Origin of the sequence: uncultured Pseudophaeobacter sp. (genome assembly GCA_905479575.1) — a bacterium.
Classification (GTDB): domain Bacteria; phylum Pseudomonadota; class Alphaproteobacteria; order Rhodobacterales; family Rhodobacteraceae; genus Pseudophaeobacter.
The window spans coordinates 1-42,951 of the sequence record CAJQNB010000061.1 but is presented as its reverse complement, the minus strand read 5'-3'; the positions used below and the strand labels follow the sequence as shown (position 1 = coordinate 42,951).

Genomic DNA, 42,951 nt, shown 5'->3' with positions numbered 1-42,951 from the left:
GGAAAATGATGCCGAGATTGTCACCGAGGCTGAAACGGCCTTGAAGAAGCTTGAGAAAGTGGCTGCCGCCAAAGAGCTTGAAGCGCTTTTGGATGGCGAGGCTGACGCCAACGATACGTTCCTTGAAATTAACTCTGGCGCGGGTGGTACAGAATCGTGCGACTGGGCCAATATGCTCGCGCGGATGTATGTCCGCTGGGCTGAGCGTAAGGGCTATAAAGTTGAGCTTCAGTCTGAAAGCCCCGGTGAAGAGGTTGGCATCAAATCGGCGTCCTATAAGATCAGCGGCCACAATGCCTACGGCTGGCTGAAATCCGAAAGCGGTGTGCATCGCCTGGTGCGGATCTCACCTTTTGATTCTGCCGCCAAACGCCATACGTCTTTTTGTTCGGTCTGGGTCTACCCGGTGGTGGACGACAATATCGAGATTGAAGTGAACCCGGCGGATATTCGCATTGATACCTACCGGTCGTCCGGGGCGGGTGGTCAGCACGTAAACACCACCGACTCGGCGGTCCGGATCACCCACCACCCCACCGGTATTGTGGTGACCTCGTCAGAGAAGTCACAGCACCAAAACCGCGACATCGCGATGAAAGCACTGAAATCCCGGCTGTATCAGCAAGAGCTGGACCGCCGTAACGCGGCCATCAACGAGGCCCATGAAAACAAGGGCGATGCAGGATGGGGCAGCCAGATCCGGTCGTATGTGTTGCAGCCGTACCAAATGGTCAAAGATCTGCGTACCAGCCACGAGACCTCTGACACCAAAGGGGTGCTCGACGGGGATCTGGATGGGTTTATGGCAGCGACGCTGGCGATGAATGTCGCGGGCAAAAGCCGTTCGCAAGCGCAGGGCGACTAAGCTGTTTTGGGTGCCTTGTTTTGCAAACAAGGCGTCATTCAAAAGGGGCAAAGAACACAGGTCCGGGTGCAGGGATAATCCCTGCACCCTTTTTGTTGCTTGTGTGCCTGTCTACCTGCCCGTCTACCTGCAAGTCTGATTTTTAGGATGTAGCCACTGATCTGGGTGAGTGGTGGTGGATTTTCCGCCAGATAAAGTCGTTTTTCCAGGCGAATGAAAAGGTTAGCCTTGGGTGCAGCTTTTCAGACGTAAATTCCAGCGCTAGGCTGATCCATAAGTATAGCAGGAGTATTTTCATGTATGACCCCTTTGGATCGGCGCTGGAGCTGGTGACACAGCTGCGCAGTGGTGCGCTTAGTGCGGTGCAGGTGATGCAGGAAACCCTGGACCGGATTGATGCAGTCAATCCGCAGCTGAATGCCATTGTCGCCCTGCGTGACCGGGATGTGCTGATGGCCGAAGCCGCTGCCGCTGATCAGGCCAAATCCCGCGGCGTGCTGCATGGTTTGCCAATGGCAATCAAGGACCTGGCCAATGTCAAAGGCATAGCCTCTACCCAGGGCTCGCCCATGTTCAGGGATTTTGTGCCGCAACAGGATGAGCTTTTTGTGGCGCGTCTGCGCGCCGCCGGAGCCATTTTTATTGGCAAAACCAATACGCCAGAGTTTGGCCTGGGCTCCCATACGTTCAACCCTGTTTATGGCGCCACCCGCAATCCGTTCGACACAGACCGTAGCTGTGGCGGATCCTCTGGCGGGGCTGCGGTGGCGCTGTCTGCCGGGCTGGTCGCATTGGCCGATGGCTCTGACATGATGGGATCCCTGCGCAACCCGGCGGGCTGGAACAATGTCTACGGCTTTCGCCCGACCTGGGGCATGATCCCTTCAGAACCAACCGGGGACCTGTTCCTGCATCAGCTGGCAACCGCAGGCCCGATGGCACGCAGCCCAGAAGACCTCGCCCTGTTGCTGGACGTAATGTCCGGCCCTGATCCGCGCCAACCGCTGTCGCGAAGCCGCGAGACAATGCTGCCGCTTCCAGAGCCCGCGCCGATGCGTATCGGCTGGCTGGGCGATTGGGGCGGGGCCTTCCCGATGGAGCCTGGTGTGCTTGAAACCAGCGAAAAGGCCCTGGCGCATCTGCGCAACCTCGGTCACCGGGTCGAAACTGTGCCTGCACCATTTTCCGCAGAGCAGATCTGGGAGTCCTGGATTACCCTGCGGTCTTTTGCGGTGGCTGCCGGCCTGCGTGCCCTTGAAGGGCACCGGGCAAGCCTGAAAGAGACGGCGATCTGGGAGTTGGACCGGGGCCTGTCATTTAGCGCCCAGCAGATACAGCAGGCCTCGGATCTGCGCTCTGATTGGCAGCGCCGGGCCACGGAGCTGTTTCAGAGCTATGATGCGCTGGTTTTGCCATCGGCGCAGGTCTGGCCCTTTGCGCTGGATCTGGATTATCCGCGTGACATCAATGGCGTCGCGATGGACAGCTATCACCGTTGGATGCAGGTTGTGACACCGGTCAGCCTGCTGGGGCTGCCCTGTCTGGCGGTTCCTGCCGGTTTTGGCCAAACCGGGTTGCCTATGGGGGTGCAGATCTTTGCGGCGCAGGGACAGGACCAAAACCTGCTGGCGCTGGGGCAGGGCTATCATCAAGCCAGCCTGCTGCCACAGAACGCCCCGCCGCCCCTGGGTTGATCCGGGGGAAAACAGAACACGAGACATTTTTCTGGGGAGGAGAATTGAGTGAGTGAGAAAGCTTTTGGAGTGCCGGACCTGCAGCCAATGCGGGCCGAGATTTTGGCGCAGGCGCTAAAATGTGGCTGGCAGGATTTTTGCAAAAAACCCGGATACGGGCTGTTTTTTTCCGGGGTCTATGTGCTGGCTGGCTGGGCGATGATCTGGATAACCCTGCAAACGGGAACCACATTCTGGCTGGTGCTTGCCGCCATTGGCTTTCCATTGATCGGCCCCTTTGCCGCAGTTGGGCTCTATGAGGTTTCGCATCGTCTGGAACAGGGGGAGCCTATGGATGCCGGGGGTATTCTGGGCGTCATTCTGCTTCAAAGCCGACGCCAGCTGCCCTCGATCTGCGCCATTATTATTGTGGTGTTCCTGTTCTGGTTCTTTCTGGGGCATATGATCTTTGCGCTGTTTCTGGGTCTGTCGACGATGACCAACATCTCCAGCTCGCTGGAGGTTTTTCTGTCGCTGAATGGCATGCTGATGCTGGGCGTCGGCAGCCTGGTTGGGGCGCTTTTTGCGTTGCTGCTCTATATGATTACGGTGATTTCGCTGCCGCTGCTTCTGGACCGCGAAGTTGATTTTGTCACCGCGATGATCGCCAGTTTTACCTACGTGCAGAGAAACTTCCTGTTGATGATGCTCTGGGCGGGGGCGATTTCGGTTTTGACCTTCGCGGCGCTCTTGCCCGGGTTTGCCGGGCTGTTTCTGGTTCTGCCTTTGCTGGGGCATGCCACCTGGCATATCTACCGCCAGATTGCCCGTTGACCAAGGTACGTGCGGCAACGGCAAAGGGGGGGGCCTGGGACTATGGCCTTAGCTGAAGGGGTCATCCGGGCGCAGCAGGTGACGGTGGTAGGGCAGCAGATCTTCAGCCGTGGAAAATCCGGCTGTGCGTGCCACCTTGAGCGCGCTGCCTATGTCCCGCCCCAGATGTTCGTAGACCATACGCGTAACCCGCTCACCGCTGCTGTCGCGCACGGTGCGCGCCACATAGCCAAGCCAGAAGTTGTTTTCCAAAGACCCAATCCGCGCCAGGTAGTTGAACGAATAGGTCATAGCGTGGCGTCGTGAGATGACAAAGGCAACGCCGTCCTCATGGGAGGTCAGAATGCCGCGAAACTCGCGCCGCTTGGGGGCGTCGGACAGGCCCTGGTAGCGCATCGCTTCGCGCGCCTCGTAGCCTTTGATAAAGGTTGCAGCCTTGCCAGAGCGGAACACGTGGACCAACCCAATGACAAACTTGTCGCTGTTGACAAAACTGCGTCGGGTGAACCGATAGAACCCTGTCGGGAACATTGCCTCGTTGACCTGGCGGATACCGTGGCCAAGAAAATCGGCGAGAAACGGGCCGTTAAGGATGTTCCCCTGTTGCCCGATTGTCTCAACCGGTTCCAACAAAATGCGGGCGTCCACTTCGAAAAAATTACATATCCGGTCAAGAATGTCCGGCCGTGGAAAGCTCTCGCCGGACATGTAACGGTTGAACTGGGTTCTGTTGATCCCAAGCCGCCGCGCCAGTTCCGAAACCGAAGGATAGTGCTGCGCGAGGTGACGCAGATTGGTGCCAAACATATTGCGCAGTTGTGCCGGCGACCGTGTCGAAGCAGTGTCTGTTTGACCTGTGAGGTCCAGTGTGTCTGACATGGCAGCCTGTGTATCCTGTTTTCTGGGCGGAATAGTCACGAATTTCGAGGGTATGGACGCTAATCCGTGTCATGCCGTCTCTAAGTTGTGTCAGAGTCTTAGGGGTGCAGACACAAAATGCAATGGGTCGATGCATTTTTGACGATGTTGAAACAGAGCCTTTTGAACCAAACTCAATCTGTCCAGAATGCGAGGACTGTTATGATTGGAATTGTTCTTTGGAGTGACGCGACAGCTGGAAAAGCAATTATTTGGTGCGAAGATCAGGGGGATTTGGCATTCTACACCCATGTGGGTACCTTTGATAATTTTGCAATCCGTTCTGGTGACTGGGTGTCGTTCGAGTTGACGTTGGAAAATGATCTGCGTGTGGCGTTGGATATTCAGGTTCTTCAGGAACCTGGCTGTCCTGGTCTGGCAGAGGATCTTGCTGTTGCCAGCAAAAAGGCATGTGCGGGCTCATCGCTTAAGCTAGTGGCGCAGCAGGGGGCGTCATACGACATACCTGTCACAGCCACCGCTGCAACATGCGTCGCGGTCGCGGAGAGGCCAGTGTCCCCCGTTCGGTTGGAGCGGCCAAGCACGGCTGGGGTGAGACGGGAAGAGGCGGAGCAATCCCACAGCCGCGTTTCGCCTTTGGCCGATGACGATGAGGCGCAGAACATCATTGCCTTTCCATTGGATGCAGCTGGTCGGTTGCGCCGCGCCTGAGCCTTGTCTGAGGTGACGGCAACCGGGCTTTGGCCTTAGGTGTGGCCTCAGTTCTGGTGCCTGGCTTCTGATGGTGTTGGATCTCCTTCGGCAAGGAGGGACGGCCAGGAGAGAACCGCCAAGGAGAGACAGTAAGTCTAGAACACAAAAAGGCCGGTCATTGGACCGGCCTTTTTTACATCTCGTTTTCTTGTTCGTGCTGTCAGGCGCCGCGCAGCAGCGCTGCAACGCCGGTTCGCGCAACTTCTGTCAGACCCAAAGGGCGCATCAGATCGGCAAAGGCATCAATCTTCTCCGGTGCTCCGGTGATTTCGAAGATGAAGCTGTTCAAGGTGCTGTCGACCACATTGGCCCGGAAAATATCGGCCAGGCGCAGGGCTTCGACCCGCTTGTCACCCTCTCCGGCCACTTTGAAAATGGCCAGCTCGCGCTCGACCGATGCGCCTTCAACGGTGAGATCATGCACCTCATAGACCGATACAATACGGCCAAGCTGGGCCTTGATCTGCTCGATCACCTGGGGGGTGCCGGTGGTCACCACAGTGATACGGGACAGATGCCCGGTGTGATCCACTTCGGCGACGGTGAGGCTTTCGATGTTATAGCCACGACCGGCAAACAGGCCGATGACACGGGCCAGAACGCCGGGTTCGTTTTCGACCAGAACCGCCAGAGTGTGTTTTTCCTGAACATCCGAAAATGTGGGGCGTAGGTTATAGGCAGAATGGCGGGTGGAGCCTTTTTTGATATGTAGGGCAGACATTTATGTCCCTTTCTGAATTCGGGCCAAAGTACGGGGCAGGGCGCAACCGCCCTGCAAATTCTGTAGCTGGGCGGGGGTTATACCAAAACCGCGCCACCGGACTGGATCACGCCCTGGGTGTCGGCTTCGCCCATCAGCATCTCGTTATGGGCCTTGCCTGATGGGATCATCGGGAAGCAGTTCTCGTGCTTTTCCACCAGGCAGTCAAAGATCACTGGCCCGTCATGGTTGATCATTTCCATGATGGCGTCGTCCAGATCAGCGGGGGCAGAGCACAAGATGCCCTTGGCGCCAAAGGCCTCGGCCAGTTTTACAAAATCAGGCAGCGATTCAGACCAGGAATGGCTGTACCGTTCGCCGTGCAGCAGCTCCTGCCACTGGCGCACCATGCCCAGACGTTCGTTGTTGAGGATGAACTGTTTCACCGGCAGGCGATACTGGGCAGCGGTGCCCATCTCCTGCATGTTCATCAACCACGAGGCTTCACCGGCGACGTTGATCACCAACGCGTCCGGGTGCGCCATCTGCACCCCGATCGAAGCGGGGAAGCCATAGCCCATGGTGCCAAGCCCGCCGGAGGTCATCCAGCGGTTGGGGTCTTCAAAGTTGAGGTATTGCGCCGCCCACATCTGATGCTGGCCAACCTCGGTGGTGATATAGCGGTCATGGTCCTTGGTCAGAGCTTCGAGCCGTTCCAGAGCATACTGTGGCTTGATGGTCTTTTGCGACCCGGTATAGGCCAAGCAATTGACCCCACGCCATTCGCTGATCTGTTTTTGCCATTTGGCAATGGCTTCGCGGTTCACCTTGCGGCCGCGCGCCTTCCAAACCTTGAGCAGATCCTCCAGAACATGGCCCACGTCACCGACAATTGGGATGTCGATGCGGATCACCTTGTTGATCGAAGATGGGTCGATATCGATGTGGGCCTTTTTGGAATTTGGGCTGAAGGCATCGATACGGCCGGTGATCCGGTCGTCAAAACGGGCGCCGATATTGATCATCAGATCGCAGTCATGCATCGCCAGGTTGGCCTCATAAAGCCCATGCATGCCCAGCATGCCCAACCAGTTCTCGCCTGAGGCTGGATAGGCCCCCAATCCCATCAGGGTTGAAGTGATCGGAATACCGGTGCCATCCACCAGTTCGCGCAGCAGTTGGCAGGCGGCTGGGCCGGAGTTGATCACGCCACCGCCGGTATAGAAAACGGGGCGTTCAGCAGCTTCAATCGCGGCGACCAGTTCGGTGATTTCTTCCATGTCGCCTTTGACGATGGGCTGATAGCGCGAAGCGCTTGGCTTGGCTGGCTCATAGGTGCCAGTGGCAAACTGCACATCTTTGGGGATGTCGATCAGAACGGGGCCGGGGCGACCCGAGGTGGCGACATGAAAGCCTTCGTGCAGGGTCGCGGCCAGCTTGTCGGTGTCTTTCACCAGCCAGTTGTGCTTGGTGCAGGGGCGGGTGATGCCAACAGTGTCGGCCTCCTGAAAGGCATCCGAGCCGATCATAAAGGTGGGAACCTGGCCGGTGAGAACCACCAGCGGAATGGAATCCAGCAACGCATCGGTCAGGCCGGTCACCGCATTGGTAGCGCCGGGGCCAGAGGTCACCAGCACAACGCCGGGCTTGCCGGTGGAGCGGGCATAGCCTTCGGCGGCATGGACCGCGCCCTGCTCGTGACGCACCAGGATGTGGCGAATGTCATTTTGCAGGAAAATTTCGTCATAGATCGGAAGTACGGCGCCACCTGGGTATCCGAAAACTGTGTCGACGCCCTGTTCCTTCAGGGCTTCGACTATCATCTTTGCGCCGGTCATTTCACGTGTCATCTGCTTTTTGCTCCAATTGGCGGCATCGTCCATTACGCATAAAAAAAGCCTCCGCTAATTCTAGGGGAGGCGCATGGGTTTGATTGTGGTCTACCGTTACCGGCCCATGCGCTTGGTTCCTACAATTACGACTAGGCTGGTCATTGCCAGGCTCTCCTTTACTGCGTTGCAGCGGACATTATGATTGCTTTGGCGGGGCGTCAACAGGCAAAAGGATCGAAAGCCCTCTCATTTCGGACATTTTCTTGCGCAAGGGGTGTGTTTTTGGGAATTATCGGAATGTTTGGGTGCGAATTGTGATCTTTCGTTCCCTTCTTTCCATTCCCCAGCGCTGTTTTGCCCGCCGAAAGTGGCCGAACCGGGGTCTTTGCGCCTAAGGCGCCTCAGCTGTGACGGCAAGGAAATGGCGCTCTGGAGCGGGGCAAAATCTGTGTGGGCGCGTTGGCCTCAGAATTCGTGGCCGGTGCCCTGCAGGACGCCATGTTCCAGCGCATAGCGGGTCAGGCCTGCGGTTGAGGAAATGCCCAGCTTGCGCTTGATGTTTTTGCGGTGGGTCTCAACCGTGCGCACCGAGATATCCAGTGCCAGGGCGACTTCCTTGTTTGATTTCCCCTGGGCCAGTTCCAACAGGATGGTCTGCTCGCGCCCGGTGAGCGCTTCGCGCGTCTCGCCATCCTTGGGTTCGAGCGAGCCCTGGGCGCCTGTGCAGAGATACCGTTCACCGCTCATCACTGTATCAATGGCCTGCTTGATCTCTTCGGTGGGCACATCTTTTAGGATATACCCCAGCGCGCCATGGCTCAGCGCAGTGGAGATATATTCAGGGCTGTCATGCATCGTCAGGATGACAATTCGGGTTTCTGGCTGGCGCTCCAAAATCATCTCGGTGGCGCTTAAACCGCCAAGCCGGGGCATGTTCAGGTCCATCAAAATAACGTCCGGTGCAAGAGCCGGGGCTTGTTCCACCGCCTCAGCTCCATCCTTGAGGCAGGCGAGCACCTCAATGTCGTCATAGCTCTCTAGGATCGATTGGATGCCTTCGGCGACCATCGGGTGATCATCGACGATTAAAACGCGAACTGTGGTGCTCATCTCTTTCCCTTTGGTCGAAAGCGGCGCATCGGTCTTGTACTGAAGCAGAGGCGTCAGCCTTCAACCGACTTGCTCCCCAGATCCGCGCCAAGGGATTCCCCCGGGGCCAGAAGGTGGCTAAGGGGGAGGGTGGCTTCGATCATGGTGCCGCTTTGGGTGCCACGTGATGACAGAATGCGTAAGGTGCCGTCAAGCTGCTCTATCCGTTCCTGGATGTTACGCAGGCCAATCCCTGGGCCGGTGCGGTCCTGATCGAGCGGCAATCCGCGACCGTTATCGGTGATACGCATGGTAACGCCCTTGGCGTGGCCGCGCAGATCCATGGTCATTTCACTGGCATCAGAATGGCGCTCGATATTCATTAGGGCCTCTTGGGCAATCCGGTAGAGCGCGATCTTGGCCTCCGGGTCGAGCCGGTTGCGAAAGACCACAGTGCTGAATTCTGAGTGGATGCCGGTGCGGGTAGAAAAATCATCGGTCAAGGCCTTGAGTGCGGGGCCCAGCCCCAGGTCATCCAGCACGCGGGGGCGTAGGTCACGGCTGATGCGACGGACCTCGGTAATTGCATTGGCCAGATCGTCGATGCCTTTGTCCAGGGGCGGCAATCCGCGATCCAGTTCGCCGCGCTTGAGACGGCGACTGGCATTGTCCAGCGCGTAGCGTACCCCGACCAGGATTTGACTGATGCCGTCGTGCAATTCCCGCGCCACCCGCCCGCGCTCTTCTTCCTGGGCGTCAAAGACACGTTGGGTCAGCTCCTTGAGCTTGGCATCGGCCAGGCGACGTTCGCGGATGTTGAGAACCATACCGGAGGCAAAAACCACGATCAGGGCGGCCAAGGTGATGACGCCAATATACAAAAAGGTACGCTGTACCCGGGCTTCAACCTCGGCACGGGCGACAGCAACCGAAGCCAGCACATCGTCGATAAACACGCCAGTGCCCACAGCCCATTGCCAATCCTGCAGGCCAACAACATAGGCAACCATCCGGGCTTCTTCCCCGGTAGAGGGCTTTTGCCACATAAAGCTGTGCCACCCGGCACCTTGCCGTGCCAGCCGGATGAATTCATCCACTACGGGGGTGCCCTGGCTGTCTTTGAGGCCCGACCAGTTTCGTGTGATGAACTCTGTCTGCCGCGGACTGACGAGATTGGTGCCGTCATAGTCATAGACAAAAAAGAACCCATCCGTGCCATAGATCATCGAAGACAGAATCTGGGCGACCTGTTCTTTGGCCTCGTTGTCATCAGGTGAGGCACGACCATAGATAAAGGAAAACCCATTGCGCGCCTGAGTCACATAGTTGCGCAGTTCGGCCTTCTTGGCAGCCAGCAATTGCTGTTGCAGCGCCTGGATCTCGCGCTCAGCTGAGCTGCTTGATTCAAACGCGACCAGCAGGGCAATTGCCGCCACCGCAACAACAAGCGGCAGTGTCGCCAGAATCGATAGCTTCTGTGCGTAGTTCGGTCGAAAAGGTGGGCGGAATAAGGCCATGTGCCGAATCGTTACGCAATCCCGCAACCGAATCAAAGGGCTGGAAGCGCATTTTCCGGACGTGACGGCCGAGATTCGCTGCGGTTCCACAAAAATTCCGTCTTTGAACGCAGGATTTTGGGGTTTTTCGGCGTACCTACGCAGTACTAGGTATTCACAAGGGGCGCAGCACCGCTACGTTGACGCCACTCGAAAAGATCCGTCCGGCCCAAGCTGGACATAGGGACTACTTATGGGAGGAGCACTATAATGGATCGTCGTTCTTTTTTGAAAACCTCTGCGCTGGGCGGGACCGCCGCAGCTGCAACCACTTTGGCCGCACCGGCATATGCACAGGGTAAACGCACCCTGACCATGGTTACCACCTGGGGCCGTGGTCTGGCGGGCGTGTTTGACGCTGCACAGCGCGTTGCCGACAACGTTACCGCCATGTCCGATGGTCAGCTGACCGTCGACATCAAAGCCGCCGGTGAGCTGGTTGGCGCGTTTGAAGTGTTTGACGCGGTTTCTTCCGGTCAGGCCGACATGTACCACGGCGCCGACTACTACTTTGTGGGTCAGCACCCAGGCTATGCCTTCTTTACTGCTGTGCCCTTTGGCATGACCGCTCAGGAACTGTCCAACTGGTATTACCAGGATGGCGGCATGGAGCTGCACGACGAGCTGGGTCAGATCTTTGGTCTGAAGTCCTTCCTCGGCGGCAACACCGGCGCCCAGGCTGGCGGCTGGTTCTCGAAAGAGATCAACAGCCCCGAAGACTTCAACGGTCTGAAGTTCCGTATGCCTGGCCTCGGCGGTAAAGCTTTGGGTAAACTGGGCGCTTCCGTTCAGAACATCCCTGGTTCCGAAGTGTATCAGGCGCTGTCCTCTGGTGCCATCGACGGCACCGAGTGGATCGGCCCCTGGGCGGATGAAAAGGCTGGTTTCCAGGAAATCACCAAGACCTACTACACCGCCGGCTTCCACGAGCCAGGCGCCGGTCTGTCGGTTGCGACCAACCGTGACGTCTTTGAAAGCCTGTCGCCTGCGCACCAGAAGATCATCGAAATCGCTTCGGCTGAATGCCACCAGTGGAACCTGACACAGTTCCTGGCCAATAACGGTGCAGCTCTGCAGCGTCTGCAGGCTGGCGGCGTAAAGGTCATGGAATTCCCTGACTCGGTCTGGGATGCCTTTGGTCAGGCTTCGAAAGAAGTGCACGAAGAAAACCTGGGTGATGATCTGTACAAAAAGATCTACGACAGCGCCATGAAGTCGATGAAGTCTTCTTCTGGCTGGCAGAACCTGTCGTCCGGTGTTTACACCGCACAGCGCGACCGCGTTCTGGGTTAACCCAACCCGAAGCCTCTTTTGGATCTCCCGCCAGGTGCGGGGGATCCCTTTTTCATTTTTGCCGCAGGCCAGAAGGCAGTGGTCGCCCGCGTATCACGCATTCTGGGCGGGACTGTCGCTTGATGCCGCAGCATGCAATCATCCGAGGGAACAATGCAGGACGATACAGGCATTTCCTTTTTCGGCGCCCTGTTCAACGGTCTGATCTGGCTGGTTCAGAACATCGCTGGCGCCTTTTACAATTTCGGCTACGCCGTAACCCATCCGCAGCTGTGGCTTGATTGGTCTGACAAGACTTCGATCATGCGCTTTGTCTACTATGGCGGCTCGGTGGAGTTCTTTTTTGTAGTCTTTACTGTGTTCCTGATGCTGACGGCTGTTGGCCTTTACCGCCGCCAGGTCATGTGGGGCATGGTGCGTGGCCTTGAAGGTTTTGCCAATGGCATCGGGCGCTTTTTTGCCTGGGCTGGTCTGATCATGGTGATCCAGCAAATCGTCATTGTGTTCATGCAGCGGATCTTTGCCCGCCCCGACATGAGTTTTGGTCTTGGGATTGCCTTGGAAAAAGACATCAGCTGGTTTGCTGAAGAGCTCAAGCTCTACAACGCCTTGGTGGTCTGCCTCTGTGTGAGCTACACCTTTGTGCAGGGCGGCCATGTGCGGGTTGATCTTGTCTATTCCGGTGTCAGCTTCCGCACCAAACGTGTGATCGACATGGTGGGATCGCTGATCTTCATGATGCCGGCCGCCGTGCTGACCTGGATGTATGGCTGGTATTTCCTGTGGCGCCACCTCATCGTGCCAAAGCCGTCGGCATCCGACAGTCTGGAGCGCCTGGTGATGAAAGCCCGCGCGCTGCGCTGGAACGTCGAAACCATCGGGTTCAGTCCCAATGGCTTTAACGGATACTTTCTCTTCAAGATCTTGCTGGTGACCTTTGCCGGTATCGTCTTTATGCATGCCATCGCCTTCTTCTACCGCTCCATGCTGGAGTTCATTGAAGGCCAGGGCAGTGAAAATAAATACCTCGACAAGGATACCCTTGGAGAGGGCGAAGAAGCCTATGAAGGCGCTCATTAACCTAAGGGACAGCTGATATGCTATTCGGTCTTGATGGCGTCGAACTCGGCCTGCTCATCGTATTTCTATGCCTTTTTGGAGGCATCCTCTCCGGTTTTCCGGTGGCTTTTGCCATCGGTGGTGCCGGTATCATCTCCTTTGGGATCATCGCGGCACTGGACAGTGCCGGACTGCTGATCCACCAGGCCATTGATACCTCTTCCGAGGTCTATCGCAGCCTTGTGGATAGCGGGGTGAAACCCGATGCAATTTCAATCTTCCGATATCCGGAACTGCCGCGCATTGCCGAGCCTGTGTTTGTACAGGGTTGGGAATATGCGATGGATCGCAATGTCTCCTTCATTGTGAACCGGATGAACGAGCGGGTTCTGGCCGGGGCATCGATTGAAACCCTGCTGGCAGTTTTGATGTTCGTTCTGATGGGGATCACCCTGGAACGGTCCAAAATTGCCAATGACCTGCTGACAACAATGGCGCGGGTCTTTGGCCCGCTGCCAGGTGGTCTTGCGGTGTCTATCGTTGTGGTTGGTGCCTTCCTGGCGGCCTCCACCGGGATCGTTGGTGCCACCGTGGTGACCATGGGCCTGCTGGCTCTGCCGACCATGTTGCGCAACAACTACTCGCCTGAACTGGCAACTGGTGTGATCGCGGCCTCTGGTACCCTGGGGCAAATCATTCCACCGTCCATCGTGATCGTTCTTCTGGGGACCCTGGCAGGGGATCTGTATTCCACCGCACAGGAAAGCCGGGCGATGGAGGCAGGCTGTTCCGACGCTTTGACCTATCTGGGCGAACCGGCGGTTGTCTCTGTGGGCACATTGTTCCAGGCGGCTTTGCTGCCGGGGATCATGCTGGCGCTGCTCTATGCGCTTTATGCCTTTGGCTATGCGATGCTGAACCCGGAAAAAGCGCCAGCTGTTGCGCTGGAGGCCAGCTCCAATGAGCCGGTGACGCGCAACGAAGCGCTGCTGTGGTTCCTTGGTGCACCTGCTGCCATCATTGGCGGTGCCATGCTGTTGGGCTCCTTTGGGGTGATCGGTTCGCAGAACATTACGGTCTCGGCATTTTCTGACGCAGGTCAAACCGCCTCTTTGCGGACCAATGTCGGACCACAGTGCCAAGCGGCAATGATTGACCTGCACGGTCAAGAGGCCTGGGATGCCGCAGTTGCGGAACAGACCGCGATTGATGCGGCTGGCGGCGTTGCACAGGCAACCAAGCTGACTGAGGAAGAGTTTGCTCAGGCAGGTGTCGACAAGATCGCGGCAGCTGCTCCGATTGGCACAGGCGTTACCATCCTGGTGATCATGCTGGGGCTGGTTCTGGCCATTGGTCGTGGGGTTGCTCCGTCGCGGGACACCAAGCCGCTGATCCTGGGGGCCATTGGCCTGTTGCTGGTTTTGCTCGTCGATGTGCTGTTGATTGCACCTACGACAACGCCCGGTGTCACGGTTCTGTTGTTGGCGCTGCCTGCACTGTTGGCGCTGTATGGTGCGCGCGAAGCTGCCGCCCGCTGTGCGCGCAATGATCTGATCCGGGTGGTTTTCCCACCGCTGGTTCTGATTGTTGCCGTGCTTGGCTCGATCCTTGGTGGTATTACCAACCCAACGCCCGCTGCGGCGCTTGGCGCCGGTGGTGCAATCATGCTGGCGGCCTACCGCAAGCTGCAGGACCAAGGCAAGTCGGGCAAGATCATCATCTGGGCCACCTTTGCCGTGATGATTGCGATCCTGATCGGGGTGAACTTTGATCTGCGGATCAACCAGTCTGATGTCAGCGTCGAAAGCTGGATCGCCTTCGGTGTTGCCTATGGTGCCTATCTGTTTGCTCTGTTTGGCCTGCTTTATGGCTGCTGGGTTCTGTACAAAGGCGCTGTTCTGACACCCATTGTGCGGGAAACAGCCAAGGTTACCTCCATGGTCTTTACCATCCTGATCGGCTCGCAGCTGCTCAATCTGGTGGTGATTTCCTTTGGCGGTGAACACTACATCCAGCAGTTCCTGAAGAGCTTTGACAATGAGATGACGGTCTTCCTGATCGTGATGTTGGTGCTGTTCTTCCTGGGCTTTGTGCTCGACTTCCTCGAGATCATCTACATCGTGATCCCGATTGTTGGGCCGGTCATCTATGGCGGTTCCTTTGATCCCAAATGGGTGACGATCATGGTTGCGGTGAACCTGCAGACCTCCTTCCTGACACCACCTTTTGGCTTTGCGCTGTTCTATCTGCGTGGGGTCGCACCAAAAGAGGTGACCACCGGACATATCTATCGTGGGGTTCTGCCCTTCGTATTGATCCAGGTGGCAGGTCTGGCGCTGCTGTGGTTCTTCCCCTCGATTGTGACCATCATTCCGGCGCTGATCCCCAACTGATCAGGACGATCCTAGAACTAAACGATTGCAAAGGGGCTCCGGTTTGGGGCCCCTTTTGCGATTGCGCAGGGGGGCGCAACGGGCCGGTCTGACAGGTGGCTTTACAAAGTCAGCATAGGCATTAGTCTGGGGCCTGTGTTCTGGTGGGGGCTGGGGCAAATAAAAGGAGTGGTATTCCATGTCCTTAGTGCGAGAATGGCGGTTGGCCAAAAAGCGGTATGACGCGGCCCATACCCAAGCGCAAAAACAGATACAGGCCTTAAATACCAAGCTCTCCGCGGTAGAGTATTATCTGCATGCATTGCGCGACAATAAACTCTCTGATCAGGCGCATATGCGCAAGATTGACGCCTATCTGGATGAGTTTTCCCCCGACAGTATCGAGACAATTCAAGCTGCACTGTTTCGTGAGCTGGAGAACCTGACCGCAATCGAGTGTCGCCCTGAAGCGGGGATCGAAAGAACGCTTGCAGCATTGGAGCAAATCCTGGAAGCCGCAGAAGAGCTGATGGCCAAAGGCGAGGTTTCTGCTGCGCAATGGAGCCAATACCGGGAGGTCTATGACCGCAGCGCCCATCGGCTGATGGATGCCGGGGATGTTTTTGAGGAGTTCATCAATAAACGGGCAAATATGGAAGAAAAACTGGCCCTGCGGCTGGACCACGCCACACTTCTGAAAAAAATCACTCAGCGCAGCCGCGCGGTGCATGACTACCTGCAGCGCAACGAGATCCCCGGCTAGGCGCGACCTGGCTGGCCTCCTGCGCTAATCTGTTGTGAATTCCAGCAAGTCCCAGCGATTGCCAAAGGGATCTTGCCAGACGGCCACTGTGCCATAGGGCTCCTGACGTGGGGCTTCTTCAAACAGGACACCAAGGGCAAGCATCCGGGCATGGTCACGGGCAAAATCATCTGTTGTCAGGAATAGCCCGACGCGGCCGCCAAACTGGTTGCCAATGGCGGCATCTTGGACAGGCCCTGTTGCCCGCGCCAGGATCAGGCTGCCCTGGGTGGCACCTGGGGGCAGGATGCGCACCCAGCGTTTGTGGCCCTGGTCGATGTCCTCGACCAGCTGCCAGCCCAGAAGATCACAGTAATAGGCGATTGCCGCATCATAGTCCGGTACGAGCAAAGCAACCGCATGCAGTGCCTGAACTGGGCAGGGCTTGCTCATCTGCGGCGATGAACTGGCTGCTCGGGCAAGTGGATATTAGCCACCTGTTCGGCGATGGGATCTGTGGACAATGGATGGCTGCTTTCGGCAAATTCTGCCGGATCGCGCATCGGTTTCCACGCCCCCTGATGATAGACTTCAAGGCCGGAAAACTTCTCTTTGTAGCTCATCTTGCTGCTGCCGGGCACCCAGTAGCCAAGATAGACATAGGGAAGTCCGGTCTCCAGTGCGATGGCGATATGATCCAGGATCATATAGGTGCCGATGGAGTTTTGCGGCTGGTCCGGGTCGTAGAAGGAATAAACCATGCTCAACCCGTCTTCCAGCACATCGGTCAGCGAGACCGCAACAAGGCCGCTGAACTGGGGTTCGGTGTATTCGATGACCCGGCTTCGGATCGGGGTTTCCTCGATCATTGCCGCATATTCAAAGACATCCATATCCGCCATGCCACCGTCAGAATGGCGGCTGTCAAGGTAGCGCCGGAACAGGGTGTATTGATCTTCTGTCGCCCAGGGAGAGGTGGCGCGGCGCAACAAGGAGGCATTGCGTTTTAGGATGCGTTTCTGGCTGCGGGTCTTTACAAAGGCGCTGACATCAATGCGGGCCGACATGCAGGCAGAACAATCCGAGCATGAAGGGCGATAGAGCACGTTTTGAGACCGGCGAAACCCTTGATGCGATAGGCTATTGTTCAGCTGATCGGCACCTTCACCCTGTAGTGAGGTGAACAGCTTCCGCTCCATCCGGTTTTCCAGATAGGGGCAGGGCTGGGGGGCCGTGACATAGAACTGAGGAGCAATGGGAAGTGTGTGACGCATCTGAGGCTAGACTAACAAACAGGATTTCTTGATCATAAGAAACAACCACAAGATAGCAATGGCAAAGCCAGACTCCAAGCGGCCAATGGAAACTGGTTAAAATCGTGAGACAAGCGGTCGCGCTGCAAAAGATGCTGCACAGCGCGCGCCAGATGTGCGCTGTCTGGATTGAAGCCCCTTAGATGTATGTTGCCTGATGCAAAGACGGTTCCAAGCGGCGCTTCAGACCTGTGGCTTTGGGGCACTGGCGAATGGCTAGGGGGCTATCTGGCCGCAGCAGAGCAAACACGGTTTCCCCGCTCGGCCAGCAGGCTTAAGCGCGCCGGTTGAGCATGACAGTCCCCAACAGAGCGTCGCTCAGCCCCTGTCCTCTGGAGGTGGTCAGCATCATGATGATCGAAATCACCTGCAACACGGGAACTGCGACAGAAAAGGTAAAACCAAGGGTGTGCAGCATAGCCTGCTGCCCGTTCAAACGGCGCCCGGACAGGTCGCGCAGTTCAATCCCGGCAAAGCGCATACCCAGAGTGGCAGAGCTGTTTGTGAGGGTAACGGTTCGGTAGATGAAACCGATCACCAAATAGAGCAGCGGCCAAATGAGGAGGCCAACAAAAGCCGTCAAAAGCACTATTACAAGGCTCAACACGATGATCAGAATACTATCGACAACCCATGCCACGAGACGTTTTGGGGCGGTGAGCGCGTAGAATTCGGCCTGATAATCGGGGTCGGGCAGGGAGGTCATGGGGATGCCTTTTTGAATGTGGATGACATAGAGGGCGCCGCCCCCGGCCTAAGCCTAGGCTAAGGGGGCGGCGCGGTCTTGAACAGAGGTTAGTGGGACTTTTCAGCGCGGTCCTCGTCGCTGGAATCTTCCGCAGGCATTGTGCTGCGTTCATCCATGAATTGGTCGAACTCGGCCTTGTCCTTGGCATCGCGCAGACGCTGCATAAAGCCTTCAAAATCGTTCTGTTCCTGCTCAAGCCGGCGCAGAGTGTCTTCTTTATAGGCGTCAAAGGCAGAGTTCCCGGAGGGTTTCATTGCCGACATACCATGGCTGGCCCAGGGTTTACGGCTGTGGCTGCGGCAGGATTTGTTGAACATACGTTTGCTCCAGATCATGTAAAAGAGAAGGGCGAGGCCGATGGGCCAGAAAAAGACAAAGCCAAGAACCATTGCGGCGATCCAGGCACCTTTGCCCTTTTGGTCCAGCCAGGCTTCGCTACGGGTAAACCATCCCTGTTGACTGTGGGCAGGGGTGGGGGAGGTCATTGCTGTCATAATTCGTCTCCAGGGGTTGCAGTCTTGCGACTGGGTAACTGCGTTTGTTCGATGTAAATCGTGTTCACATTACTTCATATTGGAGTGACTGCGCCCTGCTTCAAGCCCGTATGTGAATCTTTTTTACATTTTGTTTCGCGCCACCGATATGGGGCCTAAAACGATACGGGCGCCTAAAGCGACGGCGTCAGGGTACAGATCTTAGCGCGCCCCTGGCCCTGCGCCGCGCGGTCGGACACGTTGACACCGTGGATGATATGGTACGCCTGCTGAGTGACCCTGACGCTGATGGCAGCGAAGCACTGCGCGTTTCAAAGCGATTGACGGACTACTTTCGGCATCTTGGCCACCGACTGATGCGGGGGGCCGCCAGATAGCTGCGGCAGCGTCCCCTGCCTCTACCGCGCTCTTTCCGCCGCGTTTACTTCTAATTCGAGCGCTTCGGCGGCACGGCGGAGGATCGTCGCAAGCGCACCGGAAAAATGCTCTGGATTATCGTTTGGAACCAGGATGCTGATGGTTCGATCCGCACCGGGTATGGCCAGCGGCATGACACGGACTTCGTTGCGGTGGATCCCTTGTCGTCGGGTAAAAAGGTCAGGGAGGATGCCAATGCCTGCTCCCGTCGCGGCCATCAGCACAATCGAGTCGAGACTTGTGCCCTCGTAATCGTTGGACACCATGGCGCCGCTTGCGCCGGCGATGCCATAGACAATACGCGCCAGCCTGTGGCCGGTATCGAGCGTCAGTAGCCGTTGCCCTGCGAGGTCTGCTGCCACGACCTGGCTGCGCCCTGCCAGCGGATGGTCCTGCGCCACCGCAACCCAGAGCGGTTCGACAAACAGGTGATGCTGAAAGGTGTTGGGGTGATCCTCGGGTGTCGAGATAATCGCGTCGAAACGCCCGTTTCTTATGCCCTCATCGAGGCTTAGTGTGTTTTCCTCGCGTACAATGACGCGCAGGTTGGGCTCGGCTGCGTGCAAAGCCTTCATCGCTTGCGGCAATAGATATGGCCCAATTGACGGTAGCACGCCCAACCGTAGTCTGCCGCCAAACGGCAGGTCCGATAGCATACTGCCGCGCAGAGCTTCGACCTCGGACAGGATGCGACGGGCGCGGGTGACAAATTCCAGCCCCCGGGCGGTCGTGCGTGCACCGGCGCGCCCTCGGTCAAAAAGCCGTACGCCAAGGTCGGTTTCTACTGCGGCCACCTGGTTCGAAAGGCTGGGTTGACTGACGTGCAGCGTTTCCGCAGCAAGGCCAAAACTGCCCAGCTGATGGATCGTGACGATATACTCCATTTGGCGCAGTGTTGGTCGCATCCATAATCTCAGGCTATATTTTATGTCGTTAAATTGTATTTAAACTATCAGATGAATTCGGGCAACAGGCGGTAAACCTGTTGCGGAGATACAAATCATGCAGATTTTTGACAGCCTTGTGGGCAACCTGATGGTGCCGACGATATTGTTCTTTGTCCTTGGTCTTTTGGCTGCGGTCGTGCGCAGCGACCTTTCGATCCCCGAAGGTGCGGCCAAATTTATGTCGCTCTATCTTCTCTTGGCAATTGGCTTCAAAGGGGGGCACAGCCTGGCAGAAAACGGCCTGAGCCCAGAGGTCTTCACGGCACTGGGTGCTGGGTTGGTGCTGTCCTTCTTGATCCCCTTCATTGCCTACGCCCTGCTGCGCGGCATGACCCGGTTGAATGCGCTGAATGCAGCCGCTGTGGCGGGTCACTATGGCTCAATCTCTATCGTTACTTTCGTCGCGGCCTCTAGCCTGCTGGAGCTGACTGGAATTGCTTCGGATGGCTACATGGTTGCTGTGGCCGCAACGATGGAGGTCCCTGCGATCCTCTCGGCGTTGTGGATTGCCCATCGCTTTGGACGGGAGGGGGTGGCGGAACACATGCCCATGCGAGAGCTTTTTGCCAATGGCTCCATCGTGCTTTTGACTGGTGCGTTTGTGATTGGCGTGCTGACGCAGGACCGAGGCATGGAGATGATCGCGCCCTTTGTCGTCACACCCTTCACCGGCATACTCTGCCTGTTCCTGCTGGACATGGGCCTGTCTGCTGGCCGCAGCCTGTTGCGCAACCGGCACCTGCTAAGCACAGGGCTGTTTGCCTTTGGCATCATGATGCCAATCCTCGGCGCGGTGCTGGCCTGGGGCATGGGCGCGATGATCGGTTTGCAGACTGGCAGCCTGTTTCTGCTGATGGTTCTTGCCGCCTCGGCCTCTTATATCGCGGTGCCAGCAGCAATGAAGATCGCGCTGCCGCAGGCCGAGGCAGGCATTTACCTGACGCTGTCTTTGGGGGTGACCTTTCCATTTAACATCACAGTCGGGCTTCCCCTGTACCTCTGGCTTGCGGGGCTGGTCTAAGACCCTGGCGGGGCCTGAGGCTCCGCCAAGTGTTGTCGCAGGATGCATAAAGCACGCAGAATGGTCCTTGCGTCACTCCCATTGAAAGACTGACCAAACCAAAGAGAGGCCAGGGCCAGTTCCTATATTGCGGATGGCGCAATCACACCAGGACAAGCAATGCGCAGATAGTGCTGTAGCATTTCCACGGTCGCCAAGACGCTTTGATAGGCATTCTTTTTCACAACATATCCGGCCACGTTGTAGCGGTTGGAGTTGGCAACATCAGCCGGATCCTCGGAGGTCGTCAGGACAAAAACGATGGTATGCGCCAATTCCGGCCTGCTGCGCAGTTCAGCAAGAAATTCCAGGCCGTTCATCCGGGGCATGTTCAAATCCAACAGAACAAGGCAGGGATTGCGGCCTGGGGTATCGTTCAACACCTGCAATTGCTCCAGCGCTTCCAGCCCGTTCCGGCCAACGCGCACAGGGTTGCTCATGCCAAGTTTGCGCATGGCCCGCTGTACCGAAGCGACGCCGATGTCATCGTCGTCAACGATGAGCAGTGTTATCTCTTGCGGCTGTTTCATTGCGCACAAGCCTCGCCGAGCAGCAGCATGCCTGGCTTTGGCCCCAAGGACTGGGTGAGTGTCCCACCGATGTTACCATTTGCCCCATGCTTCAAATCAGCCACCCGTATCATTATTAGCCATGGGCTGTTTGCCGGAACTGCCCCTTTGCTTCCTTAATACATTAGACATGAAAGGTTGCCTGTCTGTTAATTGCAGAATTTTGAATGTATGGCTGTAGAGTTTGAACTATAAAGTTTTCAATAATTTATCGCAAAAGGAAGGGGTGTTAACGCATTCTTATCGGTGGGGCGGCACCCTATGTTTAGCGGGTAAAACGCCTAAGCCGACCAGCGCTACGCCGGTCGCCAGAAACATACCAGGAGGCCTGTTGCGATGACGCCAGAAGGGGCACGGAATGACGCAGAAGCGGGTCTGCTGCAGCCTGGTTCGCAACAGCAGACAGCGGATGAGATCATCTACCGTCTGTCACATGATCTGCGCGGGTCAACGCGGGCGCTGTCGGATTTGCCCACTTGGATACAGGAAGACTTGGCAGAAGCCGGGCTGGAGTTACCCGATTCAGTCCAAGATTGCCTGCATTTGATGCAAAATCATACGCAGCGGCTTAACAAAATGATCGATGGATTGCTGTTGCATTCCCGCGTAGGTCGCAGTCCAGCGGAGGTGATGGATGGTGGGCAGGCAGTCAGCAAGGTTTTGACGCGCTGCACACTGCCTGACACAGCGCGGCTGCGCAGCAAGCTGCAAAAAGGCGCGGTGCAGATTTCCATGCCTGATCTGGAGATGGCTGTCGACGTGCTGATCAGCAATGCGTTGATACATGGGGCCCCTGACACAAGAATTGCCATAACCGGGTCTATTGAACAGGGCAGCCCAGAGACCGGACTTGGGGATTTCTGGGTGTTGAAAGTCAGGGACAATGGCCCCGGAATCCCCGAACGCCATTGGACAGAAGTTTTCAAACCTATGGTCTCGCTGCATGCCGCCAGCGAAGACAAAGGTGTTGGCATGGGATTGGCCATCCTGGACAAGATCGCCCTGCACTGCGGCGGGCGCGCATGGGTTGCCCGACCTTCAAGAGACATGCAGGGCGCGTCATTGTGCTTGGCCCTGCCTTTATCAGATGAAACACAGATGCAATCACCGTCTAGGGTCAGGGCCCATTAATCCTGCACCGTCAGTTTGTCAGATCGGGTCTCTGACAAGACGCGTTTGTTCAGGTCTAGTGGCTATATTTCAACCAGTTGTGACGCGGGCAGCAGCAAAGTTCGTTAAACCTGCCACGCCAAAGGGGGCCGATGTCTTGTCGGCCCCCTTTGGGGTGATCGGTGGTCACTCTACTTCACTTCATTTCAGCGTCTTTGGCGGCTTGCACATAGAGCGACTATTCACGGCAGCCCCCAAATCATTGAAATTTTAGAAAATTCGGCTGCCGACGCAGGATTATCGGGTTCCGACCCTAGTGAACTGGTTTGCTGAACCCATCGGCGTAGGCTTCTACCTCATCAAAGAACCGCCAAACTGCGAGGCAGTTTTGCTCGATTTTATCGAGTGCCTGCGGATCTGGCAAAAGACCCATGTTATGGCAATTCCGAATAAAGCTGACCTGACGATAAATCTGGCGAAGCCGGGGCTGGAGTTCTGCAATGCAGCCTTTGGCAATCCCCTTTACAACGGCCTCTGACGCTTCATGCAATCTGTAAGTCAGGTCCGGATCCGGCATCGAAGAGGTCAGCGCCTGGAAGATGGTTTGGCGCAGTTTATCTGCGGTCAGGTGGTCTTTTTCCAGAAAGTCGGTGCAGCCAGCCTTGATGGTTCTGACAACAGATTCTGTATCCTGCATGCCAGACACCATGACGACAGGCAGTTCTGCGCTGTCAGGCCTTCTGCGCAGAGACTGCATGACATCGCACCCGTCGAGATCCCCCAATCTCAAATCCAGTAGGCATAGGTCAATGACCTGATGATCCAAAACGTCATTCATCTGCTCGACTGAAGAACAGGCGTGAACTTCCACCTTCTTGTCGACCTTTTGCAACAGGCGCTGAAGACGTGTCAGGTCAAAGTCATCATCATCAAAAACGAGTATTTCCAAAGCGGTCTGCGCTGCGAGCAAGCCCTGCTTGGGATGGTCGATATGTGTTAACTGCATAAAACAACTCCACTCTTTACGGGTACATTTGAAACTAACACTAAACACGGGAAGATTTCTAAATGATTGTATTAATAAATTGATTTGTTATGACTTGTCTTTCGAGCAGCTTTAACACCTAATGGGAGTGTATGTATTTGAATGCCGCATTCATGGAATTATTTAGGTCAGAACCTATAACCAATAAATAGCAGGAGCCGCGCGAGATGGAAGAGGTGCATAATTTTGAAGAGCGATGATAGCGTATTGCCAAGCGTTGCCAGTTTTTGAGATTTGGCGGAATGGCTTGCCTACGTGCAGGATGATTGGGTCCTGTATTTAATGCGGACGAGCCGTTAGGGCAGCGTAAAATAATTCCCCCGCAGGATTTTATGCAAGTTTATTAACCAAACCAATTTAGTGTCAGGGGAAGCCAAACAGAAACTCAGGAGCGTTTTATGTCTGATGTTGTTTCCTCGTCTATCACCGGGAATCTGGCAGATACCACGACACATGCTAATGCGTTGGCCGATGCGCTGGCATGGTTTGATATTACCGCATCAGACCAAGAGGAAAGGCGGCGGCTGTCCGGTATTGCAGAGCAAATGGCCGGAGAAATCATCGAAGCGTTTTACGACCATATTCTATCTTTTGATCAGGCCTCAAAACATTTTCAGGATGAGGAACACATCAATCGGGTGAAACGCGCGCAAGTCCGGTATTTTGAGGAATTGGTATCAGCCGATATTGATGACGCCTATATCGAGAACCGTCGTTTGATTGGCCGCATCCATGAACAGGCTGGGGTAACACCCACGCTCTATATCGGGGCATACGCCTTTTATATGCACCGCCTTGGGCACGTCATACTGGACAAGCTGGCCGAAAAACCAGAAGAGGCCTTCCGGTTGATGCTGGCGCTGTTGAAGATATCCCATTTCGACATGTCCCTGGCGCTGGAAACCTACGTGGAAACCCGCGAGGAGACGATCCAGAATCGTGAGCGCGAACTGAGCGAATTGCCGACTCCGGTGCTGAAATTGCGCGAGGGCCTCTTGCTGATACCTGTCGTGGGAACGCTTGACAGCCACCGGGCCCGGTCGCTGACCGTGGAGCTTCTTGAAGGCATCCGCGAACATCGCGCCCAGGTCGTTGTGCTGGATATCACCGGTGTGGCCGGAGTGGACAGCGCAGTGGCCAACCATCTGATCCAATCCATGAGCGCCGCGCGCCTGATGGGGGCGGCCTCTGTTCTGACTGGAATTTCTGCAGAGGTGGCCCAGGCCCTGGTCAAGATCGGTGTATCGGGCCAGCAACTTAATACTGCCGGGGATTTGCAGCAGGGAATTAAGATCGCTGAAAAGTTGATTGGTACCTGATCCCGATGGCTGTACGCGTTCCCATCCTGCAACAGAACCGACGTTTGATTGCGTCTATTCAGGAAGATCTGTCAGATCAGGAAATTCTGGATCTGCAGAGCAGGCTGCTGGATATGGTGGTGACCAAAGGCGTGACTGGCGTCATCATTGATGTCAGTGCTGTGGATGTCCTGGACAGTTTCAGCAGCCGCACCTTATCCGAGATTGCAGGCGGCGTGTACCTGCGGGGCGCAAAGCTGGTCCTTGTCGGCATTCAGCCTGAAGTCGCCATGGCTCTGGTTCTTCTGGGGCTGACCCTGAAGGATGTTGAGACCGCGCTGGATCTTGACCGCGGCATGGCGCTATTGGATCGGTCAGGCGCATGAAAATGGCTGGCGGAGTTCCCGACATTCAGCTTCGTCGGATCACCACGGACAGTGATATTGTTGCGGCTCGGAAGTTGGGGCGCAACATTGCGGAATCTCTTGGGTTCAGTCGGCCAGACCAAGCACTGGTGGCGACTGCGATTTCAGAACTGGCCCGCAATATCGTCAATTATGCGGGCAAAGGAGAAATCCAGATTGCAGTGATCCAGGACACAAAAGGGGCTGGTATTCTGGTCCGGGCCAGTGATCAAGGCCCGGGTATCAAAGACCTTTCCAAGGCGATGCAGGACGGGTTTTCTACCGGAAACAGCCTCGGGCTCGGCCTGCCGGGAACCAAGCGTATCATGGACGAATTTGATATTTCTTCCCAGCCAGGTGAAGGCGTGCTCGTGGTCGCCGCCATGTGGTGCAAGCCATGAAACAAGGTGTGCTGGATAGGCAAGGTTACAGTATCAGCTGGGCAATCGAGCACCGCTCGAAACACTCAGGATCAGCCTGCGGGGATGGCTATTTGCTGCGCTTTATTGGCCCCGTACTTGTCGCGGCAGTGGTCGATGGCACGGGCAGCGGAACAGCAGCAGCGCAGGCTGCCAATCAGTGTCTCAGACGGCTGAGCGAAGCGGAGCACCCGGACCTGCGCCAGATCTTTGCGCTGTCGCATCAAGCCTTGAAAGGAACCCGCGGGGCGGCTCTTGGTGTTGCTTTGATTTCCCTTGAATCCCTGACACTGGACTGGGCTGCTATGGGCGATATTGATGGTGTCCTGCTTCAGGGCAGGTCTCAGACGGACTCGGTTATCCAGTGCGGCGGCACACTGGGGTTGGCCTTTGGATCGCTGCTGCCGCAGAGACTGGCTTTGCAGCCGCCTGCCACGATCGTGCTGGTCAGTGATGGCATATCTGCCAGCTATCGCAGCCAATTGGACGGCTATGAAAGTGCAGCAGATCTGGCGCACAATACAGTGTTGCAACACGGCCGTCAGAATGACGATGCGATCGCACTGGCTGTGAAAATCGGTGCTGCGCCATGATCAACAGCGCAGATGAGATAACTGAAACGGAAATCAGCGACTTCGGCGCCTTTTACAGCGGAGCCCTGAGGAAGTATCTGGTCAGTCAGGACGAGGATGTTCTTGATTCTGCACATCTTTTTTCGCGATCAGCGCTTGGGAAACGGTTGACGTTCTCGGAACTCGCCAGCCTGCATCATCGGGCCTGCGTTGCAGTGCTAGAGACCGTTTCCGCAGCTGAAACGCGCCAGATGGTCTCCCGGATGGAAGTGTTTTTTCTGGAGGTTGCGGCCGTCTACGATATGGCTCTCAAAGGCTACAGGCAGAACTTGGAGCAACTGCACCGCGAAATAGAGGAACGCCGTAAGGCGGAGCAGGAACTGCGCAATGTCACCGTCGAACTGGCCCATCAGCGTGATCAGCTGGACGATCAAGTGCGGGCCCGTACCCAGGAACTAGAAGTCCAGTCCAACAAGCTTCGGCGGCAGAACGCGCGTTTGGTGCAGACAAATCTGGAACAGTCCGATTTTACCTATGCAATTTCCCATGACTTGAAATCGCCAAATAACACGATCAGGATGATTTTGCAGATACTGGCACAGGACTATGGCAGCAGCCTCGACGAGGAGGCCCGCTCCTTGCTGACTGCTGCGCTGGAAACGGCGGACCGGATGATCAAGATCATCGAGGATGTGTTGAAATATTCCCAAACTCTTGGTGACGAAACACAACATGAAACAGTCTCGCTGGCAAAAACCCTGCAATCTATTGCCGAAGATACCAAGGCCGATTTGCTGAGCAACAAAGGCCAGTTGGATCTGGCTGATCTGCCCGATCTGATTTGTTCTCCGATGCAAGTGCGGATCATGTTCCAGAACTTCATTTCCAATGCGATAAAGTTTCGCCGGGATGGTGTTGCGCCGCGCATAGAGGTGTTCACTGAAGTGCAAGAGGATGGCGGCACGGATATCGTGGTGCGTGACAACGGAATTGGAATCGCCGAGGAACACAAAGCCCGGATTTTTGGCCTGTTCCAACGGTTGCATACCTATGATGTCTACCCCGGCTCAGGACTCGGCCTTGCCCTGTGTCAGCGTGTTGCCTCAAATCATGGCTGGAATATTTCGATCACTTCGAAACCCGGCTTGGGATCCAGTTTCCGTATTTCCATCAATCCGGAGCAACTGCCATGACCGCCCCGATCCGCATCATGTTGATTGATGATGAAAAAGTTGACCTCATGCTGTACCGGCGTCTGTTCGTACAATGGAGCGAAGAGGTGGAGACGGTTGTTTTCAGCTATGCCTTTGAAGCCTTGGAGTATCTGAAGGACCAAACCAACGCGCCGGTGGATGCCATTTTGCTGGATATAAATTTGCCGCGCATGAGCGGCTTTGAGTTCCTGGACGAGTTGGATTTTGTCTTCCACAAAAACGTCTGGCCTGATCTTTTTGTCTTGTCGACGTCAATGGACCCACGCGACCGTCTCCGGGGCCTGGCCCACGAGAAGGTGCGCGGATTTATAGAAAAGCCGCTGACAGGAGAGAAGCTTCAAGAAATCATAGGAGTTCTGGCACAAGACTAGGTCGCTAAAGCCTCGCTTGGTGGCGATACTCGCGGTGAGGCCGCGCTAAATGGCGACACCGCGCTCGGCATCCCGGTTGCCAAGCCCCCGGAATAAGGGCGTCCAGGACAAGGGAACTCATACCTTCACCTTCTTTGCGCAACAATGCCCGGTGTACGGGGGGCGTACCGTCTGAATACCCGCGATGAATAGGCTGCATCCAAACCACTTGCATGTGACTGCTCAGCAATGCCAGCGTCCATGCTCTAGGGGGGCCTAGGGACTGGCATGTACCACCCGGGAGGCGATGCTGCCGAAAGCAAAAAGGCGAGGGGCTTTGAAAGCTAAGTTGCAGGCACACCTGGCACGACATGGGGGAATAATGCGCCGCCGCATGGGCTGCTGTGAGGTCAAAGAGGCCCTGCGCCGCTTCCTTATGTAAGTCCAGGCTGGGCGGAAGCGCCAATTTCCGCAATCTGCAGGAGAATTGTTAAGTTCATTACTTGACGCCCGAAAACCAATGAAATACTAGCTGACCACACTGAGCGGGCGTTGTGTAATGGTAAGACCTTAGCCTTCCAAGCTAATGACGCGGGTTCGATTCCCGCCGCCCGCTCCATCAAATCCCCTGCAAAATACATTGTAAAATTTGGCAAGTGGTCATGGATATAGGCTCACAGCGTCCGTGATTTGACAGTGCCCTCCTTGCGCAACCCTGCTGTTTGGCAAAATATCTGTCAGCCCGATCAGGCAGAATGAAGGGGGGCTGCCCCTAGTCTACAATTTGGGATGCAGCCTCGGCGATTTTGGACCGCAACCACATATGCGGCGCCGAAACATGGGTCCGGGCGGTCCAGTAGAGATCGATTGAAAGCTCTGCTGGAAAGGGGCAGGGAACCGATACCACCGCATCGCCGAACATCTGGGCAATCCGTGAGGGAACAGTGGCGATCATATCGGTTTGCACCAGAATGTCGGGCAGATTGGCCGGGCTTGGGACCTCCATCACTGTGTTGGGCACATGCCCGGCCGCCTCCATCACCACCAGAAACCGAGACCTGAAACTGCCTCCGTAGTTCACCACCACCTGCGGCGCCTTGACAAAGCGTTCGATGGTCAGTGGGGTTTGAGCAAGCGGGTTAGACGGATCCATGACGCAGGTGTATTCTTCGCGTAAAAGCGATCTTCGGTAGTATCCGCTGTCCTCGATCCTGATCGGGCCAATCAGAAGATCACTTTCTGAGCGCAACAGCTGCTGTTTGCCCTGGGCGGAGGAGGAAATCACCTTGAGTTTGATGCCTGGTGCTTCGCGCCGCAGAATGCGGGTCACGTGGGGCAGGATCGTAACTCTCTCGTAAAAGTTACAGCTGAGCCCGATTTCAACAGAGGCCTCAGCCGGGTCAAACTGTCGTTGCGCGGTCAAGGTTTCAAACCGATCAATCAGCTCGCCGGCCTGGGCCACGATCTCGTTGCAGCGGTCTGTTGGCACCATACCGGCGCCTTGGCGCACAAACAGCGGATCGCTGAACACCTCACGCAGGCGGGACATGGTGTAGCTGATTGTCGATTGCGTAACGCCAAGTGTTTCGGCCGCCCGTGAAAAGCTCCCGTGGGCAAAAACCAGGCGGAGCGTACGCAGAGCTGCGAAATCCAAAGCAAAGGGATCTTGGGTCATCGGGACATCCTATCGAATTTTTCGAACTAGAGTATCAAATCCATCGGATTGCCCAATACTTATTCGCTGGATAACGTCGCAGAACTGTCGTTTTGTGAGGACCAACCATGACCGTAACTGCTTTGCCGTCGATCCCTGTGCAGGATCAGATCACCATCGCGCAGCTGACGGAAAATCCCTATGCGATCTACAAACGGTTGCGCGCCGAAGCACCGGTCGCGCGTATTCCCAGCATTCAACGGATCTTGCTGACCAAAGCGGCCGACACCAAACATGTCAAAGAAAACTGGGAGCTGTTCAGCTCGGATGATCCGCGCACCCCGATGACCCGGGCTTTTCAGGCTCAGACCCTGATGCGCAAGGATGGCGAGGCCCACAAACGTGAACGCAATGCCATGGCGCCGGCTTTTGCCCCCCGCAACATCACCGGATGCTGGCAAGAGCTCTATACCAAAGTGGCGCAGGACTATGTCGGAGGCTTGCAGCGTGGCGACACCGTTGATCTCTTTACTGCCCTGGCTGCGCCCTATGCGGCGCGCTGTCTGACGCATCTCCTGGGCATTCCAGAAGCCACAGACCCAGAGATGATCCGTTGGTCGCAGGCGTTGATTGACGGGGCTGGAAATTTTGGCAATGCGCCTGAACTTTATGAACGCTCCGACCAGGCCAATGCAGAAATGAACGCGCTGTTTGATACCTGCGTCGGTCGGGTCAAAACCGCGCCGGACCAATCTGCCCTGTCAGCCATGGTGAACGCCGAAGATCCGATTGAGAAAAGCCAAATTTATTCCAATATCAAAATCGCGATTGGCGGTGGCATCAACGAGCCGAGGGACGCGCTGCTGACCATCCTCTATGGGTTGCTGACAAACCCAGATCAGCTGGAAGCCTGCAAAGCCGAGGGGCTTTGGAATGCCGCATTTGAGGAAGGTGTGCGTTGGGTTGCTCCGATTCAGGCCAGTTCGCGGCTGGTGATGGAAGACACCGAAATCCGCGGCCATGCCATCGCCAAGGGAGAGGTGGTGATGACCGCGCAGGCTTCGGCCTGTCACGATGAAGACCTGTATGACAGGCCTGATGAGTTCAATCTCTTTCGGCCCAAAACATCTCATCAGGCCTTTGGGAACGGTCCTCATTTCTGCCAAGGGACCCATATCGCCCGGCGGATGTTGGCACAGATCATTCTGCCAATGCTGTTCGACCGGTTCCCCAACATGCGGTTGCCGGAACCCGGTGCGGTCAAGTTTTGGGGCTTTGGCTTTCGCGGACCGCTCAGTCTACCGGTCACACTAAACTGACAAGAACACGACATGAAAAACGAGGGAGGTACTTCATGAAACGTCGAAATATTCTTAAATCTGCAGCAGCAGTTGCACTGGCCATTGGCCTGATGCCCAGCACGACGCTGGCACAGGAGGTCACGCTGCGCCTGCACCAGTTTCTGCCAGCGCCAGCAACCGTGCCAAAGCATATTCTCAAACCCTGGGGCGCCGCCGTGGAGGAGCGCAGTGGCGGCCGTATCAAGATCGAACACTTCGATTCCATGGCGCTGGGTGGCAAACCCCCTGGCCTGATTGATCAGGCGGTTGATGGCGTGGCGGATATCGTCATGACCGTGGTTGGCTATACCCCGGGCCGGTTCCCAAAAACCGAAGTCTTTGAATTGCCCTTTATGATGACCAATCCGGTCGCCACCTCGCAAGCCTTTCAGCATTTGGTCGAAACCGACCTGCAGGAGGGGGAGTACAAAGACATGAAGGTTCTGGGGGCCTGGGTTCATGGCCCGGGGGTTATTCATACCACCGATGGTGTGACCCGACCTGAAGACATGGAAGGGGTCAAAATGCGGGGGCCTACCCGTGTGATCAATGACTACCTCAAGGAACTGGGGGCAATCCCGGTTGGATTGCCACTGCCCGCCATTCCCGAGGCCCTGTCCAAGGGCGTGGTATCGGGCACTGTGATCCCCTGGGAGGTGACCCCTGCGATCAAGCTCTCCGAACTGGTTGGAAATCACACCGAGTTTGTTGGAGAAGAATCGCTGTATACCGCCACGATTGTCCTCGTGATGAACCGGGCCAAATACGACAGCCTGCCCGAGGATCTGCGCGCAGCAATCGATGCAGAATCCGGACAGGCGCTTTCGCAGATGGCTGCCGAAGTGATGTGGAGCTACGATGCTCGTGGCCGGGAAATTGCCGAAGATGCCGGCAACTCCATCATTCAGCTGTCAGAGGCAGAAGTCGCCCGGTTTAAGGAGAGATCCGTGCCCGTTATCGACCGCTGGGTCAGCGAAATGGAAGGGCGGGGCATTGATGGCCGTGCGCTGATTGAAACGGCCAAAAGCCTGATCAAGCAATACGGCGGCTGAAGCCGCAATAACACCGTGAAGGCGTCTTGCGGTGCCTTCACGAACCGCTGGATGCCGCACAGGTGATCGGCATCTGCGCCCCAAGCAACCTGTGAGTTGTTCGCTCGCCGCGACGAGAGATTGTCGTCGGCGAAATTTTATTGCGTCTTTTTGTCCGAAGCGGCCATTCGGCAGCCCATGCCCCCGGTTTGTTCTCAGCAACCGGGCGAGAGTTGCTTGACCTGCTGAGCTGGGAGGGCCATGAACCTGCTTGGACCGCAGGGCACCAGGCCCGAGCAGGGAAAACTGTCAAAGGGACTCGGTATGGCGCGAAATAAGGCAGCTCCGACAACAGAAGAAGACCGCGAGAGTTCTCGCGAAATCGGGGTTCTTGGAGCCTTGTGGCCTTTTATGCGCCCCTATTGGCTGTTGATGTTTGCGGCCACCTGCGCCCTGGTCTTGACGGCGGGTTTGTCTCTGACGCTGCCCTTGGCGGTGCGCCGGGTGGTGGATAACTTTCGGATCTCCGAAAGCGCGCTGCTCAATCAGTATTTCATGGCCGCTTTGGTCATCGCGGCTTTGTTGGCTGTGGGGACCGGGCTGCGCTATGCGCTGGTGACCCGATTGGGTGAGCGCGTGGTGTCGGATATTCGCAAGGCCGTCTTTGACCGTGTTATCGGCATGAGCCCCGCCTTTTTTGAAAAGATCATGACCGGTGAAGTGCTGAGCCGTATCACCACCGATACCACCCTGATCCAATCGGTTCTGGGCTCTTCGGTATCCATTGCCCTGCGCAACCTGTTGATCTTTATTGGTGGCATGGTGCTGATGCTGCTGACCTCGGCCAAACTGACCGGTCTGGTTTTGCTGATTGTCCCAGCGGTCATCGTGCCGATCATGGTTTTGGGGCGTCGTTTGCGGGGCATTAGCCGCGAGAACCAGGACTGGATCGCGGCCTCCTCTGGCAATGCAGGCGAAGCGCTGGGCGCGGTGCAGACGGTGCAGGCCTTCACCCATGAAAACGCCAGCCGTGCGCAGTTTTCCAAAATGACCGAGACCGCGTTTGATGTTTCGATCACGCGGATCAAAACCCGTGCCTATCTGACCGTTATTGTGATTTTCCTGGTTTTCTCGGGTATTGTTGGGGTGCTGTGGATGGGCGCCAATGATGTGCGCGCCGGACTGATGAGCGAAGGCACCCTGATCCAGTTTGTGATCTATGCGGTGTTGGTTGCCGGATCCGTGGCGGCGCTGTCGGAAATCTGGAGCGAGCTGCAACGCGCCGCCGGGGCCACCGAGCGGCTGATTGAACTGCTGAACGCAACGGATACCGTAAAGGATCCCAAGGCAGCCAAGACCCTGTCCCAGCCTGTCCAGGGTGAGATCACCTTTGAGGATGTCAGCTTTGCCTACCCGTCCCGCCCCGGGGTGCAGGCCTTGAATGAGGTAAACTTGACGGTGCGCCCAGGTGAAACGGTTGCGTTTGTCGGTCCGTCAGGCGCGGGTAAAACCACCATCATCCAGATGATCCAGCGGTTTTATGATCCCGACAAGGGGGCAATCTTGCTGGATGGTGTCGCGCTGCCGGATTTGCAGCGCGATGATTTCCGCCAGTATCTGGCCATGGTGCCCCAGGATCCGGTGATCTTTGCCGCATCCGCTCGCGAAAATATCCGCTTTGGTCGCCCCGATGCGACGGATGCTGAGGTCGAGGCCGCAGCGGCGGCGCATGAGTTCATCTCAAACCTGCCCGAGGGCTATGACAGCTTTGTTGGCGAGCGCGGTGTGATGCTGTCCGGGGGGCAGAAACAACGGATCGCCATTGCCCGTGCCATCCTGCGTGATGCCCCGGTTCTGCTGCTGGATGAGGCCACCTCGGCGCTGGATGCCGAAAGCGAGCGTTTGGTGCAGGCCGCAGTGGATGAGCTGAGCCAAAGCCGCACAACTTTGATCGTCGCGCACCGTCTCGCCACGGTTAAAAAGGCCGACCGTATTGTTGTTATGGAAGAGGGTCAGGTGGTCGCCACTGGCACCCATGAGGCGCTGGTTGCCGAAGGTGGGCTTTATGCCCGGCTGGCGCGGTTGCAGTTCACCGACGGGCTGGCCGCAGAATAGGACCCGTTGCAAGCGGCTTGCCTAGGGCAGGCTGCTTGTGTCGCGACGTCAAAACGGCTTGTTGCCTTGACGTGATCCTTGCCATTCTCTTGCACGATCTGGCTTTTGCCCTCAGATTGGGGTTGAAGAGGAGTTTCCCGGCTAAAGCCGGGATCAGGGGAGGATTACAATGGCATTTGCCACGATAGATGACAGCATTGCGATGGAGAACGAGGCGAGCTGGGAGGAGCGGGACAACCCGGTCACTCTGTATCAGTTGTTGTCACGTACAACAGACAAGTTTCCCAATAACAATGCGGTAAGCTATCAGATCTTTTCTGGTCCCACCGATAAGGCGGAAACCCTGAGCTGGAGCCAGCTTAAGGATCAGGTGACGCAAGCGGCCAATTTGTTCCGCGAGCTGGGCATCGGCGAAAAAGACGTGGTGGCCTATGTGCTGCCCAACTGTAACGAGACCCTTGTCACCATGCTGGCGGGGGCCGTTGCGGGGATCGTCAACCCGATCAACCCACTGTTGGAACCCGAACAGATTGCCTCAATCCTGCGCGAAACCAAGGCCAAGGTCGTGGTGACGCTGAAACCTTTCCCCAAGACTGACGTGGCACAGAAAGTGGTCGAGGCGGTGCGGCACGCACCGGGTGTGAATACTGTTCTGGAAGTGGATTTGAACCGCTACCTGACGCCGCCAAAATCCTGGATCGTGCCATTGGTGCGTCCCAAGTTGGAAAACAAAGACAAAGTCGCCCACGCTGATTACAAATCCCTGCGTGGCGAGATGCGCAAACAGCCAACCACACTGACCTTTGCCGACAGCACCACGGACCGTGTCGCCTGCTACTTCCATACTGGCGGCACCACCGGCATGCCCAAGGTCGCACAGCACAAATACTCTGGTATGATCTACAACGGCTGGATCGGCAGCACGCTGCTATATACTGAGAACGACAACATCATGTGTCCGTTGCCACTGTTCCACGTCTTTGCCTGTCACGTCATTATCATGGCCTCGGTTGCATCAGGCGCGCATGTGGTGTTCCCGACGCCACAGGGCTATCGTGGCGATGGGGTGTTCGACAATTTCTGGAAACTGATCGAACGCTGGAAAATCACCTTTATCATCACCGTGCCCACTGCAATTTCGGCCAAGATGCAGCGCCCGGTGGATGCGGATATCTCGACGGTAAAAACCGCCTTTTCCGGCTCTGCACCGCTGCCGGTTGAGCTGTACCGCCGGTTTCAGGATGCCACCGGCATCAATATCATTGAAGGCTACGGTCTGACCGAGGCCACCTGTCTGGTGTCCTGTAACCCGGTAGATGGCGAGAAAAAGATCGGCTCGATCGGGATCACCTTCCCCTATACGGATGTGAAGATCGTCAAGGGAACTGCCGACGGGCTGGTGGAATGTGGCACCGATGAAGTGGGCGAGATCTGTATCTCCAACCCTGGTGTTTACGCAGGCCATACCTATACCGAGGCGGATAAAAACGTCGATCTCTACTATAAGGATAAATACCTGCGCACGGGGGATCTGGGGCGGTTTGACGAAGACAGCTACCTGTGGATCACTGGGCGCGCTAAGGATCTGATTATCCGTGGCGGTCACAACATCGACCCGGCTGAAATCGAAGAGGCGCTTTTGGGCCATGAGGCCGTTGCCTTTGCCGGTGCCATTGGCCAGCCTGATGCCCATTCGGGCGAACTGCCCTGTGCCTTTGTCGAACTTGTCGAGGGAGCTAAGACCTCAGCAGAGGAGCTGCTGGAGTATTGCAAGGTCCACGTGCATGAGCGCGCCGCCATTCCAAAACACCTGACGGTTATGGACGAGCTGCCAAAAACGGCGGTGGGCAAGATCTTCAAACCGGATCTGCGCAAACATGCCATAACCCGCGTCTATAACGAGGCCCTGCTGAAGGCGTCCTGTCCGGCGCGGGTCGTCGCTGTGATTGACGATAAAAAGCGCGGTCTGGTGGCGCAGCTGGAGGCCAATGGCGCCAGTGACGGTGACATCTCCGCTGTGCTGGGCGGCTTTACCCGCCCTTGGGAACACATGGCCGCAGAGGCCGCTTTGGCCAGCTGAGTGAGAAACGCGTAACGACCACCGCATTCGGTCGGGACGGATTTGTTAAGGGCGCGCCAGCAGGGCGTGCCCTTTTTTTGCGCTTTGACCATTCCCTTGCCCCGGTGCTCTGGCCTAGGCTGTTGCCCAGAACCACGATACTGAAGGGCCAGGCATGGACTATGAGAGACTAATCGACGAAGAAACCTGGGCCTTCATCCGCAAGACCGGGGAGTGTTATCCCGAGGACGCTGTTGCGCTTAGCATTGAAGAGCAGCGCGGGGTTTACAATGATATGGCGCGGGAATTTCTGGCACCGCGCCCCGATCTGGTGACAAGCGAAGACCGCAGGGTGTCTGATGTGCCGGTGCGAATTTATACGGCGGGTGATCCCAGCCGCACGGTGCTGTTTTGCCATGGTGGCGGCTTTGTTGTGGGTGATCTCAACAGTCACGATGATGTCTGCGCCGAAATCTGCGCGCAAACCGGCTACCGCGTGGTTGCGGTCGACTATCGCCTGGCGCCAGAGCACCAGCACCCGGCCATGTTCGAAGACGCCTGGACGGCGCTCAGATGGGTGGTTGCAACCTATGGCAAAGGCGTTGTCCTGATGGGCGATAGCGCCGGGGCCAATCTCTGTGCGGCGCTGGCCCATGCCGCACGGGCGGATACCGAACTGTCGTCGGCAGTTATGGGGCAGGTTTTGATCTACGGCGCCTTTGGAGGCGACATCAATGCCGGCTCCTATCTGGAGCACGCGCAGGCCCCCATGCTGACCCGTGACGAGATCCTCTTTTATATGGATGTGCGCCGCCCCAAAGGCGATCTGGGGCCTGACCCTACTTTCGCGCCGTTACAGGACAAGGATTTTACCGGTTTGCCGCCGACGGTTCTGGTCTCGGCGGATTGTGATCCGGTGCGCGATGATAGCCGGGACTACCGGGACCGGATCCAGGCAGCCGGGGGCAAGGCCTATTGGATCAACGAGCCGGGGCTGGTGCACGGGTTTCTGCGCGCACGCCACTCGGTCGGGCGGGCGCGCGACAGTTTTGAGCGTATCTCAGCCGCGGTAGAGGCGCTGGGGCAGGGCATTTGGCCCTACGACTGATAGATGCCAGTGACCGCGTGCGCTACGTCTAGCCTGCGATGTCTCGGCAGCTCTTGGGGGAGACCACAAGATCGGTCCAGCCTGCCGATTTCAGCGACCAATTGCTGTCATAGACCTGCACGTAGTCCCAGCCGTCTTCGGGAAGGTAGTTATAACCAATGGTGTCGCCCGGGCTGATTTTTCCGATGATCGGTGCATCTTGGCTATGACCGATGCGCAGACCGACCTGGGGACCCAGCCAGCCGATGCAGGCGCTTCCGGATAGGTCTCGCAAGGGCAGATGCCACAGGCCTTTGCGCAGCCCTAGATCGTCCAGGGAAAGATGCCGTTTTGCTGTATCGATACTGCAGTGTTCTTGCTGCTCCAGGCGCTGCAGTTCGGTGACACTTTTCTGGTCATCGCTGCTGAGTGATACGGACTTTCCCAGGCAGTCGCTGTTGTCAAAAATGGCCTGACCAAGGGGCGAGCCAAAGCAATAGCCAGCCCGGTCCATGATGGCATTGCGCGTGAACCAGAGATCTTCACAATAATCATTGGCGGTGGCTGAGGATGCGCTGAGCAGCACCGCGCCAAGAGCTGAAAGAAGGGAAGAATAAAAGTGGTTCATGTAAACGTCTTTCATGTGCGGCGCGATCCTCTCTCCAAATGTGGCGCTGGCCAAAGGAGAGAGGGGGGCTGGGTTTTGGCCTACTTCAAAAAGGGCTTTGCCGTCATGGTATCGGCAATCGGGGCACCAAGCCTGTCCAGGATTGTTGGTGCCAACTGGCGCTGGTCAATCACATCGTCCTTGTCAGGGCCCTCGGCCGTGCCAAAGTAGTAGAGCGCGGTTTCCTGTTGGAGCGCACTGCGTCCGCCGTGATGACCACGTTCATCCTGGCCATGGTCTGCGGTGACAATCACCTCATAGCCCAGTTGCCGCCATTTGGTGACAAAGGGGGCCAGCATCTCATCCATCACGAAACAGGCATGGTCCATTTGCTGGCAATCATGGAAGAACCGATGTCCCATACTGTCCAGGGTGCAGGTGTGCAGCATGCCGTAGTTCAGGCCAAAGCGCAGGCAGAGATTGGTCAGCGTGCCAAACAGATCCACATCTGAGGGAGTCATCTGGTTGTCGTGGCCATAGCCGGTCATGGTGTGAAAGCGGCCATGGTTGATGGTGGCATTGCCGGGCTCGTCGTACTCAATATCACGCACATAGTCGAAGGGATGGCGGTTGAAGAATTGCGACCAGAAGCTATGGGCCACTGCACCGGTGGTGCCGCCAGCCTCGCGCACCTGGGAAAAGACGTCCTTGTGGCTCAGCTTGAAGACATTGCCATTGCCGGTGCAGCCGTGTTCTGCGGGCGCGACACCTGTATGGATCGAGGCATAGCAGCTGGCAGAAATGGAGGGCAGCACCGAGCGCAGCTTCCAGACCCTCGCCTCACCGCTGTCGACCCAGCCTTCCAGGTTGCCAAACAGACGGCGGAAGTTGCGATAGGGGACTCCATCCAAAATGATGAGAAGCAATTTGTTGTTCATAATCCGAATCCTTTTGTTCCGCCGGGCGTCCTAGACACATCATTGCGAGGAGAACTTGAATTACCATTCAAAGAAAGGATGGCGAAGCCGCCACCCGTCATTTTTTTGCTTTTCGTCAGGTCAATTGCCAGGGCCAATTTCCGGGGTGAAGTGCCCGGGTCACTCAGCTGGCACCGCAGTTGCTGCAGTTGCCACCCCTTTGAAATGCTGCCGGTTGAGGCGCAGCACCAGCGCAATCATCGCCCATTGGAAAGCCAAGGCCAAGGCGGTGAGAGCCCAGTAGGAAAGGCTGAACTTGTCCACGATCTGGGTGCCAACCAGACCCTTGTTGATAAAGAAATGCAACATAACCGACAGGGCCACACCGGGGCAGACCAGCGCATAAGAGCCAGCAGACAGCTTGTCGCCTAAGACAAAGTCAGAGAAATATTTCTGACGGGACATCACCAAAAGGCCAAGCAGCGAAAAGACAATCTGGATGGTCAGGATGCGCGCCAGCAGGACCAAGGTTTCAGCCGGGGCGCCATGTACGTCAAAGCTGGCATGCAGCCCGTGGTTCTGGCGCAGCATCATGATGCCCAGCACAGTCAGCAGCGGCACGATCACCATCAGGGTGGGGCCAGCCTCGCGCGCGGTGCCATGCATCAGCATGGAGGAGAAGGCAGTGACAGAGGCATAGGCCGCATAGAGCATTGCAGTGACCCCAAAGAAGGTCGAGAGCACCAGGGAGACGCCAACCACAAGGCTGTTGCCGCTCATCGCTGCGGGGGCCGACAGTCCCACGGCCACCATCGACAGGGCAAAGGCGGGCAGCAGCTGGGCAAAGGAGTTATGGGCCGTCATGTCAAAGGCGCCACCTTCGGCCAGAACCCGCCCCAGGAAATGCCCGATCAGGCGGAAGGCCCAGATGCCCACAGCCAGAAAGGCCACCATGGCTGCGGGGAATAGATATTCAACCACGCTCCAGAGCTGCGGCACAAAGACCAGGCCAACAATAAAGCCCCCATTGATGGTCATCGCTGTAGCCAATGGACCCGCCAGAAGGGTCGTTTCGCCATTGGTTTTGCACAGGTCGCCATAGGTATCGGTCTTTTTAAACCGCGACAGCGCTGCAAAGTTCCACAGCAGCACCTTCACGTTCAAAAAGGCAAAGACAGCAATCCCCAGCATTGCCAGCACCACGGCGCCTTTCAAAGGCAGGCTATCCTTGGCAAACACCGCCATGAGGTCTTCAAAGACGGGAACGGGGCGACCGGGATGGGGCACCCAGAACATCAGGTACATAAAGAAGGTGACAGTCAGACCACCAGCGCCGAGGGAGGCGAGAAAGTAGAGCGGAGAATAGCTCTGATCTGCGGCGGCGCCAGCAGGGGAGCGAGATTTGGTCATCGGCCTATTCCTAACATGATAATAATATTCCAATTTCGGAATATTCAAGCATGCTTAAAATGGAATGTATAGATCCAAAACGACGCAGGCCCGCGCAGATTGCACGGGCCTGAAGGGTTTTAGCGTAAAAGGGTCAGCCGGATCAGTTGCCGGCACTTTCCATTTTACGGTTGGCAATGACCTCTTCCAGCCAGCCCAGACGCATCTCGGGCACAGAACTGAGCAGAAGATCGGTATAGTCATCAAACGGCGGGCTAAGCACCTGGTTCTTGCCGCCATAGCGCTGCACCTTGCCCTGATACATTACCGCGATGGAATCAGAGATGGCGCGGACAGTCGCCAGATCGTGGGTGATGAAGAGGAAGGCAACATCTTCGACCTTTTGCAGCTCCAGCAGCAGCTTGAGAATGCCATCGGCCACCAGGGGATCGAGCGCCGAGGTGACCTCGTCGCAGATGATCATCTTGGGCTTGGCCGCCAGGGCACGGGCGATGCAGACACGTTGCTTTTGCCCGCCTGACAGTTCGGCCGGGTAGCGATCAATGAAGTCTTCGCCCAGTTCGATCTCATCCAGCAGTTCGATGATCCGCTTGCGCTTCTCGCCGCCCTTCATGTCGAAATAGAACTCCAGCGGGCGGCCGATAATGGTGCCCACGGTCTGACGCGGGTTCATCGCCACATCCGCCATCTGGTAGATCATCTGCAATTCACGTAGATCCTCGCGGGAGCGTCCCGCCAGATCGGGCGATAGCACACGACCAGCGAATTCGATCTCCCCCTCGCGCGGAGGCAACAGACCGGTGATGACACGGGCGAGGGTCGATTTGCCCGAGCCGGATTCCCCCACCACAGCCAGAGTCTGGCCCGGGTAGAGATCCACATTCACACTATGCAGAACGTCAAACTGAGTACCCTTGTAGCGGGCGGTGATATTGCGCACGCTTAGGACCGGATCGCCACTGGGAGATTTTTCTTCGTGGTCGATCGAGCGGACAGAAACCAGCGCTTGTGTATACTCTTCCTGCGGGTTGTTGATGATCTGATCAACAGGCCCGTATTCCACCATATTGCCGTGGCGCAGCACCATGATGTCATCGCTGACCTGGGCCACAACGGCCAGATCATGGGTGATATACAAGGCCGCAACACCCGTATCGCGAATGGCTTCCTTGATTGCCATCAGCACATCAATCTGGGTGGTCACATCCAGCGCCGTTGTCGGCTCATCAAACACCACCAGATCCGGCTCCGGGCACAGCGCCAGCGCTGTCATGCAGCGCTGTAGCTGGCCACCGGACACCTGATGGGGAAAACGATCGCCAATATTGTCTGGATCGGGCAGGCCAAGTTTCTCAAACAACACCCGAGCGCGTTCTTCTGCTTCCTTGCGGCTGAATTTGTTCTGCTCGACGGCAGCCTCTACCACCTGATCAATGATCTTTTTGGCGGGGTTGAACGAGGCCGCTGCGGATTGTGAGACATATGTCACCTCACCGCCGCGCAGCTTACGGATATCGCCCAGGCTGGATTGCATGATGTCGCGACCATTGACCCAGACCTCACCCCCGGTGATTTTTACACCACCACGACCATAGGCCATGGAGGCAAGGCCGATAGTGGATTTACCAGCACCGGACTCGCCGATGAGGCCCAGCACCTTGCCCTTTTGGACGTCAAAATCCACCCCATGCACGATTTCGATGTCATGGGGTTTTTCACCCGGAGGATAGGCCGTTGCGCCGATCTTCAGGCCGCGTACTTTTAGCAGGGGTTCGCTCATCCGCGGCCTCCTTTCAAAGAAGTAGTTCGGTTCAGCACCCAGTCAGCCACCAGGTTGACCGAGATGGCCAGTGTGGCAATGGCAAAGGCAGGCATCAGGGCCGCCGGAATGCCATAGACGATACCGTCTTTGTTTTCTTTCACGATACCGCCCCAGTCCGCTTCGGGCGGCTGAATGCCAAGCCCAAGGAAGGAAAGGGTAGAGACAAAGAGAACCATAAAGATGAACCGCAGGCCCATTTCGGCCACCAGAGGGGACAGCGCATTGGGCAGGATTTCGCGAAAGATGATCCAGGCGGTTTTCTCGCCACGCAGGCGGGCTGCTTCGACGTAGTCCATGACTTCGATATCCACCGCAACGGCGCGGGCCAGACGGTAGACACGGGTGGAATCCAGCAGCCCCATGACCAGGATCAGTACCGGCACTGTCACCGGCATCACCGACAGAACCACCAGGGCAAAGATCAGCGTTGGGATCGACATCACCAGGTCAACAAAGCGCGACAGCCCCTGATCAATCCAGCCACCGGCTACGGCAGCAAAAAAGCCCAGGGTGGAGCCGAGTGTAAAGGACAGGATCGTCGCCGCAGTTGCGATAAAGATGGTGGTGCGCCCACCATAGATCATGCGGCTCAGCAGGTCGCGGCCGATATTGTCAGTTCCAAGCCAGTAGTTGGCTTCGGTGACACCATCGGGCGCGATGCCCAGCATGATTTCAACGCGGGAGGGTTCCCAGACATCACCGACAACTTCGGCCATGCCGTAGGGGGCGATCAGTGGTGCAAAAATTGCTGCCAGAAAATAGAGGGCCGTGAAGAACAACCCGATCATAGCGGAGATTGGGATATTCTTCATTTTGGATGCCTCAGACGGGGGTTCGACAGGATCGCGACGACATCAGCCACCATGTTGAGACCGATATAGACGGCGGCAAAGATCAGACCACAGGCCTGTACAACCGGCACATCGCGTTTCGAGACATGGTCCACCAGATACTGGCCCATGCCGGGGTAGACAAAGACCACCTCGATCACCACGACGCCGACCACCAGATAGGCAAGGTTCAGCATCACAACATTTACAATAGGCGCAATCGCATTGGGGAAGGCGTGGCGAAAGATCACCTGAAAGCCGTTGAGACCTTTCAGTTCAGCCGTCTCGATATAGGCCGATTGCATCACGTTCAGGATCGCAGCGCGCGTCATGCGCATCATATGGGCCAACACCACCAGCGTCAGAACCGCCACCGGCAGGGCAATCGCGTGAAGCTTTTGCCCCATGCTCATCCCGTCATAGATCATCGACACGGTCAGCGCCCAGCGCAGCTTGACCCCGACATAATACA

The 42,951-nt window shown here is 56.7% G+C and carries 40 protein-coding genes and 1 tRNA gene; 22 read left to right on the top strand and 19 right to left on the bottom strand.

Annotated elements, in window-relative coordinates:
- From prfB to QZ268_RS15350, 3 genes are all read left to right on the top strand, one after another.
- On the top strand, positions 1-865 hold an 865-nt coding region (gene prfB, locus QZ268_RS15360; RefSeq protein ID WP_295454399.1), incomplete at its 5' end, for a peptide chain release factor 2.
- 296 nt (positions 866-1,161) lie between these two features.
- Positions 1,162-2,559, top strand: coding sequence for an amidase (locus QZ268_RS15355; protein WP_295454397.1), 1,398 nt, complete (start codon positions 1,162-1,164; stop codon positions 2,557-2,559).
- Between the two features lie 48 nt (positions 2,560-2,607).
- Positions 2,608-3,372 carry a DUF2189 domain-containing protein gene (locus QZ268_RS15350; protein ID WP_295454395.1) on the top strand — a complete coding sequence of 255 codons (765 nt, stop codon included), beginning with the start codon at positions 2,608-2,610 and terminating at the stop codon, positions 3,370-3,372.
- 48 nt (positions 3,373-3,420) lie between these two features.
- On the opposite strand, the gene QZ268_RS15345 is transcribed toward QZ268_RS15350, so the two are convergent.
- Positions 3,421-4,251, bottom strand: a complete 831-nt coding sequence (locus QZ268_RS15345) for a helix-turn-helix transcriptional regulator (protein ID WP_295454394.1) — start codon at positions 4,249-4,251, stop codon at positions 3,421-3,423.
- Positions 4,252-4,368: 117 nt separating this feature from the next.
- Between QZ268_RS15345 and QZ268_RS15340 the strand changes: the two genes are divergently transcribed.
- Positions 4,369-4,962 carry a hypothetical protein gene (locus QZ268_RS15340; RefSeq protein WP_295454392.1) on the top strand — a complete coding sequence of 198 codons (594 nt, stop codon included), beginning with the start codon at positions 4,369-4,371 and terminating at the stop codon, positions 4,960-4,962.
- A gap of 202 nt (positions 4,963-5,164) precedes the next feature.
- Here QZ268_RS15340 and ilvN read toward each other — a convergent pair whose 3' ends face one another.
- The 4 genes from ilvN to QZ268_RS15320 form a co-directional block, all read right to left on the bottom strand.
- Positions 5,165-5,725 carry an acetolactate synthase small subunit gene (gene ilvN / locus QZ268_RS15335; RefSeq protein ID WP_295454390.1) on the bottom strand — a complete coding sequence of 187 codons (561 nt, stop codon included), beginning with the start codon at positions 5,723-5,725 and terminating at the stop codon, positions 5,165-5,167.
- Between the two features lie 77 nt (positions 5,726-5,802).
- Positions 5,803-7,554: an acetolactate synthase 3 large subunit gene (locus QZ268_RS15330; RefSeq protein WP_295454388.1), complete on the bottom strand. Its 1,752-nt coding sequence runs from the start codon at positions 7,552-7,554 to the stop codon at positions 5,803-5,805.
- Between the two features lie 447 nt (positions 7,555-8,001).
- On the bottom strand, positions 8,002-8,646 hold the full coding sequence (locus QZ268_RS15325; RefSeq protein ID WP_295454386.1) for a response regulator transcription factor: 645 nt from the start codon (positions 8,644-8,646) through the stop codon (positions 8,002-8,004).
- Between the two features lie 53 nt (positions 8,647-8,699).
- Positions 8,700-10,142, bottom strand: coding sequence for a cache domain-containing protein (locus QZ268_RS15320; protein ID WP_295454384.1), 1,443 nt, complete (start codon positions 10,140-10,142; stop codon positions 8,700-8,702).
- 249 nt (positions 10,143-10,391) lie between these two features.
- Here QZ268_RS15320 and QZ268_RS15315 point away from each other — a divergent pair, with 249 nt between their 5' ends.
- From QZ268_RS15315 to QZ268_RS15300, 4 genes are all read left to right on the top strand, one after another.
- Positions 10,392-11,474 carry a TRAP transporter substrate-binding protein gene (locus tag QZ268_RS15315; RefSeq protein WP_295454382.1) on the top strand — a complete coding sequence of 361 codons (1,083 nt, stop codon included), beginning with the start codon at positions 10,392-10,394 and terminating at the stop codon, positions 11,472-11,474.
- A 153-nt stretch (positions 11,475-11,627) separates the two neighbouring features.
- Positions 11,628-12,554, top strand: a complete 927-nt coding sequence (locus QZ268_RS15310) for a TRAP transporter small permease subunit (protein WP_295454380.1) — start codon at positions 11,628-11,630, stop codon at positions 12,552-12,554.
- A gap of 17 nt (positions 12,555-12,571) precedes the next feature.
- Positions 12,572-14,926, top strand: coding sequence for a TRAP transporter large permease subunit (locus QZ268_RS15305; protein ID WP_295454378.1), 2,355 nt, complete (start codon positions 12,572-12,574; stop codon positions 14,924-14,926).
- A 178-nt stretch (positions 14,927-15,104) separates the two neighbouring features.
- Positions 15,105-15,668: a hypothetical protein gene (locus QZ268_RS15300; protein ID WP_295454376.1), complete on the top strand. Its 564-nt coding sequence runs from the start codon at positions 15,105-15,107 to the stop codon at positions 15,666-15,668.
- Between the two features lie 24 nt (positions 15,669-15,692).
- On the opposite strand, the gene QZ268_RS15295 is transcribed toward QZ268_RS15300, so the two are convergent.
- The 5 genes from QZ268_RS15295 to QZ268_RS15275 form a co-directional block, all read right to left on the bottom strand.
- Positions 15,693-16,100: a VOC family protein gene (locus QZ268_RS15295; RefSeq protein WP_295454375.1), complete on the bottom strand. Its 408-nt coding sequence runs from the start codon at positions 16,098-16,100 to the stop codon at positions 15,693-15,695.
- The gene (locus QZ268_RS15290) at positions 16,097-16,921 is read right to left on the bottom strand and encodes an arginyltransferase (RefSeq protein WP_295454373.1); all 825 of its coding nucleotides are present in this window, start codon (positions 16,919-16,921) and stop codon (positions 16,097-16,099) included. Before QZ268_RS15290 ends, QZ268_RS15295 begins: the two co-directional genes overlap by 4 nt.
- A gap of 313 nt (positions 16,922-17,234) precedes the next feature.
- Positions 17,235-17,666 carry an RDD family protein gene (locus QZ268_RS15285; protein ID WP_295454372.1) on the bottom strand — a complete coding sequence of 144 codons (432 nt, stop codon included), beginning with the start codon at positions 17,664-17,666 and terminating at the stop codon, positions 17,235-17,237.
- An 89-nt stretch (positions 17,667-17,755) separates the two neighbouring features.
- Positions 17,756-18,202 carry a DUF2852 domain-containing protein gene (locus QZ268_RS15280; protein ID WP_295454371.1) on the bottom strand — a complete coding sequence of 149 codons (447 nt, stop codon included), beginning with the start codon at positions 18,200-18,202 and terminating at the stop codon, positions 17,756-17,758.
- A 398-nt stretch (positions 18,203-18,600) separates the two neighbouring features.
- On the bottom strand, positions 18,601-19,524 hold the full coding sequence (locus tag QZ268_RS15275) for a hydrogen peroxide-inducible genes activator (protein WP_295454369.1): 924 nt from the start codon (positions 19,522-19,524) through the stop codon (positions 18,601-18,603).
- A 94-nt stretch (positions 19,525-19,618) separates the two neighbouring features.
- Between QZ268_RS15275 and QZ268_RS15270 the strand changes: the two genes are divergently transcribed.
- On the top strand, positions 19,619-20,587 hold the full coding sequence (locus QZ268_RS15270) for a sodium-dependent bicarbonate transport family permease (protein WP_295454400.1): 969 nt from the start codon (positions 19,619-19,621) through the stop codon (positions 20,585-20,587).
- Positions 20,588-20,709: 122 nt separating this feature from the next.
- Here the strand turns inward: QZ268_RS15270 and QZ268_RS15265 are convergent, their stop codons facing one another.
- Positions 20,710-21,156 carry a response regulator gene (locus QZ268_RS15265; RefSeq protein ID WP_295454367.1) on the bottom strand — a complete coding sequence of 149 codons (447 nt, stop codon included), beginning with the start codon at positions 21,154-21,156 and terminating at the stop codon, positions 20,710-20,712.
- A 375-nt stretch (positions 21,157-21,531) separates the two neighbouring features.
- Here QZ268_RS15265 and QZ268_RS15260 point away from each other — a divergent pair, with 375 nt between their 5' ends.
- Entirely contained in the window at positions 21,532-22,326 is a 795-nt protein-coding gene (locus QZ268_RS15260) for an ATP-binding protein (protein WP_295454366.1), read from the top strand.
- 292 nt (positions 22,327-22,618) lie between these two features.
- Here the strand turns inward: QZ268_RS15260 and QZ268_RS15255 are convergent, their stop codons facing one another.
- Positions 22,619-23,359, bottom strand: a complete 741-nt coding sequence (locus QZ268_RS15255) for a response regulator (protein WP_295454364.1) — start codon at positions 23,357-23,359, stop codon at positions 22,619-22,621.
- 389 nt (positions 23,360-23,748) lie between these two features.
- Here QZ268_RS15255 and QZ268_RS15250 point away from each other — a divergent pair, with 389 nt between their 5' ends.
- From QZ268_RS15250 to QZ268_RS15220, 7 genes are all read left to right on the top strand, one after another.
- Positions 23,749-24,669: a protoglobin domain-containing protein gene (locus QZ268_RS15250; RefSeq protein ID WP_295454362.1), complete on the top strand. Its 921-nt coding sequence runs from the start codon at positions 23,749-23,751 to the stop codon at positions 24,667-24,669.
- A 5-nt stretch (positions 24,670-24,674) separates the two neighbouring features.
- Positions 24,675-25,034, top strand: a complete 360-nt coding sequence (locus QZ268_RS15245) for an STAS domain-containing protein (protein ID WP_295454360.1) — start codon at positions 24,675-24,677, stop codon at positions 25,032-25,034.
- A gap of 2 nt (positions 25,035-25,036) precedes the next feature.
- The gene (locus tag QZ268_RS15240) at positions 25,037-25,453 is read left to right on the top strand and encodes an anti-sigma regulatory factor (protein ID WP_295454359.1); all 417 of its coding nucleotides are present in this window, start codon (positions 25,037-25,039) and stop codon (positions 25,451-25,453) included.
- Positions 25,450-26,064 (top strand): SpoIIE family protein phosphatase, encoded by a 615-nt coding sequence (locus QZ268_RS15235; protein ID WP_295454358.1) that lies wholly within the window; start codon positions 25,450-25,452, stop codon positions 26,062-26,064. The genes QZ268_RS15240 and QZ268_RS15235 overlap by 4 nt, the downstream gene beginning before the upstream one ends.
- A complete protein-coding gene (locus tag QZ268_RS15230) occupies positions 26,061-27,236 on the top strand; it encodes an ATP-binding protein (RefSeq protein ID WP_295454356.1) in 1,176 nt (391 codons plus the stop codon). Before QZ268_RS15235 ends, QZ268_RS15230 begins: the two co-directional genes overlap by 4 nt.
- On the top strand, positions 27,233-27,628 hold the full coding sequence (locus QZ268_RS15225; RefSeq protein WP_295454355.1) for a response regulator: 396 nt from the start codon (positions 27,233-27,235) through the stop codon (positions 27,626-27,628). Before QZ268_RS15230 ends, QZ268_RS15225 begins: the two co-directional genes overlap by 4 nt.
- Before the next feature lie 524 nt (positions 27,629-28,152).
- A tRNA-Gly gene (locus QZ268_RS15220) sits at positions 28,153-28,226 on the top strand.
- A gap of 153 nt (positions 28,227-28,379) precedes the next feature.
- On the opposite strand, the gene QZ268_RS15215 is transcribed toward QZ268_RS15220, so the two are convergent.
- Positions 28,380-29,282 carry a LysR family transcriptional regulator gene (locus tag QZ268_RS15215; protein ID WP_295454353.1) on the bottom strand — a complete coding sequence of 301 codons (903 nt, stop codon included), beginning with the start codon at positions 29,280-29,282 and terminating at the stop codon, positions 28,380-28,382.
- Positions 29,283-29,389: 107 nt separating this feature from the next.
- Between QZ268_RS15215 and QZ268_RS15210 the strand changes: the two genes are divergently transcribed.
- From QZ268_RS15210 to QZ268_RS15190, 5 genes are all read left to right on the top strand, one after another.
- Entirely contained in the window at positions 29,390-30,580 is a 1,191-nt protein-coding gene (locus tag QZ268_RS15210; protein WP_295454352.1) for a cytochrome P450, read from the top strand.
- Between the two features lie 35 nt (positions 30,581-30,615).
- Positions 30,616-31,653 carry a TRAP transporter substrate-binding protein gene (locus QZ268_RS15205; RefSeq protein WP_295454351.1) on the top strand — a complete coding sequence of 346 codons (1,038 nt, stop codon included), beginning with the start codon at positions 30,616-30,618 and terminating at the stop codon, positions 31,651-31,653.
- A gap of 303 nt (positions 31,654-31,956) precedes the next feature.
- On the top strand, positions 31,957-33,747 hold the full coding sequence (locus QZ268_RS15200; protein WP_295454349.1) for an ABC transporter transmembrane domain-containing protein: 1,791 nt from the start codon (positions 31,957-31,959) through the stop codon (positions 33,745-33,747).
- Positions 33,748-33,916: 169 nt separating this feature from the next.
- Positions 33,917-35,827 carry an acyl-CoA synthetase gene (locus QZ268_RS15195; RefSeq protein ID WP_295454347.1) on the top strand — a complete coding sequence of 637 codons (1,911 nt, stop codon included), beginning with the start codon at positions 33,917-33,919 and terminating at the stop codon, positions 35,825-35,827.
- A 154-nt stretch (positions 35,828-35,981) separates the two neighbouring features.
- Positions 35,982-36,914, top strand: a complete 933-nt coding sequence (locus QZ268_RS15190; protein ID WP_295454345.1) for an alpha/beta hydrolase — start codon at positions 35,982-35,984, stop codon at positions 36,912-36,914.
- Between the two features lie 28 nt (positions 36,915-36,942).
- On the opposite strand, the gene QZ268_RS15185 is transcribed toward QZ268_RS15190, so the two are convergent.
- The 6 genes from QZ268_RS15185 to QZ268_RS15160 form a co-directional block, all read right to left on the bottom strand.
- Positions 36,943-37,536 carry a DUF4453 domain-containing protein gene (locus QZ268_RS15185; protein ID WP_295454344.1) on the bottom strand — a complete coding sequence of 198 codons (594 nt, stop codon included), beginning with the start codon at positions 37,534-37,536 and terminating at the stop codon, positions 36,943-36,945.
- A gap of 65 nt (positions 37,537-37,601) precedes the next feature.
- Positions 37,602-38,438, bottom strand: coding sequence for an alkaline phosphatase family protein (locus QZ268_RS15180; RefSeq protein WP_295454342.1), 837 nt, complete (start codon positions 38,436-38,438; stop codon positions 37,602-37,604).
- Between the two features lie 159 nt (positions 38,439-38,597).
- Positions 38,598-39,827, bottom strand: a complete 1,230-nt coding sequence (locus QZ268_RS15175) for a hypothetical protein (protein ID WP_295454340.1) — start codon at positions 39,825-39,827, stop codon at positions 38,598-38,600.
- A 142-nt stretch (positions 39,828-39,969) separates the two neighbouring features.
- Positions 39,970-41,607 carry an ABC transporter ATP-binding protein gene (locus tag QZ268_RS15170; protein WP_295454338.1) on the bottom strand — a complete coding sequence of 546 codons (1,638 nt, stop codon included), beginning with the start codon at positions 41,605-41,607 and terminating at the stop codon, positions 39,970-39,972.
- Positions 41,604-42,461: an ABC transporter permease gene (locus tag QZ268_RS15165; RefSeq protein ID WP_295454336.1), complete on the bottom strand. Its 858-nt coding sequence runs from the start codon at positions 42,459-42,461 to the stop codon at positions 41,604-41,606. The genes QZ268_RS15170 and QZ268_RS15165 overlap by 4 nt, the downstream gene beginning before the upstream one ends.
- On the bottom strand, positions 42,458-42,951 hold a 494-nt coding region (locus QZ268_RS15160), incomplete at its 5' end, for an ABC transporter permease (RefSeq protein ID WP_295454335.1). The genes QZ268_RS15165 and QZ268_RS15160, both read right to left, overlap by 4 nt.

Coding starts and splice junctions, on each gene's coding strand:
- QZ268_RS15250 (WP_295454362.1), top strand. CDS start 23,749: ATGTCTGATGTTGTTTCCTCGTCTATCACCGGGAATCTGGCAGATACC.
- QZ268_RS15210 (WP_295454352.1), top strand. CDS start 29,390: ATGACCGTAACTGCTTTGCCGTCGATCCCTGTGCAGGATCAGATCACC.
- QZ268_RS15355 (WP_295454397.1), top strand. CDS start 1,162: ATGTATGACCCCTTTGGATCGGCGCTGGAGCTGGTGACACAGCTGCGC.
- QZ268_RS15325 (WP_295454386.1), bottom strand. CDS start 8,646: ATGAGCACCACAGTTCGCGTTTTAATCGTCGATGATCACCCGATGGTC.
- QZ268_RS15225 (WP_295454355.1), top strand. CDS start 27,233: ATGACCGCCCCGATCCGCATCATGTTGATTGATGATGAAAAAGTTGAC.
- QZ268_RS15180 (WP_295454342.1), bottom strand. CDS start 38,438: ATGAACAACAAATTGCTTCTCATCATTTTGGATGGAGTCCCCTATCGC.
- QZ268_RS15340 (WP_295454392.1), top strand. CDS start 4,369: ATGCAATGGGTCGATGCATTTTTGACGATGTTGAAACAGAGCCTTTTG.
- QZ268_RS15205 (WP_295454351.1), top strand. CDS start 30,616: ATGAAACGTCGAAATATTCTTAAATCTGCAGCAGCAGTTGCACTGGCC.
- QZ268_RS15305 (WP_295454378.1), top strand. CDS start 12,572: ATGCTATTCGGTCTTGATGGCGTCGAACTCGGCCTGCTCATCGTATTT.
- QZ268_RS15290 (WP_295454373.1), bottom strand. CDS start 16,921: ATGCGTCACACACTTCCCATTGCTCCTCAGTTCTATGTCACGGCCCCC.
- QZ268_RS15165 (WP_295454336.1), bottom strand. CDS start 42,461: ATGAAGAATATCCCAATCTCCGCTATGATCGGGTTGTTCTTCACGGCC.
- QZ268_RS15320 (WP_295454384.1), bottom strand. CDS start 10,142: ATGGCCTTATTCCGCCCACCTTTTCGACCGAACTACGCACAGAAGCTA.
- QZ268_RS15235 (WP_295454358.1), top strand. CDS start 25,450: ATGAAACAAGGTGTGCTGGATAGGCAAGGTTACAGTATCAGCTGGGCA.
- QZ268_RS15230 (WP_295454356.1), top strand. CDS start 26,061: ATGATCAACAGCGCAGATGAGATAACTGAAACGGAAATCAGCGACTTC.
- QZ268_RS15200 (WP_295454349.1), top strand. CDS start 31,957: ATGGCGCGAAATAAGGCAGCTCCGACAACAGAAGAAGACCGCGAGAGT.
- QZ268_RS15315 (WP_295454382.1), top strand. CDS start 10,392: ATGGATCGTCGTTCTTTTTTGAAAACCTCTGCGCTGGGCGGGACCGCC.
- QZ268_RS15345 (WP_295454394.1), bottom strand. CDS start 4,251: ATGTCAGACACACTGGACCTCACAGGTCAAACAGACACTGCTTCGACA.
- QZ268_RS15300 (WP_295454376.1), top strand. CDS start 15,105: ATGTCCTTAGTGCGAGAATGGCGGTTGGCCAAAAAGCGGTATGACGCG.
- QZ268_RS15280 (WP_295454371.1), bottom strand. CDS start 18,202: ATGACAGCAATGACCTCCCCCACCCCTGCCCACAGTCAACAGGGATGG.
- QZ268_RS15295 (WP_295454375.1), bottom strand. CDS start 16,100: ATGAGCAAGCCCTGCCCAGTTCAGGCACTGCATGCGGTTGCTTTGCTC.
- QZ268_RS15195 (WP_295454347.1), top strand. CDS start 33,917: ATGGCATTTGCCACGATAGATGACAGCATTGCGATGGAGAACGAGGCG.
- QZ268_RS15175 (WP_295454340.1), bottom strand. CDS start 39,827: ATGACCAAATCTCGCTCCCCTGCTGGCGCCGCCGCAGATCAGAGCTAT.
- QZ268_RS15330 (WP_295454388.1), bottom strand. CDS start 7,554: ATGACACGTGAAATGACCGGCGCAAAGATGATAGTCGAAGCCCTGAAG.
- QZ268_RS15190 (WP_295454345.1), top strand. CDS start 35,982: ATGGACTATGAGAGACTAATCGACGAAGAAACCTGGGCCTTCATCCGC.
- QZ268_RS15265 (WP_295454367.1), bottom strand. CDS start 21,156: ATGAAACAGCCGCAAGAGATAACACTGCTCATCGTTGACGACGATGAC.
- QZ268_RS15285 (WP_295454372.1), bottom strand. CDS start 17,666: ATGACCTCCCTGCCCGACCCCGATTATCAGGCCGAATTCTACGCGCTC.
- QZ268_RS15260 (WP_295454366.1), top strand. CDS start 21,532: ATGACGCCAGAAGGGGCACGGAATGACGCAGAAGCGGGTCTGCTGCAG.
- QZ268_RS15215 (WP_295454353.1), bottom strand. CDS start 29,282: ATGACCCAAGATCCCTTTGCTTTGGATTTCGCAGCTCTGCGTACGCTC.
- ilvN (WP_295454390.1), bottom strand. CDS start 5,725: ATGTCTGCCCTACATATCAAAAAAGGCTCCACCCGCCATTCTGCCTAT.
- QZ268_RS15310 (WP_295454380.1), top strand. CDS start 11,628: ATGCAGGACGATACAGGCATTTCCTTTTTCGGCGCCCTGTTCAACGGT.
- QZ268_RS15170 (WP_295454338.1), bottom strand. CDS start 41,607: ATGAGCGAACCCCTGCTAAAAGTACGCGGCCTGAAGATCGGCGCAACG.
- QZ268_RS15275 (WP_295454369.1), bottom strand. CDS start 19,524: ATGCGACCAACACTGCGCCAAATGGAGTATATCGTCACGATCCATCAG.
- QZ268_RS15245 (WP_295454360.1), top strand. CDS start 24,675: ATGGCTGTACGCGTTCCCATCCTGCAACAGAACCGACGTTTGATTGCG.
- QZ268_RS15185 (WP_295454344.1), bottom strand. CDS start 37,536: ATGAAAGACGTTTACATGAACCACTTTTATTCTTCCCTTCTTTCAGCT.
- QZ268_RS15240 (WP_295454359.1), top strand. CDS start 25,037: ATGGCTGGCGGAGTTCCCGACATTCAGCTTCGTCGGATCACCACGGAC.